At 59.4% G+C, this 55,525-nt stretch carries 58 protein-coding genes, 3 tRNA genes and 1 pseudogene (1 of these 62 cut by a window edge); 31 read left to right on the forward strand and 31 right to left on the reverse strand.

The annotated features are described in order from the left end of the window. Positions 1 to 422, reverse strand: the start of a protein-coding gene (locus G6M89_RS14855; protein ID WP_165162602.1) for a tyrosine-type recombinase/integrase. Its footprint begins 592 nt before the window's first position; the window shows 422 of its 1,014 coding nt (coding positions 1-422); the start codon lies at positions 420 to 422; its stop codon lies beyond the left edge, outside the window. A gap of 580 nt (positions 423 to 1,002) precedes the next feature. Then, on the reverse strand, positions 1,003 to 1,449 hold the full coding sequence (locus G6M89_RS14860; RefSeq protein ID WP_165162603.1) for a DUF927 domain-containing protein: 447 nt from the start codon (positions 1,447 to 1,449) through the stop codon (positions 1,003 to 1,005). A 222-nt stretch (positions 1,450 to 1,671) separates the two neighbouring features. Between G6M89_RS14860 and G6M89_RS14865 the strand changes: the two genes are divergently transcribed. Further along, positions 1,672 to 1,745, forward strand: a tRNA-Phe gene (locus G6M89_RS14865). Positions 1,746 to 2,183: 438 nt separating this feature from the next. On the opposite strand, the gene G6M89_RS14870 is transcribed toward G6M89_RS14865, so the two are convergent. Both G6M89_RS14870 and G6M89_RS14875 read right to left on the reverse strand, forming a co-directional pair. After that, on the reverse strand, positions 2,184 to 2,870 hold the full coding sequence (locus tag G6M89_RS14870; RefSeq protein ID WP_165162604.1) for a heme-binding protein: 687 nt from the start codon (positions 2,868 to 2,870) through the stop codon (positions 2,184 to 2,186). A gap of 149 nt (positions 2,871 to 3,019) precedes the next feature. Then, positions 3,020 to 3,769 carry a hypothetical protein gene (locus G6M89_RS14875; RefSeq protein ID WP_165162605.1) on the reverse strand — a complete coding sequence of 250 codons (750 nt, stop codon included), beginning with the start codon at positions 3,767 to 3,769 and terminating at the stop codon, positions 3,020 to 3,022. A gap of 210 nt (positions 3,770 to 3,979) precedes the next feature. On the opposite strand from G6M89_RS14875, the gene G6M89_RS14880 reads away from it, so the two are divergent. Further along, positions 3,980 to 4,828 (forward strand): aldo/keto reductase, encoded by an 849-nt coding sequence (locus G6M89_RS14880; protein ID WP_165162606.1) that lies wholly within the window; start codon positions 3,980 to 3,982, stop codon positions 4,826 to 4,828. 11 nt (positions 4,829 to 4,839) lie between these two features. Here G6M89_RS14880 and G6M89_RS14885 read toward each other — a convergent pair whose 3' ends face one another. Beyond that, positions 4,840 to 5,586, reverse strand: a complete 747-nt coding sequence (locus G6M89_RS14885; protein ID WP_343162648.1) for a hypothetical protein — start codon at positions 5,584 to 5,586, stop codon at positions 4,840 to 4,842. Between the two features lie 354 nt (positions 5,587 to 5,940). Continuing rightward, positions 5,941 to 6,012 (reverse strand) — tRNA-His (locus tag G6M89_RS14890). Positions 6,013 to 6,174: 162 nt separating this feature from the next. Here G6M89_RS14890 and G6M89_RS14895 point away from each other — a divergent pair. After that, positions 6,175 to 6,630, forward strand: a complete 456-nt coding sequence (locus tag G6M89_RS14895; RefSeq protein ID WP_165162608.1) for a DUF5814 domain-containing protein — start codon at positions 6,175 to 6,177, stop codon at positions 6,628 to 6,630. Here the strand turns inward: G6M89_RS14895 and G6M89_RS14900 are convergent. The 3 genes from G6M89_RS14900 to ddh form a co-directional block, all read right to left on the reverse strand. After that, positions 6,627 to 7,043 carry a CopG family transcriptional regulator gene (locus tag G6M89_RS14900; RefSeq protein WP_165162609.1) on the reverse strand — a complete coding sequence of 139 codons (417 nt, stop codon included), beginning with the start codon at positions 7,041 to 7,043 and terminating at the stop codon, positions 6,627 to 6,629. The two genes, G6M89_RS14895 and G6M89_RS14900, sit on opposite strands and share 4 nt — an antisense overlap. 92 nt (positions 7,044 to 7,135) lie before the next feature. After that, positions 7,136 to 7,603 (reverse strand): NUDIX hydrolase, encoded by a 468-nt coding sequence (locus G6M89_RS14905; protein ID WP_165162610.1) that lies wholly within the window; start codon positions 7,601 to 7,603, stop codon positions 7,136 to 7,138. 82 nt (positions 7,604 to 7,685) lie between these two features. Beyond that, a complete protein-coding gene (gene ddh / locus G6M89_RS14910; protein ID WP_165162611.1) occupies positions 7,686 to 8,615 on the reverse strand; it encodes a D-2-hydroxyacid dehydrogenase in 930 nt (309 codons plus the stop codon). Between the two features lie 381 nt (positions 8,616 to 8,996). Here ddh and G6M89_RS14915 point away from each other — a divergent pair, with 381 nt between their 5' ends. Further along, positions 8,997 to 10,313, forward strand: a complete 1,317-nt coding sequence (locus G6M89_RS14915) for a polysaccharide deacetylase family protein (RefSeq protein WP_165162612.1) — start codon at positions 8,997 to 8,999, stop codon at positions 10,311 to 10,313. A gap of 213 nt (positions 10,314 to 10,526) precedes the next feature. Then, complete coding sequence (locus G6M89_RS14920; protein WP_165162613.1) at positions 10,527 to 10,961, forward strand: hypothetical protein; 435 nt, start codon at positions 10,527 to 10,529, stop codon at positions 10,959 to 10,961. Positions 10,962 to 11,098: 137 nt separating this feature from the next. Here G6M89_RS14920 and G6M89_RS22870 read toward each other — a convergent pair. After that, a pseudogene (locus G6M89_RS22870) lies at positions 11,099 to 11,337 on the reverse strand (IS5/IS1182 family transposase); the annotation flags it as partial. 228 nt (positions 11,338 to 11,565) lie between these two features. On the opposite strand from G6M89_RS22870, the gene G6M89_RS14925 reads away from it, so the two are divergent. Together G6M89_RS14925 and G6M89_RS14930 are read left to right on the forward strand one after the other, a co-directional pair. After that, on the forward strand, positions 11,566 to 12,150 hold the full coding sequence (locus G6M89_RS14925; RefSeq protein WP_165162614.1) for a hypothetical protein: 585 nt from the start codon (positions 11,566 to 11,568) through the stop codon (positions 12,148 to 12,150). Positions 12,151 to 12,489: 339 nt separating this feature from the next. After that, complete coding sequence (locus G6M89_RS14930; RefSeq protein WP_165162615.1) at positions 12,490 to 12,897, forward strand: hypothetical protein; 408 nt, start codon at positions 12,490 to 12,492, stop codon at positions 12,895 to 12,897. 218 nt (positions 12,898 to 13,115) lie between these two features. Here the strand turns inward: G6M89_RS14930 and G6M89_RS14935 are convergent, their stop codons facing one another. Together G6M89_RS14935 and G6M89_RS14940 are read right to left on the reverse strand one after the other, a co-directional pair. Then, on the reverse strand, positions 13,116 to 14,426 hold the full coding sequence (locus G6M89_RS14935) for an NUDIX domain-containing protein (RefSeq protein ID WP_165162616.1): 1,311 nt from the start codon (positions 14,424 to 14,426) through the stop codon (positions 13,116 to 13,118). Positions 14,427 to 14,548: 122 nt separating this feature from the next. Next, a complete protein-coding gene (locus tag G6M89_RS14940) occupies positions 14,549 to 14,794 on the reverse strand; it encodes a hypothetical protein (RefSeq protein WP_165162617.1) in 246 nt (81 codons plus the stop codon). 104 nt (positions 14,795 to 14,898) lie between these two features. On the opposite strand from G6M89_RS14940, the gene G6M89_RS14945 reads away from it, so the two are divergent. Beyond that, entirely contained in the window at positions 14,899 to 16,971 is a 2,073-nt protein-coding gene (locus G6M89_RS14945) for a hydantoinase/oxoprolinase family protein (protein WP_165162735.1), read from the forward strand. Beyond that, on the forward strand, positions 16,968 to 18,554 hold the full coding sequence (locus G6M89_RS14950; RefSeq protein ID WP_165162618.1) for a hydantoinase B/oxoprolinase family protein: 1,587 nt from the start codon (positions 16,968 to 16,970) through the stop codon (positions 18,552 to 18,554). The genes G6M89_RS14945 and G6M89_RS14950 overlap by 4 nt, the downstream gene beginning before the upstream one ends. Before the next feature lie 28 nt (positions 18,555 to 18,582). On the opposite strand, the gene G6M89_RS14955 is transcribed toward G6M89_RS14950, so the two are convergent. After that, positions 18,583 to 18,915 carry a type II toxin-antitoxin system PemK/MazF family toxin gene (locus tag G6M89_RS14955; RefSeq protein WP_165162619.1) on the reverse strand — a complete coding sequence of 111 codons (333 nt, stop codon included), beginning with the start codon at positions 18,913 to 18,915 and terminating at the stop codon, positions 18,583 to 18,585. Beyond that, positions 18,912 to 19,283, reverse strand: a complete 372-nt coding sequence (locus tag G6M89_RS14960; protein ID WP_165162620.1) for a helix-turn-helix domain-containing protein — start codon at positions 19,281 to 19,283, stop codon at positions 18,912 to 18,914. Before G6M89_RS14960 ends, G6M89_RS14955 begins: the two co-directional genes overlap by 4 nt. A gap of 142 nt (positions 19,284 to 19,425) precedes the next feature. Here G6M89_RS14960 and G6M89_RS14965 point away from each other — a divergent pair, with 142 nt between their 5' ends. Together G6M89_RS14965 and G6M89_RS14970 are read left to right on the forward strand one after the other, a co-directional pair. Next, a complete protein-coding gene (locus tag G6M89_RS14965; RefSeq protein WP_165162621.1) occupies positions 19,426 to 20,208 on the forward strand; it encodes a coenzyme F420-0:L-glutamate ligase in 783 nt (260 codons plus the stop codon). After that, positions 20,208 to 21,227, forward strand: a complete 1,020-nt coding sequence (locus tag G6M89_RS14970) for a 5,10-methylenetetrahydromethanopterin reductase (RefSeq protein WP_165162622.1) — start codon at positions 20,208 to 20,210, stop codon at positions 21,225 to 21,227. Before G6M89_RS14965 ends, G6M89_RS14970 begins: the two co-directional genes overlap by 1 nt. A gap of 18 nt (positions 21,228 to 21,245) precedes the next feature. Here G6M89_RS14970 and G6M89_RS14975 read toward each other — a convergent pair whose 3' ends face one another. After that, complete coding sequence (locus G6M89_RS14975; RefSeq protein WP_165162623.1) at positions 21,246 to 21,440, reverse strand: hypothetical protein; 195 nt, start codon at positions 21,438 to 21,440, stop codon at positions 21,246 to 21,248. Between the two features lie 126 nt (positions 21,441 to 21,566). On the opposite strand from G6M89_RS14975, the gene G6M89_RS14980 reads away from it, so the two are divergent. Next, complete coding sequence (locus G6M89_RS14980; protein WP_165162624.1) at positions 21,567 to 21,815, forward strand: hypothetical protein; 249 nt, start codon at positions 21,567 to 21,569, stop codon at positions 21,813 to 21,815. A 36-nt stretch (positions 21,816 to 21,851) separates the two neighbouring features. Here G6M89_RS14980 and G6M89_RS14985 read toward each other — a convergent pair whose 3' ends face one another. Further along, positions 21,852 to 22,823, reverse strand: coding sequence for a mannonate dehydratase (locus G6M89_RS14985; protein WP_165162625.1), 972 nt, complete (start codon positions 22,821 to 22,823; stop codon positions 21,852 to 21,854). A gap of 140 nt (positions 22,824 to 22,963) precedes the next feature. Here G6M89_RS14985 and G6M89_RS14990 point away from each other — a divergent pair, with 140 nt between their 5' ends. Beyond that, the gene (locus G6M89_RS14990) at positions 22,964 to 24,049 is read left to right on the forward strand and encodes an ATP-binding protein (protein WP_165162626.1); all 1,086 of its coding nucleotides are present in this window, start codon (positions 22,964 to 22,966) and stop codon (positions 24,047 to 24,049) included. A gap of 31 nt (positions 24,050 to 24,080) precedes the next feature. Here the strand turns inward: G6M89_RS14990 and G6M89_RS14995 are convergent, their stop codons facing one another. Beyond that, a complete protein-coding gene (locus G6M89_RS14995) occupies positions 24,081 to 24,623 on the reverse strand; it encodes a D-lyxose/D-mannose family sugar isomerase (RefSeq protein WP_165162627.1) in 543 nt (180 codons plus the stop codon). Positions 24,624 to 24,753: 130 nt separating this feature from the next. Here G6M89_RS14995 and G6M89_RS15000 point away from each other — a divergent pair, with 130 nt between their 5' ends. The 5 genes from G6M89_RS15000 to yciH all read left to right on the forward strand — a co-directional run bounded on the left by G6M89_RS15000 (position 24,754) and on the right by yciH (position 30,172). Then, positions 24,754 to 24,948: a cold-shock protein gene (locus G6M89_RS15000; RefSeq protein ID WP_165162628.1), complete on the forward strand. Its 195-nt coding sequence runs from the start codon at positions 24,754 to 24,756 to the stop codon at positions 24,946 to 24,948. A gap of 276 nt (positions 24,949 to 25,224) precedes the next feature. Continuing rightward, positions 25,225 to 26,256 carry a MoxR family ATPase gene (locus tag G6M89_RS15005; RefSeq protein ID WP_165162629.1) on the forward strand — a complete coding sequence of 344 codons (1,032 nt, stop codon included), beginning with the start codon at positions 25,225 to 25,227 and terminating at the stop codon, positions 26,254 to 26,256. A 17-nt stretch (positions 26,257 to 26,273) separates the two neighbouring features. Beyond that, entirely contained in the window at positions 26,274 to 27,344 is a 1,071-nt protein-coding gene (locus G6M89_RS15010) for a DUF58 domain-containing protein (protein ID WP_165162630.1), read from the forward strand. Further along, on the forward strand, positions 27,341 to 29,734 hold the full coding sequence (locus tag G6M89_RS15015; RefSeq protein WP_165162631.1) for a transglutaminaseTgpA domain-containing protein: 2,394 nt from the start codon (positions 27,341 to 27,343) through the stop codon (positions 29,732 to 29,734). The genes G6M89_RS15010 and G6M89_RS15015 overlap by 4 nt, the downstream gene beginning before the upstream one ends. 144 nt (positions 29,735 to 29,878) lie before the next feature. Continuing rightward, positions 29,879 to 30,172 carry a stress response translation initiation inhibitor YciH gene (yciH, locus tag G6M89_RS15020; RefSeq protein WP_004217450.1) on the forward strand — a complete coding sequence of 98 codons (294 nt, stop codon included), beginning with the start codon at positions 29,879 to 29,881 and terminating at the stop codon, positions 30,170 to 30,172. Positions 30,173 to 30,279: 107 nt separating this feature from the next. Here yciH and G6M89_RS15025 read toward each other — a convergent pair whose 3' ends face one another. The 7 genes from G6M89_RS15025 to G6M89_RS15055 all read right to left on the reverse strand — a co-directional run bounded on the left by G6M89_RS15025 (position 30,280) and on the right by G6M89_RS15055 (position 34,178). After that, a complete protein-coding gene (locus tag G6M89_RS15025; protein WP_165162632.1) occupies positions 30,280 to 30,657 on the reverse strand; it encodes a rhodanese-like domain-containing protein in 378 nt (125 codons plus the stop codon). A 404-nt stretch (positions 30,658 to 31,061) separates the two neighbouring features. Further along, positions 31,062 to 31,673 (reverse strand): NUDIX hydrolase, encoded by a 612-nt coding sequence (locus tag G6M89_RS15030; RefSeq protein ID WP_165162633.1) that lies wholly within the window; start codon positions 31,671 to 31,673, stop codon positions 31,062 to 31,064. An 83-nt stretch (positions 31,674 to 31,756) separates the two neighbouring features. Next, on the reverse strand, positions 31,757 to 32,170 hold the full coding sequence (locus G6M89_RS15035) for a DUF5809 family protein (protein ID WP_165162634.1): 414 nt from the start codon (positions 32,168 to 32,170) through the stop codon (positions 31,757 to 31,759). Positions 32,171 to 32,195: 25 nt separating this feature from the next. After that, on the reverse strand, positions 32,196 to 32,594 hold the full coding sequence (locus G6M89_RS15040) for a DUF5810 domain-containing protein (RefSeq protein WP_165162635.1): 399 nt from the start codon (positions 32,592 to 32,594) through the stop codon (positions 32,196 to 32,198). A gap of 34 nt (positions 32,595 to 32,628) precedes the next feature. Next, positions 32,629 to 33,135, reverse strand: coding sequence for a ribosomal protein S18-alanine N-acetyltransferase (gene rimI / locus G6M89_RS15045; RefSeq protein ID WP_165162636.1), 507 nt, complete (start codon positions 33,133 to 33,135; stop codon positions 32,629 to 32,631). A 103-nt stretch (positions 33,136 to 33,238) separates the two neighbouring features. Continuing rightward, entirely contained in the window at positions 33,239 to 33,733 is a 495-nt protein-coding gene (locus tag G6M89_RS15050; protein ID WP_165162637.1) for a DUF892 family protein, read from the reverse strand. Positions 33,734 to 33,887: 154 nt separating this feature from the next. Further along, positions 33,888 to 34,178: a DUF6360 family protein gene (locus G6M89_RS15055; protein ID WP_165162638.1), complete on the reverse strand. Its 291-nt coding sequence runs from the start codon at positions 34,176 to 34,178 to the stop codon at positions 33,888 to 33,890. A gap of 666 nt (positions 34,179 to 34,844) precedes the next feature. Here G6M89_RS15055 and G6M89_RS15060 point away from each other — a divergent pair. The 6 genes from G6M89_RS15060 to G6M89_RS15085 all read left to right on the forward strand — a co-directional run bounded on the left by G6M89_RS15060 (position 34,845) and on the right by G6M89_RS15085 (position 39,427). Next, positions 34,845 to 34,994, forward strand: a complete 150-nt coding sequence (locus G6M89_RS15060; RefSeq protein ID WP_165162640.1) for a hypothetical protein — start codon at positions 34,845 to 34,847, stop codon at positions 34,992 to 34,994. 95 nt (positions 34,995 to 35,089) lie between these two features. Beyond that, a complete protein-coding gene (locus G6M89_RS15065) occupies positions 35,090 to 35,806 on the forward strand; it encodes a hypothetical protein (RefSeq protein WP_165162641.1) in 717 nt (238 codons plus the stop codon). 68 nt (positions 35,807 to 35,874) lie between these two features. Further along, a tRNA-Lys gene (locus tag G6M89_RS15070) sits at positions 35,875 to 35,948 on the forward strand. Between the two features lie 280 nt (positions 35,949 to 36,228). Beyond that, positions 36,229 to 37,419 carry a glycosyltransferase family 4 protein gene (locus G6M89_RS15075; protein WP_165162642.1) on the forward strand — a complete coding sequence of 397 codons (1,191 nt, stop codon included), beginning with the start codon at positions 36,229 to 36,231 and terminating at the stop codon, positions 37,417 to 37,419. Continuing rightward, positions 37,420 to 38,499, forward strand: coding sequence for a glycosyltransferase (locus tag G6M89_RS15080; protein WP_165162643.1), 1,080 nt, complete (start codon positions 37,420 to 37,422; stop codon positions 38,497 to 38,499). A gap of 100 nt (positions 38,500 to 38,599) precedes the next feature. Next, positions 38,600 to 39,427 (forward strand): glycosyltransferase, encoded by an 828-nt coding sequence (locus G6M89_RS15085; protein ID WP_165162644.1) that lies wholly within the window; start codon positions 38,600 to 38,602, stop codon positions 39,425 to 39,427. Between the two features lie 16 nt (positions 39,428 to 39,443). On the opposite strand, the gene G6M89_RS15090 is transcribed toward G6M89_RS15085, so the two are convergent. Further along, positions 39,444 to 40,787, reverse strand: coding sequence for a glycosyltransferase family 2 protein (locus tag G6M89_RS15090; protein ID WP_165162645.1), 1,344 nt, complete (start codon positions 40,785 to 40,787; stop codon positions 39,444 to 39,446). A 272-nt stretch (positions 40,788 to 41,059) separates the two neighbouring features. Between G6M89_RS15090 and G6M89_RS15095 the strand changes: the two genes are divergently transcribed. Together G6M89_RS15095 and G6M89_RS15100 are read left to right on the forward strand one after the other, a co-directional pair. Then, positions 41,060 to 42,850 (forward strand): hypothetical protein, encoded by a 1,791-nt coding sequence (locus G6M89_RS15095; protein ID WP_165162646.1) that lies wholly within the window; start codon positions 41,060 to 41,062, stop codon positions 42,848 to 42,850. Further along, on the forward strand, positions 42,850 to 43,842 hold the full coding sequence (locus G6M89_RS15100) for an FkbM family methyltransferase (protein ID WP_165162647.1): 993 nt from the start codon (positions 42,850 to 42,852) through the stop codon (positions 43,840 to 43,842). The genes G6M89_RS15095 and G6M89_RS15100 overlap by 1 nt, the downstream gene beginning before the upstream one ends. 5 nt (positions 43,843 to 43,847) lie before the next feature. On the opposite strand, the gene G6M89_RS15105 is transcribed toward G6M89_RS15100, so the two are convergent. From G6M89_RS15105 to G6M89_RS15120, 4 genes are all read right to left on the reverse strand, one after another. After that, positions 43,848 to 45,653: a methyltransferase domain-containing protein gene (locus tag G6M89_RS15105; RefSeq protein WP_165162648.1), complete on the reverse strand. Its 1,806-nt coding sequence runs from the start codon at positions 45,651 to 45,653 to the stop codon at positions 43,848 to 43,850. Positions 45,654 to 45,774: 121 nt separating this feature from the next. Further along, positions 45,775 to 47,241, reverse strand: a complete 1,467-nt coding sequence (locus G6M89_RS15110) for a flippase (protein ID WP_165162650.1) — start codon at positions 47,239 to 47,241, stop codon at positions 45,775 to 45,777. Between the two features lie 38 nt (positions 47,242 to 47,279). Beyond that, on the reverse strand, positions 47,280 to 48,125 hold the full coding sequence (locus tag G6M89_RS15115; protein WP_165162651.1) for a hypothetical protein: 846 nt from the start codon (positions 48,123 to 48,125) through the stop codon (positions 47,280 to 47,282). Between the two features lie 272 nt (positions 48,126 to 48,397). Continuing rightward, complete coding sequence (locus G6M89_RS15120) at positions 48,398 to 49,336, reverse strand: NAD-dependent epimerase/dehydratase family protein (RefSeq protein ID WP_165162653.1); 939 nt, start codon at positions 49,334 to 49,336, stop codon at positions 48,398 to 48,400. A gap of 146 nt (positions 49,337 to 49,482) precedes the next feature. Here G6M89_RS15120 and G6M89_RS15125 point away from each other — a divergent pair, with 146 nt between their 5' ends. From G6M89_RS15125 to G6M89_RS15145, 5 genes are all read left to right on the forward strand, one after another. Next, entirely contained in the window at positions 49,483 to 49,716 is a 234-nt protein-coding gene (locus G6M89_RS15125) for a hypothetical protein (protein ID WP_165162655.1), read from the forward strand. After that, entirely contained in the window at positions 49,713 to 50,660 is a 948-nt protein-coding gene (locus G6M89_RS15130; protein WP_165162657.1) for an SDR family oxidoreductase, read from the forward strand. The genes G6M89_RS15125 and G6M89_RS15130 overlap by 4 nt, the downstream gene beginning before the upstream one ends. An 87-nt stretch (positions 50,661 to 50,747) precedes the next feature. Continuing rightward, entirely contained in the window at positions 50,748 to 52,103 is a 1,356-nt protein-coding gene (locus G6M89_RS15135) for a nucleotidyltransferase family protein (RefSeq protein WP_165162659.1), read from the forward strand. Further along, entirely contained in the window at positions 52,096 to 53,982 is a 1,887-nt protein-coding gene (locus G6M89_RS15140) for an ABC transporter ATP-binding protein (protein WP_165162660.1), read from the forward strand. The genes G6M89_RS15135 and G6M89_RS15140 overlap by 8 nt, the downstream gene beginning before the upstream one ends. A gap of 84 nt (positions 53,983 to 54,066) precedes the next feature. Continuing rightward, a complete protein-coding gene (locus G6M89_RS15145) occupies positions 54,067 to 54,975 on the forward strand; it encodes a hypothetical protein (RefSeq protein WP_165162661.1) in 909 nt (302 codons plus the stop codon). Positions 54,976 to 55,084: 109 nt separating this feature from the next. On the opposite strand, the gene G6M89_RS15150 is transcribed toward G6M89_RS15145, so the two are convergent. Continuing rightward, positions 55,085 to 55,243 carry a lasso RiPP family leader peptide-containing protein gene (locus G6M89_RS15150; protein WP_165162663.1) on the reverse strand — a complete coding sequence of 53 codons (159 nt, stop codon included), beginning with the start codon at positions 55,241 to 55,243 and terminating at the stop codon, positions 55,085 to 55,087. A gap of 67 nt (positions 55,244 to 55,310) precedes the next feature. Beyond that, positions 55,311 to 55,466: a lasso RiPP family leader peptide-containing protein gene (locus G6M89_RS15155; RefSeq protein ID WP_165162665.1), complete on the reverse strand. Its 156-nt coding sequence runs from the start codon at positions 55,464 to 55,466 to the stop codon at positions 55,311 to 55,313. Between the last annotated feature and the right edge of the window lie 59 nt (positions 55,467 to 55,525).

Here is a 55,525-nt window from a genome sequence, read left to right on the forward strand (position 1 = left end):
AGCGTGGCGTACCGGAATTGTTCGAGGTGATCAAAGATGGCATCTGCGCGTTCTGGATCCAGCATTTCGACACGTGCATCTTCTTCGGTCAGAGTCGGGAGAATGATTTTCTCATCGAGTCCTGGTTTGACGCCATCGATGCTGGCTAAGAAGCGCAGGAACGTTTTAAGGGTAGCGAGCTGACCTTTCATCGTCGCGGTAGCCAGCCCGTCCTCTTCTCGACGTTTCACCCTGTATCGATGGATATCTCGTCCCGAGAAGTCGTTGAGATTTTCGATGTCTTCCTCCTCACACCATAGGACGAATTGCTTCAGCCGGTACCGATGAGATTGGATGGTGGAGTCGGCAAGCTCGTGGCTCCGCGCGTCGAGGTACATTTGCTTCGCTGTGCGTGGATCGATTGGTTCGAGGTCGTCCGTCATGGTTGATTGCTCCGAAGGCGATAAGCGAGCGTTTCTAACCGGCCGTTCTGACGGCTGTATCCTGGTATAACGGATGGCTGGCGCTCCAGTGGATTCTGGACGAGCCCCGCCCGAGCCCATATTTCTGCCGCGAACAACTCGTGAGCGGCAGAAATCTGTCGCGAGCGGCGGGTTCGAACCAGACCAGTCGCAGCGGGCGAACGAAATGAGCCCGACCGTCTGGGCGAGGTTCGAACCCGCCCGAGCCCACCCAATTACACAGAACTACACTCCAAGAGAGTGAGCAAATGACTCTATCACACCTCGAGAACGGAGGACAGGCGCCTCGAGTCTGAATGAGCAGCGAGTAGCCTGTCCATTAGAAGTGTCCCGGTCAGTCTGTCACTACTGGTCGTTGCGGTGGAACGTCTCGCGTACAGAAATGACGAGTGGTTCCGACGTGTGCTGGAAAGCGTAAGACGCCGCACTGGTGTGTCTGCCCGTAGATTGTGAGCGTGTCGCCGTGCCCGTTGAGTCTCGAGTCCAATTACCTGCGCTAAGCAGCCACTAGTTGGGAGGGCGAGTCACTCGTCGTGGGTAGTCAGTGCTTGAGTCGGGCAACGTTCTCACGGATAGAGCTGAAGAAGCCGTCGTCGGCGTCAGCCTGTAAGGCGGCATGAAGCGTCGAGTTCTCCGGTTCGTCCTTGATGACGATTCGGAGATATGGCTCGAGTTGTTCGAACGCATCCGCGAGAACGACGGTGTGGTTGTCCTCGTCGTGGTCGACAACGCCTGCGTCGGCCAATTTCGGGACGTGGCATTGCACGGATGAGACGTAGACACTCTTGTATTCGTTTTTCTCGACCTCGTCCGGATGCACGTTGTGTTCCCAGCCGGCGACCTGTTCAGCGAGCGTAGAGAGCTCGATTGGGTCTTCGCGGCCACGAAGCGCGTAGAGGAGGTAGCGCCGCCGCCGATTGGCGAGCAACTCGAGGATTGTGTCTGCTGACAGTTCCTGATCTGTCTGACTCGAGGTAAGGGCTTCCATAACATGGTGTTACTTCCCGGAGCGGAAAAGGGTGTCTTGAATATCCGTAAATCCGACAAGCGCTTGCTCCCCTCGAGAAATCAGAGCGTATGGGAGAGTATCACGGAGTTACGCAACGCGCGAATACGTGATGTGTCGTGATATCATGCCTCTAAGAGACAGGGTCGAACGGCAGGTTTGATTCGAAATCCTTTTTTATATGATCAACCGAGGTTTGGGTAAGCCGCCTTAGCTCAGACTGGGAGAGCACTCGACTGAAGATCGAGCTGTCCCCGGTTCAAATCCGGGAGGCGGCATTTCTGCCGCGAACAACTCGTGAGTGACAGTAATGAGATTCGAGCGGATTTGAATTAGAGAACACCGAGCAACAGCGAGGTGTTCGCGTGGTTCAAATCCGGGAGGCGGCATTTCTGCCGCGAACAACTCGTGAGTGACAGTAATGAGATTCGAGCGGATTTGAATTAGAGAACACCGAGCAACAGCGAGGTGTTCGCGTGGTTCAAATCCGGGAGGCGGCATGTTTCAAACCGGTGAGCGGAGCGAACCGGTGCAAAAACTGACGCCGGACGGATTCTGAAGGATTTGAACGAGAGAGCTTTGCTCTCTCGAACCACGAGCAGGTTCTCGGGCGTAGTGCACAATCCGGGAGACACTATCACGCTTTTACGCGAGACCCACTCGAGAAGCGACCGTGCTCGACTGAAGAGCAAGTTGTGAGTGGAGCGAGTGAGTAGTCAGAGCCTGCCGTGGGCGTCAACCTCCACAGCGACCTCGTTGCGCCGGAGGAACGGCAGTGACCAGGGAGCGTCGTACCCCATAAAAAACGGTTTGCCGGCGAGGGGGACGCTGGCAGCCTCGAGCGTCTCTCGCAACTGGTTGGCTTCGCGAGCAACGCGGGAGTCCGTGGCCCGCCACGTGAACCGCCTGACGGCGAGTGTTCGTTCGGGAACGTTGACAACCGACAGAGCGTCGTTGGTGGGCCGTGGAGCTGAATCTGCATCGTATTCCGTAGGGAGGTAGAATGCCATTCGGACCTTGTCAGAGCCGCGGATGCGGCCGGTTTCAACGGGCGCGGTCATCGGAATCGTCCGCTCAGTTGGCTCGACCTCGACGGGCGCAGTCATTTCGAGCGACGTTCCGGGGCCGTCTACTTCGACCGGGGCGGTCATCGAAAGGTCCTCCCCACCGTCGTTCGCACCGCTGAGATACCGAAACAACCGACGGAACGCCGCGTTCTCGGAGGGAGCGACCGTCTCGACGACGGCCTGCTCAGGGTAACGCCGGAGTTCGACGTCGTCGATGTGAGCGACGGCCGTGTACGGAACGGTGTCGGTCGTGGTTCGCTGATAGAGCGTCCAAGCGCCGGCAGCGGCCAGCGCGCCCCCGACCACGCCCCCGACGATAGCGGAGTTTCGGACCATACGAATAGTTCGGCTGGAACAGCCATAGCTCTTTTTTCAGGATGACAGTCGAACTCGTCGTGAGTCGGTCGATTCGTCTGTCCGTAACACCCGCGTGTCGTGTGGAGACCTCGAGCAGATCACCACCCAAACAGGACGAAACCGAGCAGTTATTCCTCGATTTCGAACGTCGTAATGACGGCCTCGTTGTCAGGAGTATCGTACCAGGCGGTCACGGCATACTTGCCCGGCCCCTCGACCGTACAGGAGTCACCGACCGCCTCGAGTGAGCCGTCACAGACGTCGGCAGTGTCCGGGCCAGTAACGGCAAAGTCGTCTGCGCGGTTGATTGCAACGAGCATAACCGTCGCTGTCTGGGCGTCTGAATCGATATCGACATCGAGGGCGGCCTGTGGCGTTGTGGCTGTCGTGTCCTGCTCGCCCTCGAGAGCCCACAGTCGCCATGCCTGTTCGTGTTGTCGAAGGGTAAGTTCGAGCGGAGTCTCCGCTGCGTGGTCACCGGTCGAGTCGTCTGTGACCGTCCAGACAGCCTCGAGAACGACTTCCTCGTCATCCTCCTCGAGAACATCCAGTTCGTGTGCGTCGATGCTGCCCGCCTTGATCGCGTCGCGGTCGAGGTCCTCGGCGATGGGTCCGTCCGGGTGTAACTGATCGCGTGCTGTGTCCACGTCGTCGTTCGCCACGGCGGTTACAAACGCGTTGACGACTGCTGTCGGTGAGCCGGACTCACTCGAGTCTGTTGAGTCGTCTTCCCGTTCGGTGCTCGAGTCGCCATCGCTCGAGTTAGCTGCCTTGGTATCGTCAGTCGTGTCGGCAGGTTCGTCTGCCTGAGACTCGAGACAGCCGGCGAACGTGAGGGTGGCGGTGCCAGCCAGAGCCAGGAGGGTACGTCGCTTCATACTGACAGTCACAAATCACAAGTAGTGATTGTTTCGTTATTGTTGGTCTCGTAGACAACGGTGAGCGGTCAGATTCAGCGTAAGCGTGAGTCGACAGCGGGGGTCGGAACTGACACAGCGGGACAAGTATGGGAGGTGTGCTGAGAACCAACGGTGCAAACAAACGGTTAACAGCTATCCGACTGCCGTCCATAGGTCTCCGTGTTCACAATGGAAAACGAGAGTGACACGTTCGAGATCGGCGGAACGACGATTCATCGACTGGGCTTTGGTGCAATGCGTCTTTGTGGCGAGGAGATTATCGGCCCACCGGACGACGAGGACGCCGCACACGCTGTGCTCGAGCAGGCGGTCGAGTCCGGAATTGACTTCATTGATACCGCGGATTCGTACGGCCCGGGAGTGAGCGAGCGACTCATCGGAGAAACACTGGGCGACCGAGATGATGTGCTGGTCGCGACGAAAGCAGGGTTACTCCGCAATCGCGGGGGCGAGTGGCTGGCTCACGGCGATCCGGACTACATCAGAAATCAAGTGCTGGCCTCGCTCGACCGGCTCCGAACCGACACCATTGACCTGTACCAGTTCCACCGGCCCGATGACGACGTCCCCTACGAGGACTCTATCCAGACGTTCGCCGAACTCCAGGATGACGGCCTCGTCGATCAGGTTGGCGTTAGCAACGTCTCCGTCGAGCAACTGGAGACCGCGCGCGACCACGTCGATGTCGCGACGGTCCAGAACCGATACAACATCGGCGATCGCTCGAGTGCGGACGTCCTCGAGGTCTGTGAGGAACACGACATCGGCTTCATCCCGTGGGCGCCGATCAACGGCGACGACCTCGACGAACACGGTGAGACGCTCGACGAGATTGCGGACACCCACGATGCGACGCGCCGGCAGGTCGGCCTTGCCTGGCTGCTTGCTCACTCAGATGTCGTCCTGCCGATTCCGGGCACCTCCGACCCGGACCATCTCGAGTCGAACATCGCCGCCTCACAGCTCTCGCTCTCGGCTGATGAGGTCCAGCGAGTGACCGACCTCGAGTCCGAGTAGCGCGTACCCTGTTACTCGAGGCTGCGCAGGAGGTATTCGCGTACAAGACAGGGCCGAAGGGCGAAATCGTAGCCGGTCGTATCCCGAACGTTTGCGAGATTCGCTCGCAGGCGTTCCCATTCAGCATCCAATAGGTCGAGTTCATCGCCGGTCCCCATGACACCCGTATTTTCAGGATCGGTATCGTGTGGGAGCACGAGATGTGTGAGTTCGTGGAGAACGAGGCGTGCCTCTTCAAATCGATCGTGGCGGTTGGCGACGACGGCTCGGTTTCCAGCACTGAACCCGTTAACGTAGCCATCGATCCCAACGCCCAGTCGATCGAGCCAACGGCTATAGACTCGTTTGCGTTGGTCTGGGTCGACACTTGTGCCGGGAACGACGAACAACTGCAGCGCCGTATTTTTGAGGAACTCCTCGATTTCGTTGCTGTACACGCTTCCAGATCGAAGCAACATGTCCTCGACTGACCGGCCATACGTCTCCGCGAGCACTCTCCGATTGTATCGCTGTGGATAATCGAGCCACTGGGCGTGAATGCCATGTTCGCGGAACCGGTCCACGACCAACTGCTTCGTCGTGGGGAATATCCGTGTAGCGCCAATGTACCGAACATCGATCAGCAATTCGGGCCGCCCAACCTCGAGCGACTCTACCTGTCCAGGTCCGTAGATCGACTCGAGTTGCTGGTGGAACGATGAGGACCGCTTTTTCCGGGTTGGTATTCCGTCGCCGTCGTCACCCATCCAGTCGGTCACTGAACCGCTGACGGAACCGATTATAGAAACGCTGCTGACGGCACCAACCGAACTGAGAAGCGCTCGACGAGATGATTGGGGATCTGATTCACTGTGACAACGGTTCCCCATCTCACCCGGACAGTGTGGGGATACTGAGTTAATAATTCGTCTGAACGATTTCGTGCTTTATGTCTCGCTGTATCGACTCGAGATTGGATGACGTCTCTGGGTGAGTTTGTTACTCAACAGTTGCTGTGAAACTGTCCGGGTGCGAGAATCGAACCACGGTCGTTCCGCTCGCGTTGCTCGCGTCACTCTCTGGTTCGATTCTCTGACGATTCCTTCGGCTCACGGATTTGTTCGCCGAAGGAAGTCCGGGTGCGAGAATCGAACCCGCGTCTCAGCCTCCACAAGGCTGAAGGATAACCACTACCCCAACCCGGACACGCTTACGTGCTTATGTAGGTCCGGTCAACCTAAAATACGTTACGACTCGAGGACGCCTCGCGTGTCTCACTGTCGCATACGACTCGAGCGCGTCGATCCGCCATCCGGAGTGTCGACCGGGACGTTTTTCGCCAACACGCTCGTAGGGACCACCAACGCGTGGCCATCACCGATAAGATCTACATCAAGAATCACCAGCAGTTGAGTTCCCAACTCGAGACCTCGATCCCGAAGGGGGCGTTCAAAGGCGCAACGCTGGACATCCTGTTTCAGGGCGAAGGCCTCGAGAAACTCGATGACGCAACCCAAGAACGGGTCCTCGACTTCTCGAGTGACTTCCTCGATTGTGGCTGTGACAACAATCCCTACTGTGGCTGCCCAGAGCGAAAGTTCATCCAGTATCTGCTCGAGTTGCGCGCACAGGGGATGGGCCCCGACGCAATCGTCGACGTGATGTCCGACGACTACATGGTGTATGCCTATCCCGGCGACGTACTCTCATTTCTCGATAACGGCGTCCGAACGCTCGAGGCGGCAGAAGGACTGGCAGGCGTTGATGGCGCAGACGACAAACAGGACGAAATTCGCCAGACAAAGCAGAATTTAGCGCGTTAGCGCAGTTGATAGGACTCGTCTTCTTCGTCTAAATCGTCGAGCAACAGGATTTCGTTCTGCTCGTCCTCGAGTCGGTCCTGTAACTCGGTGACGTAGGATTTGTACTCGTCCAACTGTTCGCGGAGATGGTCGGCCTCGAGTTCGAGGCGTTCGTGTTCGCGGATGAAACTCTTCGGCACTTCCACGGAGGGTGGAAACGCGATTTCTTCGCCCTCGCCGTCGTGTTCAATAGTTCCGCCACTGAGTTCGTCGTCGGGAACGACGGTTACCTGTCCGTCGTGGTCGACGAGCAGGTCGACGTAGTCTCGAAACACTGCAGAGAGGGAAATGTCACGCTCTTCGGCGATGTCTTGCAGTGACTCGAAGGCCTCCTCGCTGACGCGAAACGAGATCGTCTTGTTCTTGTTGCCCATTCGTCTCTCCCTGTTGGTGCGTGGTCCTGGTACTTAATCGTTCACGACGTGTTACGTGTTCCACGCGACGAGTGCACGCATTGTCGGGAGACTCACAACTCGCTTGCGGCTCGAATTGCTTCACAGCCGAACGTCACGACATCGCGATCAAGAGAACTCTGACGGAGGTCTGCCTTCGAGTACCACGCCCACGCGTCTTCGCCGACCTCACCGTCGGCCGGTGAGAGATCACGACTCGAGACCGTCGCGTAGTAGATAAGATCGATGTGTTGGTGGCCGACTCGGCCGTCGTGGACGTTGATGTCATAGAGCATGTGGTGGCGTGGCTGGGGGAGCGCTCGTCCGGCGGGCGAATCGACCGTCTCGGGATCGTCGAAGAGCGTGGGCTCGAGGCCGGTTTCTTCTCGTACCTCTCGAAGAGCGGATTCGTGTGGGAGTTCGTCGCGGTCGATGTGGCCGCCAGGCGGAATCGTTATCCCCAATCGCTCGTGTTCGTGCAGCGCCGTTGCGCCATCGTTGACGATGTAGACAGTCGTGGTGAAGTGACGCGTCGTCTCCATACGGGTACACGTCGGGGACTGGTGTTCAAACCGAGCAAACCGGAGTGAAACTGGACAGGGTCGGGTCGTCCGCAACGATACGTCAAACCACGCGATTGTGGAACGCCTCGCCGGACTCGAGTCGGCTCACATTCTCACGAACCAGATCACCGATATCTCGGAAGTAGTCCTCGGTAAATGCGGCACAGTGTGGTGTGACAATTACCTCGTCCATCGACCACAGCGGCGACTCCTCGGGGAGCGGTTCGGACTCGAAGACGTCCAGCGCCGCGCCCGCAATCGACCCGGACTCGAGGGCGTCGATCAACGCGGGTTCGTCAACGACCTGGCCGCGGCCGACGTTGACGAAGTAGGCGTCCGTGTCCATCGCCTCGAAAACGTCAACATCAATCAGATGCTCGGTCTCATCCGAGAGCGGCAGCGTCACGATCACGAACTCGGCGTTGGAAACGGCCTCGAGTAGGTCCTCGCTGGCGTAGATTTCCTCGAAACCAGGGACGGGGTCGGCGGAGCGACGAACACCGGTAACACGAACGCCGAGCGCACCGAGCACCTCGGCAACGCCGCTGCCGAGTGTGCCCGTGCCGACAACGCAAGCGGTCGTTCCGGGGAGGGTAAACGCCTCGTCCCACGCCGGGCGACCCCAGTGGTGCTCCTGCTGAGCGGCGACGTGTGTATGAAGCCGACGCGCAAACGCGAGCAGATAGCTCGCCACCGTCTCGCCGACAGATCGGTCGTGAATTCCCGTGCTATTGGTGAGCACAACATCGTGCTCGGCGAACGCCTCGAACGGGAAGCGGTCGACACCGGCCTGAATGGAGTGGACCCAGTCAACCTCGAGAACCTCCTCGCGGTGCTCGAGTGTGACAATTGCGTCACAGGCGGTGAGTTCGTCGTCGCCGACAACCTCGACTGCGACGGGTAATTCGGAAAGGTTCTCAACCAGTTCAGCGGGTGGAAAGACCAGCGAAACTGACTCGTGAACACCGATTCGCTCGAGGTCGAACTGCATAGTCGTCGATACGGCAGAGCTACGGTTGAACGTTTGTGTTCCCCACCACGGTATCGCCAACCGGCCGGTTCAGTCGGAATCGAATAAGGGGTCACTACGTGCTCAGGTCAGTTCGCTGTACGGAATTCGTACTGACGGGCTCTCCCGGTGCGAATCAGCCAGTCGAGACTCGTTTTCGCTGGGGCGTGGGTGTAGCTTTCCAATACGAAGAGTTCGTCTATCGACTCGATCCACTGGTCGTTTCCGCCTCGAGTATCCGCATCGGACAGACTTTGTGTGTTTCAGGCGACAGGATTCAGTCTGCATTTACTCCGACGAGTCCGGTGCTTGTCTCTCAATAACAAGGATACTGAATCGAGTTTCAGACTGATAGACATTCGTATGAAACGGCGCTCCTATCTCACGACATCGGCACTCGCAGTCACCGCGTTTTCGGGCTGTATCGGCGACTCAGCACAGAGCACACAAGACGAACCCCCCACCGATGATGACGACCGAGACAATGCCGATGGCGGCGAGGATACTGCCGGTGAAGATGACCCCGGTGACGATAGTACAGATGAAGCGGTGGGGATACTGGGTACCTTCGATGACTTCGAGGACCTCGGACAGTGGGAAGCGGTTACCGGCGACCTCGAAGCGGACACCGAGCGCACGTTTGAGGGTACGCAGTCCGCCCGCCTCCGATCGTCCGACGATGAAGAGCAGGTCATGATCAGACGGGCACTCTCGGAACCGATCGACATCCGCGGGGCCGCCCCCGCACTCGCGCTCGCGAGCGACGAGATGGCGAATCCAGTGATCCACCTCCGGGACGAAAGCGGGGACACTCTTCAGTTCAAACAGAACGTCCGCGAGGGCTACCCGTTCATCAGGCGGAACTTCGGGCACACGGACGTCAACGGCGACCCCGACCTGAGTGCGATCACCGAGATCGCGGTATCTGACTGGAGCGCCAGCCAGGCACGCGACGTCTGGATCGACGACCTCCACTTCGTCCCCCGGATCACCGAGGGCCGCGTGCTGCTCCAGTTCCAGGGCGGATACGAGACGGACTACACGCACGCGTATCCGATCATCGAAGAGTACGACCTCGAGGCGTCGACGTTCGTCCCCACCGACAGGATTCGGCCGAACGACTCGGCCGAGGGCAACCGGCTAACCGAAGCGCAACTCGCCGACCTCGTCGACGCCGGCTGGTCGCTTGGCACCGTTGGCGCACGCCATCAGCACCTCCACGAGGTCGACTCGGGCCGGCTCGAGTCGGACATTCTCTCCCCGCTCGAGTGGTTCGACGAGCGCGGCTACGACGATGCGCGATACTTCGCGTTCCCCGGCGGCCAGTTCGACCAGGAGATGCTCGATATCGTCGGCGACCACTACGACCTCGGCTTTTCGGGTCGCCACCGGGCTCAGGCGTACGCGACCAGCCCGCTTACCATCACTCGCATCTCGGGTGGCGTCGACCGGCGGAACCTCACCGCCGAGCAGATGATCGACGCAATCGACTGGACGGCGACCCACGGCGGACTCACAACGATCACGTTCTACGAGATGGACGACGACGACGCCGATGCGCTCGAGGAGACGGCTGCACACCTCTCAGAACTCATTGACGCGGGCGAGATCGAACTGATCACGCCGGCCGAAATCGCGGACGAGTTCGTCTATCGAGGGAGCGAGGAGACGGCGCCTTAGAAGCCTCGAGAACGCGGCTCGAGGGAAAGTGGTCGTCTCGAGGCGCTCGAAGCGGTGTCCACCATCTCGCACTCGTCCGTTTATGTTGTCTTGGTGAACAGAGGACGCGAATGTGGTGCGGAAGAGGAGTGAAGTCAGGGTTGTTGGGGCTGGTCAGCACAATGTGGCCACAGCGACAGAAAGATTACAAGAGAGCGTCTCTCAGCTTCACCAATGACCCCCAGACACCAAGCAGGGACGTGGGTTGGTGTCGGTTTGATCGCCTTCGGTGCATATCTGCCTTGGGTTGCCTCAAATCCGTTTGCATCACCTGACGAACTTCTCTTCCGACCAGTCGGACTCGATCCGGGATTCGAGATATGGGGATTTTTACTGGTTCCCCTTGCTACGCTCGCCTGTCTTGGATTACTCTTTCAGGTCCCCTGGATCAATACGGGGATGTTCCGTGGTTTTGTGGGGGCCACTGCGATAGTATTAGCCACCTCGTTTCTCGTTGAGTGGGGAATTAAAGGCTATTTCATCGCTGGAATCGGGGTCTACCTGACAGTTATCGGTGGGATCATGCTGGGTATTAGTGAACTCGTTCGCATGACGGGATCGACCCTTCCGAAGAGGCTTCACACTCTAATCAGTGAGCAGTTCGTGTGAGTAGGCCATTCACCTAATCGGTATGAAAACAAACACCGATCCCGTACTGCACCTGTCCTCTGCATTCAGCAACCAATTCTTGACAATTATTGGGGGAATTGACTACTAATATGATTTTTCCTGATTAGTACTGCTCGTTAGAGGGCACGGTCGAAATTGTGGATGAGACACGCACCGGCGAGTTCACGAAACTGTTTCCACCAGCGTCGTGACCGGACGAACGCACCGTCTCCTTGCGTAAGTCGAGAGCTCACCTTTCGCTCTGGCTCCGTTGGTCGCCGCGTTCAGTACCCAACCAAGCATCCCACGTGTTTTGCAGTGATGAGACCTTACGATGGGAGATCAGCGGGCGAATCACTCCGGGACGGGCGAACCGCAGTTCCCGTCAAAAAATGTGACCCCGTGTTACTCGAGATCGAAGCGAACGTCTGGTGGGTCGGACGCCAGACTCGAGTTAGGGATGATTCGACAGCCACACGGGTTGGCGTAGGCATCGCCGGGGCCGAGGACGACGGTCATCGCCCCTGCCTGGTCGTGGGGTGGCTGCGAGACTCGAGATGTGAGAGTCGCCTGTGATCGGCGACTGCGGTAGGTGGTGGTGTTAGTGCAACTCGACGGCCAGTTGACTGACCGGGGTAATTTTTATTATTCAGACGAAAGGAACGATATGCCCTCCACCCGACGAACCGTACTCGCCGCTCTCGGTAGCTCAGGAATTGTGCTCACTGCAGGATGTGTTAGGGATGAGAATCAACAGAACGACGAGGAGAGCACCGGGACCAACAACGGAGATGAAGATGATGAACAGCCACAGTCTGTTGCAGAAGATGAAGCCAGCGACGAACACGATTGTGACCCGAGCGGCGACATTCAGGTGTTCCCGGCGATAACGGTCCCTGATGGCGAGTCAACACTGGACGCAGAGGCTGATGGGCTTGTTGAGGTAGATTCAATTGACGGTGTTCTTGAGCAGGCATACGAAGCAGACAGCGAGGAGTTTCGGGATGAAATCAATCCGGCAGAGCAGACCCACCATGACAACAGGCTGGTTAATACGGCGACAGGGACTTACCCGACCAACATAGGTGTTGATGAAGAGGAAGTAGAGGCGAAAATTGATACGGGTGAGAATTTTGTACACTATCGTGGCCGAGACTACGTATTGGTGTATCGTGTAGCACTCTGCTAGCCTGTCTCGTCTCAATGAACTGGGCGAGTATTATCGCTCAATACACAACGCTACCGATCAGCTGCTGCATCCGTGACAAGATAAAATCACGAAAAGTCAACTGCTGAATATGGGACGCATAGTCAGCACGAAGACAGAGAGGCAGGATAGCGATGTACGAGTGGTTCTGTTATGCAATCTTGAGGAAACGCCATAACTAGTGATGAATGTAATTAAAAGCCACTAGTAGCCGCGATTCGTTCATAGGCGGGAGTTTTTCGTTTAAAGAAGGCAATCACTGTCGTGATTCGCTGATTGAACCATAAGCCACTATACTGAGCTTTTCACAATATTGTGGATATGGAAACAAATCGTACACCGACTCCCGAGTCGATTTTGAACCGTCCATCAAATCCGATCGGGTATCTCGCCATTGTAATGGCACTCATAACGGGTGTACTACATCTGGTGGCATCGACGAACGCGATCGAAATGAGCCTGCTACTCGCTGTTCTCTTTATTCTCAACGGTCTCGGTTTTATCGGTGGAGCTATTCTTTATGTGACCCAATTCTGGCGACGCTGGTTGTTCATTGTCGCGGCTCTCTACGCGATTGTAACGATTGTGGCACTGTTCCCGGTCCAAGGATGGGGTGTGGAAGCCTTCTACATGCAAGGCAATCTCAATCCACTCGCAGTGATCACAAAAGCTGCTGAAGCGGTGCTTGCAGTCTGTGCGATCTATCTGTATTTGGCCAGTGGTGAATAATCAGCGATCCGCACGGGGCACCGTGTGACTCGCTTTTGCATTCTTGCTCTACAGTCAGCAGACAAGTAGATGGCTCTCTGTATAGCGGAACGATGGTGGCTCAGTGAAAGGTATCATCACAAGGGGCTAAGCGGGGGTAACTTTCGTCATCGCCACCTACCGGGAGTAAGCGTGTCGGACGCAAAAAGCTCACGGACGGGAAATCGCCGTCCCGGACGCTACCAACCCTCGAGGTCGCGCAACTCCTCGGCGAGCGAGTTGATCTCGTCGGCCTCGAGCGTGCCGCGTTCGGTTGCAAACTGGCTGACGCAGTCGGCCGGCGTCACGTCGAACGTCGGATTCAGCACGTCGATAGCGGCGTCGCCGTCGTACACCGCCGATCGGTCGCCGGACTCGAGGTTGAGTTCTTCTCGGGTCGAGACCTTGTCCGTCGCGGCGACGACCGTCACCGGAATCCCCTCTCGAGCGGCGGCGATAGCGGCGGCTCGCGTCCCCGTCTTGTTTACTACCGCGCCGTCTGCTCGGATGGTGTCCGCGCCGACCACGACGCGGTCGACAGACTCGGTCGCGAGGACGTGGGCCACAGCCGCATCGGTGTGAACCGAAATCGGACACTCGAGTTCCTCGTCTGCGGCCAGTTCCTCCGCGACGGCGACGCCCTCCCGTGCAGGCCGGGATTCAGCGACGAACACCCGCGATGGCTCACCCTGGCGCAACGCCTCGAGGACGGTGCCCGAGCGCGAAAGCGTCAGCACCGACCCGTCGATAGCGTCGGCTGCCGTTGCCGCCGCATCATCATCGGCCGCGAGCGCGCGCTCGATTCCGGTGTGGGCTGCCTCGAGAACGGCGGGTGACTCGAGCAATCGGCTGGCGAGTTCGGCGAGTTCATCGCGCTCTCCGGCGGGGTCGGCGCTGGACTCACGGGTCCTCTGGTCGCCATTCCGAGGCGACTCCGTCGCCTCGCTCTCCTCGCGTTCTGCGACCAACAAGCCCGCGCGGTCGCGAAACACCTCGAGTGCGCGAACCGAGAGATACGCCGCGCCGTGGTCGTCGTCTGCGGTGATCGAGCGAACCGTTGGCGCGACGCGCTCGTAGGCCGTCCAGAGTTCGGGGACAGTCGGAATATCGGGGTCGACGCCCTCGAGCGCCGCCGTCGGCGACACCCACTCGAACGCGTCGTGTTCGTCGCTCAGTTCGATTTCGGGGTCGTCGACGGTGACATCGAAGAGGTAGGGATGAACCACCCACTCGCGGCCGTCCTCGAGCGCGTCGTCTTCGAACCGGACTAGCCGCCCGGATCGGACGAGCGAGACGGCGTCGTCCTCGAGGCCAGTCTCTTCGCGGAGTTCAACGCGAACCTGTTCGTCGGGATTGCCCTCAGCGAAGCCCGAGACGCCGCCCCACTGGCCCTGATAGGTGCCGACGGCGTCGCTGCGACGCAAGAGCAGTACCTCACCGCGGTGGCGGCAGAAGGCGGTGACGACGTGCGTTTCGTCGCCCGCTCCCGCTGAATCGTGCGCATCGCTCATACGCCGACCGACGGCGGCCGCGGGGGAATCGCTTTCGGGATTCGCCAGTGATACGCGATGTTCGACTTGTCTCCAGTCAGTACTCGAGCCAGTCGTCAATCAGGCTCGAGACGGGCCATCGTCTACGTGTCGGTACGTCGCTCGGCTCGAATCCAGTAGGGAAAACTCGGGAGCGCGAGGAGAAGCGCTGCGCCTGCAACAGGAAGTTGCCATTCGTCGGGAAACTCAGAGACGAACAGAACGAGCAACAGAGAGACAGACGCTGCGCCAGACGCAATCGTAACCATTCGCGGCGCGCCGCGAATCAACACGAGAATCGGCACTGAACAAAGCGCCAACGCCGCTAGTATTCGTCCTAATTCGAACATACGCGTTATACACCCATGAGTGAATATTAGATGGGCTGACACATATAGGTTCTCGAGACCGACAGTGCGTGAACTATACGCGGGTCGCGTTCGATGACCGAAGCATGACCATCGACACCACCGCCACCGACGCCCGAATCGGCGTCGACGTCGGCGGCACGTTCACCGACGTGGCGCTCTCCGTTGGCGACCGACTCGTCACCGCGAAAGTGCCGACGACCGACCCCCAGCATCGCGGCGTCCTCGAGGGGATCGACAAGGCCTGTGCCGACGCCGGCATCGAGCCCCACGAGATCGAGGGGTTCGCCCACGCGATGACCGTCTCGGTCAACGCCCTCCTCGAGCGCGACGGCGCGAAGACCGCGCTCGTGACGACCGAGGGCTTCCGGGATGTCCTCGAGATCGGCCGCCAAAATCGGCCGCATCTGTACGATCTCGAGGCCGAAAAACCCGAGACGCTTGTTCCACGTGAACGTCGGTTTGAACTCGACGAGCGGACGACGACCGACGGCCTCGAGCGCGCGGTCGATCCGGATGCGGTCCGCGACCTCGCAGCGACCATCCGCGAGCGCGATATCGAGTCCGTCGCCGTCTGTCTGCTGCACTCCTACGCCGACCCCGCGAACGAACAGGCCGTTGCCGAGGTTCTACGCGAGGAACTCGAAGTCCCGGTTTCGGCCTCCCACGAGGTGCTCGCGGAGTTTCGCGAGTTCGAACGCACGTCGACGACGGCGGTCGATGCCTACGTGCGACCGGCAATCGACGACTACGTCGGCCGACTGGTCGAGCACGCACGCGAGGACGGACTGCCAGCCCCGCGAATTATGCAGGCAAACGGCGGCATCGCAGATCCCGAAACCGTCCGTGAACATGCCGTCACGACGGTTCTCTCCGGTCCCGCAGCAGGCGTCGTGGGCGCAGGAGCGACAGTCGACGCAGACGAGCGCGGTGCAGAGAGCAAGGATGGGGTCTCGCTCGAGGGGCTGGTCACCTTCGATATGGGCGGCACCTCGAGCGACGTGAGCCTCGTCCGCGACGGGCAGGCGGAACGGACCACGGACGCCGAAATCGACGGCATTCCGATCCGAACGCCGATGGTCGACGTGAACACCGTCGGCGCGGGCGGTGGCTCGATTGCCTGGGTCGACGGCGGCGGCGCGCTCCGGGTTGGCCCCCGCTCTGCGGGTGCCGATCCGGGGCCAGTCTGCTACGGCAACGGCGGCACCGAGCCGACCGTCACCGACGCAAACGTCGTCCTCGGCTACATCGGCCCCGAAACCGCACTGGGCGGTGAGATAACTCTCGACATCGACGCTGCCCGCGAGGCCCTCGAGCGACTCGCAGACGAAGCCGACTTAGACGGCGCGCTCGAGGCCGCCCGCGGCGTCTATCGCGTTGCGAACGCGACGATGACACGAACAATCCGCGCGGTGACGGTCGAACGCGGCCACGATCCGCGCGAGTTTGCGCTGGTGGGCTTCGGCGGCGCGGGGCCGATGCACGCCACAACGCTGGCCGATGCCCTCGAGATCGGGCGCGTCGTCGTCCCGCGACCCGGCGGCGTCCTCTCTGCGTTCGGTCTGCTGGCGGCCGACGAGAGCTACGACGCCGTTCGGACGGTCGGCTCACAACTGGATGCTGCAGAGTCAGAGACACTCGAGGCCGTCTACGACGACCTCGTCGCGGACGTGCTCACAGAGGCCTCGGACCCCGACGCCGCACAGGTCGAACGCGCTGCGGACTGTCGCTACGCCGGCCAGAGTTTCGAGTTGATCGTTTCCGTCGATGAGTCACTCGATCTCGAGACCGTCGCCGAGCGCTTCCATCAGGCTCACGAGCGCGCCTACGGCTATGCACTCGAGGAGGCAATGGAAATCGTCAACCTGCGCGCGACGGCAACGGTTCCGGGCGAGGAACCGACCATCCACCACGACGGCGCGGGCGACGCACGCGTCGGAACGCGCGAGGCGTACTTTCCGGAAACCGGCGACGACTCCCGAGAAACCGCGGTCTACGACCGTGATCGACTCGAGGCGGGAGCAACGCTCGCGGGGCCGGCAATTCTCGAGCAGGCCGAAAGTACGACCGTCGTCCCGCCGTCGTGGACGGGCGAACTGCTGGCCAACGGGACGCTCGTTTTGACTCGTGCGGACGAGACGGAGGTGGGCGACCGATGACCGAACGCTCATCAATCGATCCGGTGACGCTCGAGGTCTTGCGAAACCAACTCGAGAGCGTCGCCGAGGAGATGGGCCAAACGCTCATCCGGGGTGCGTACTCGCCGAACATCAAGGAACGCCGGGACTGCTCGACGGCGCTGTTCGACGCCGAGGGCCGGATGATCGCCCAGGCCGAGCACATTCCGGTGCATCTGGGGGCGATGCCCGCGGCCGTCGACGCGGTCCTCAAGTGCGACCCCGAACCGGGCGACGTGTTCGTGCTCAACGACCCGTTCGCGGGTGGGACGCACCTGCCGGACGTGACGATGGTCTCGCCGCTGAGCGTCGGTACGGACGGCGAAGAAGGCGACGCGAGCGAAATCGTCGGCTACGCCGTCTCCCGCGCCCACCACGCAGACGTTGGCGGGATGACCCCCGGAAGCATGCCCGCCGGCGCACAAGAGATCTACCAGGAGGGACTCCGATTGCCCCCAACGCGACTCGTCGCGGGTGGTGAGACACGCGAGGACGTACGCTCGCTGATCCTCGCGAACGTCCGCAATCCACGCGAGCGACGGGCCGACCTCAGAGCCCAGCGAGCCGCAAACGAACGCGCCAGCGAGCGCCTCGAGAGCCTCATTTCCGAACACAGCCGCGAGACAGTTCTCGAGGGTTTTTCCGCCGTCATCGACTACTCGCGCGAGCGAATCGAATCGGAACTCGAGGCACTGCCAGATGGCACCTATCGGGCGACCGACGTGCTCGAGGGCGACGGCGTCACCGACGAAGACATCGAAATATGCGCAGCGGTGACGGTCAACGGCGCGACACTCGAGGTCGATTTCACGGGCACGGCCGACCAGCTCGCGGGTAACTGTAACGCGCCACTCGCGGTCGCAACAAGCGCGGTCTACTTCGTCGTGCGCTGTCTCACAGATCCCGAAATCCCGCCGAACGAGGGGTGTTACGAGCCCGTTGACGTGCACGCACCCGAGGGAACTCTATTAAATCCTGAGCCGCCAGCCGCCGTGGTCGGCGGCAACGTCGAAACCAGCCAGCGCGTGACGGACGTGGTCTTTGCCGCACTCGCACAGGCCGCACCCGACCGCGTGCCAGCGCAGGGCCAGGGAACCATGAACAACCTCACTATCGGCGGCCGTGACGGCTCGTTTACCTACTACGAGACCATCGGCGGCGGCTTCGGCGCACGCCCCGACAAAGACGGCATGGATGGCGTGCAGGTCGGCATGACCAACACCCTGAACACGCCCGTCGAATCCCTCGAGGCCGAGTACCCACTTCGGGTCGAGCGCTACGCGCTGCGCGAGGGAAGTGGCGGCCGCGGCCGATTCCGTGGCGGGATGGGCATCGAGCGCAGCGTCACCCTCGAGTCAGATGCGACGGTTTCGTTGTTGACCGAGCGCCGCCGTCACGCACCGAAAGGCGTCGCGGGCGGCGAAGACGGCGCAGTCGGCGAGAATCTAATCGACGGCGAGTCCATGCCCGCGAAGACGACCGTCGACGTGGAGGCGGGGACCACAGTGACTGTGCGGACGCCCGGCGGCGGCGGACACGGAGAGCCTGAAACGGACGAGGAGTGAGGGCTCGAAGAGACGAGATTCGCGGCCGTTACGCCCGTAGGTACGTGACGAGTTGATCGACCGTTTCATCCAGCGGTCCAGAGTCGATGCGGCCAAACCACTCTCGAATATCGCTGTGCGGTAGTGAGACGACTCCCCACGGGACGAGAAAGCTCTGCTTCGGGAGCCCACCCTCGAGAAAGTCGTCGTTGGTAACCGGAATCGTTTCGTCGTACCATGTTTGGGTTGTGAACGTTACTGCAACGTACTGTTCACCATCGAATGGATGCGCATCAGTGTTGAGTATGACGAAGGGACGGCTCGTTTTCTCCTCATTAAACGGATCGCCTGCCTCGACTACATCACCGCGTTCGTACTTCATTCCGTCTCGTCCTCACGCTCGGCCGGATGCGATCTATCAGCACTGGCGGCGCGCCATGCATCCATGTCCTCGGAACCGAGGGTATCGTTCAGTGTCTCGAGGCTGCGGCTGAAATCGACGGCCGACCGAATCCGTTCTTGATCACCGGCGGCCCAGTACGGTGGCTTGTGCCGGACGAGGTCGCGCTCTTTCAGTCGACTGAGTACTGCACTGACAGCATTTGGGTCGATATCCGTTGTGTCGGCTATCTCTCGCCGACGAAACGCTTTATCATCGTTAGACAGGAGAAACGAGAGTATTTGCTCTGCGTTCGTCGTTCCAGAATCGAATTCAGACTCTCGTTCGAACGTCTCGATATCGATCGGCATGTATCAGTATACGTGTTTGGAACGTATGGCTGTTTTCCTGTTTTTGATGGTTGTCTCCTAGAGTGCCAACAGCAACTAGTCACACCTGTTCTGGAGATGCCGGTGACGGTGCCCTTTTGACGCCGCTCGCCCACCCTCCGGTATGGAACTTACGCCAGTGACGGACCTGCCCGAGATCCGTCCCGGCGACGACCTCGCCGCACTGATCGCGGACCGGGCCGGCGACGACCTCGAGTCAGGCGACGTACTCACCGTCGCGAGCACAATCGTCTCGAAAGCCGAGGGGCGCGTGGCAGACCTCGAGGAGTACCCAGTCAGCGCGCGGGCACAGGAAATCGCGGATACAATTGGCGACCTCACGGACGAGGAGAAAGACCCGCGATTCGCCCAGGCGGTGCTCGAGGAGAGCACCGAACTCCTGATCGACTGTCCGTTCTTGCTCACCGAAACCCGGTTTGGCCATATCTGCGTCAACGCGGGGATCGACCAGTCGAACGTGCCGGGACACGACCTGTTGCTCCTGCCGAAGCGACCGGCGAAAAGCGCCGAGCGCATTCGCGAAGGACTCGCGGAACACGGCCACGACGATATCGCCGTAATCGTCACGGACACCTGCGGCCGCCCGTTCCGCCACGGCCAGCGTGGGGTTGCACTCGGCTGGGCAGGCATGCCCGCGAGCCGTGACTGGCGCGGCGAGGTGGACCGTGACGGCGACGAACTCGAGGTCACGGTTCAATCCGTGGTCGACGAACTCTCCTCGGCGGCGAATCTGGTAACTGGTGAGGGCGCAGACGGCGTACCCGCCGTCGTCGTCAGCGACTGGGAGTTCGGCGATCTCGAGGGCAGCGACGAACTGTTCCGCTCGGTTGAGGACGACCTCGTTCGGCAAGCGCTTCGTGAGTGGGACTGGAAGGGTGGTGCCTAATGGCGGGCAAGAACACACAGACCGACGGCGACGCACCGACCTGGGGCATCGAACTCACACCCGAGCATCCACTCGAGGAGATTGCCGAACTGGCCGCGCTCGCCGAAACGGAAGGGTTCGATCTGGCGCTCTCGAGCAGCCACTACTTCAATCGCGATCCGTTCGTTGCGCTCTCGCAGATGGCAAGTGCAACCGACGACATTCGGCTGGGTCCGGGTGTGGTCAACCCCTACGAGACCCATCCCGTACGACTCGCTGCACAGGCGGCGACGATTGACGAGGTCAGCGACGGGCGCGGCGTCTTCGGCATCGGCGCTGGCGACCGCTCCGCGCTATCGAATCTCGGCGTCGAGCACGACCGGCCACTCCGGCGCGTCCTCGAGACGTTCGATGTTGCACGGGACCTCTGGGCGGGCGAGACAGTCAGTCACGACGGTACTTTCACCGCAAAAGACGCCTCGTTGAATCTCGAGGCGTGCGAACTGCCGGTCTACGTCGGCGCGCAGGGACCACACATGCTGCGGATGAGTGCGAAACACGCCGACGGCGTCCTGATCAACGCGGCGCATCCGCGCGATCTCGAGTGGGCGGCGGGTCAGATTGAGCAGGGACTCGAGGAGCGACCCGAAGAACACGGTGCGTTCGAATCACTCGCATTCGCGTCGGTCAGCGTTGCCGCCGCCGAAGACGAGGCACGCGAGGCAGCTCGCCCGCCCGTCGCCTTTATCGCGGGTGCAGCGGCCGAACCAGTACTCGAGCGCCACGAAATCGACCGCGAAGCCGCCGAGGCAGTGAGCGACGCCTTGGAACGGGGCGAACTCGGCGAGGCGTTCGGCTGCGTCACACCCGAGATGATCGACGCGTTCTGTATCGCGGGGACCACGGAGACGGTGGCCGAGCAGTTCGAAGCCGCCCTCGAGTTCGTCGACGGCATCGTCGTCGGCTCGCCGATTGGGCCGGACCTCGAGGACGGGATCAAACGCGCGAGCGAGGCGCTCGAGCGTGCAAACGAGCGATGAAAATCCGAGCGGTGGGCGTCAGTTCGACGTAAAGAGGCTGCCGACGGCACCGAGGGTCAACACGCCGAAGACGCCGAGCGAGAAGACGACAAGGAGCGTCCCAACGAGGACGAGCAGCGGTGCAAGGCCATCGCCCATTGCGACTTCCATGAAGTGTTCGTTCATCTCAATGATGTTGTCGATGATGACGTTGAGTGGAACGGTGGTGTCCATGTGTAGAGGTTGCAAACGATGGTACTTGGCGGTGCCGGTCCAGACTCGAGGATGTGCCCGTGCACGCGCACCAGACGACCACGGCATGCCGGTGGTCCTAAACGCGATCCGTTCATCTGTGAGTGTATGAGCGATGATGCACGACTCTCCGATTTCAGCCGTGAGCCAGCAGAGTCTGGAGACGACTCAGGCGAGGACGAAAACGAAAACGAGAGCGACGCGGAGCCGATGAGGTCATCAGTAGAGAGCGACTCGGCGAGTGCACTTGCGACGTACGCCTGGGGCGAGTACGTCTGTGCTCGCTGTGAGACGGACAGTGAGCGCGTCTGGAAAGACGATGACGTGTTCGTCTGCCCAGACTGCAAAGACTGGTAGGAAGCGTCGAAACCGGGAGAAGTGACGCGGTCCGGCTTAGTTCTCGAGGGCCTGACTGCCTTCGCGAAGGCCGCGCATGTAGCCGATGGCGAACAGCCGACCGAGCATGTGGTAGCCAGGGTTCGAGTTGTCCTCGCCGGCCATCGTCGGGACGTGGTCGGGACGCATCGGCACGTCGTCATCGACGTGGGTCTCGTAGGCGTGCATGGCGGCGAACATGTCCGTCGGGCCGTCATCGTGCCAGGTTTCAACAAAGCGGTCGCGGTCACCCTCCACGTCGCGGAAGTGGATGAAGTTGATCTTCTCGCCGAAGCGTTCGATCGTCTCAGGGATGTCGACGCCCATCGCAGCGAAGTTGCCCTGACAGAACGTGATCCCGTTGTGCTCGCTGTCGTAGCTATCGACCACGCGCTGGTAGGCCTCAGGGCTGTTGATGATGCGTGGCATGTCGCCAAGCGATTCGCGGGGCGGGTCATCAGGATGGAGCCCGAGTTTGACGCCGGCTTCTTCGGCGACTGGCGTGACCTCCTCGAGGAAGTACTCGAGGGCCTCCCAGAGCTGGTCGGCGGTGACGTCGGCGGCCTCGCGGTGGTCGGGTGAGCCGAGTTTGTCGTTGTCGAAGCCGGTGACGTAGGAGCCGCCGCGGGACTCGAGGTGGGCTTCGGTGCGCGCCCAGCGGGTGCCGGCCATCCAGTCGTAGCAAACGACTGGGATGCCGACGTCGCCACAGTCCCGCAGGAACTGTTTGAACACCTCGATGTCTGCATCGCGGCCCTCCTCGCCGAGGCGGACGCGATCCGGGATCGGGACGCTGCCTTCGATGACGTCGATGGTGAGGCCGGCGTCGACGAACCAGTTTTGCATCGCTCGAAGTTCGTCGTATGTCCACTGACTCTGGTTGTCGCCGATTTCGAGAGTGTGGACGACGACGCTGTCGACGCCGAGTTGTTTGGCCTGCTGCCAGCGCTCGTCTGGCTGGCGCGGCAGAATAAGGGATGGTGTGACCATAGCGAGCGATTTGAGTCCGCTTGTATATATCTTACCAAGCGCGAGAGTCGCTGAGTGAAGCAAGCCGTCTCTGCGACAGCACCGTAGGTGACTAGATGTGTAGGGACCAGCGTTTTTTCCGACACGCAATTGTACACGGTATGGACTTTCGGGAGCCGGAAACGCTCATTCCAGCGGCCGTCGAAACACTCCCGATCAATTTTGCCATCCTCGATAGCGATGGGACGATCCTGTACACGAACGACGCCTGGCAAGCGTTCGGCGAGGCTAACGACATCGACATTCGGCCCGATACAATCGGGACTAACTATCTCGAGATCACCAGACAGGCGGAGACAGAGACGGCACAAACGGCAGCCGCCGGGTTAGCCGAGATTCTATCGGGCGAGCGAGAACTCTTCGAACTCGAGTATCCGTGTCACTCGCCCGAAACGCAGCGGTGGTTTCTCATGCGGGCAGCGCAGTTCACCGAGGATGGGCAGCGATTCGTCGCTGTCGCACACTTCGATATCACTGATCGCTACCAGTACCAGCGGCAGTTAGAAGCGTCCAACGAGCGCCTCCAGCAGTTCGCCTACGTCGCCTCCCACGACTTACAGGAGCCACTCCGGATGGTCACGAGTTACCTGCAACTGCTCGAGCAGCGGTACGCCGACGAACTCGACGAGGATGCCGAGGAATTCATTGAGTTCGCCGTCGACGGTGCCCGACGGATGGAAGCTATGATCGAGGGACTGCTTGCCTACTCCAGAGTTGAAACGCAGGGGGCATCCTTCGATTCGGTTGCGCTCGAGGCCGTGTTGGACGATGTACTGACCGATCTCGAGATTCAGATCGAAGAAACCGATGTTGAAATCACTGCCGAGTCGTTGCCGACCGTCAACGGAGACCCCAGCCAACTTCGTCAACTCTTCCAGAACCTGTTAGATAACGCCATCACGTACAGTGGTGAGCAGACGCCACAGGTGTCGATTAGCGCCCACCGTGAAGGAGACGAGTGGGTCATTTCGATCAGTGACGAGGGAATTGGTATTGATCCGGACGAGACGGACCGGGTGTTTGAGGTGTTCCAGCGACTCCACAGCCACGAGGAGTACAACGGGACAGGAATCGGCCTCGCACTCTGTAAACGGATCGTCGAACGACACGGGGGCGAGATCTGGGTTTCCTCTGCCCTCGGCGACGGCTCGACGTTCTCGTTTACGCTGCCAGCGGCGGACGCGTGATCGCTGGCTTGAGGCCCGTTCCTGTCGCCTTTCAGTAGTCAATCCCAGAGAGGCGGTCGACTTTCGGATCGGTAAAGACATCCTTTTCGTCGACGCTTGTCGAAGAAAACTCCGAAATGACGGCTCCTTCATCGTGGCCTTTGAACCAGTGGTTCGTATCCGGCGGAATCGTATACTGATCGCCGGCCTCGAGGACGATTTCCTTTGCAGCAGTATAGTGCTCCTCGCGCGACGGCGGTTCGACGGTCGGCTCGTCGGTCGGTTCGCCCTCGACGAACAGCGAGACGGTGCCCGCACGACAGCGGAACGTCTCCTGTTTTCCGGGCGTGCCGTCAAACGGCGGATGACGGTGCTCGGGACAGGTCTGGCCAGGCAACTGGACGAGTTCTTTCGCACAGTAGCGATCCGTGTTGACGTAGGTGTGGATCTGTGTGCCGATGGTCTCGAGGTCATTGAAGCCGAAATCGACGACCTCGAGGTCGGACTGTTCGTCTTCGGTCAGGACGATGCCGGCATCTGCGATGAGGTCGAGTGCGCGCTGTTTGACGGTTTCTCGTGTGGGATCGGCGGTCATCGGGTATGACTCGCACGGATATCACAAAAAAGCCGGCGGGTTCGCCTGCGTCAATTGTGGCGCGAACGATCCGAGCCCGTCACGTGTGCCCCGAACATTTATATTTTAGTCGTGGGTCTAGTGACATGCAATGGCGAAAGGTACGGTCGCATTCTTCAACGACACTGGCGGTTACGGTTTCATCGAAAGCGAGGATTCGGACGACGACGTCTTCTTCCACATGGAAGACGTCGGCGGACCCGATCTCGAGGAAGGCCAAGAAGTCGAGTTCGACATCGAGCAGGCCGATAAAGGCCCACGCGCGACGAACGTCGAACGACTGTAAGCTGAGTTAGTCGAGGTATCGTTTTCTGATCATTACGAACCCGCAGCATCAGCGTTCTACCGGTAGTTGACGGTGTGAAACGATACGAAGTGGCACATCGCTCTCACGCACTCGGTGACGAGTGGCTTGAATATATGGGTCGGCAATTGCAGCGTTCAAATACATAGGTTGACACAAGGCATATATTTACCAACCCCTGAAACGGAGACAGACGACCAGTGTTATCGATGTGCCGTCTATCCAGCCGACCGCCCTCCTCGAGTTGGTACTGCGCCGATGACTGACCCAGATCCGACACCTGCGTCGCCACACGCCGGGGCTGAGAGTGCAACCGCCGAGTTTCGCGGAGCGGAAGCCACTGACAGCGACGACCCGCTTTCGGTGGCCGAGGTTGCCGCGCTTCGTGACGACATCGAAGCGAACGTTTCACAGGTTATTGTCGGCCACGAGGACGTCATCGAGCACGTTACAATCGCGTTGCTCGCGCGCGGACACGTCTTACTCGATGATGTTCCCGGCGTCGGCAAGACAATGCTCGCGCGAGCAATTGCGACCTCGATCGACTGTACGTTCCGGCGTGTGCAGTTTACACCCGATCTGTTACCCACGGACGTAACCGGCGTCAACGTTTTTAATCAGAAAGACCGCGAGTTCGAGTTCCAACCTGGTCCCGTCTTCGGCAACATCGTCCTTGGCGACGAGATCAATCGTGCGCCACCGAAGACACAATCCGCCTTACTCGAGGCCATGGAGGAACGCCAGGTCACCGTCGACGGCAACACACACCCGCTCCCGGATCCCTTTACTGTGATCGCGACACAGAACGCCGTCGAGCCGAATCAGACCTACGCGTTGCCACTGGCGGAACTCGATCGGTTCATGAAGAAGCTCCATCTCGGCTATCCGACGCCCGAGGAAGAAGCCGAGTTGCTCGGGCGAACCATCGGCGATCATCCGATCGACTCACTCGAGTCGGTTACTGACCGCGAGACGATCGTTCGCGCACGCGAGACCGTTGCGAACGCCCGCGTCGCCCAACCGGTCAGAGAGTATGCGACGCGGCTCGTCGGCTACACGCGTGAACAGGCACGCATCGGTGTCAGTCCACGCGGAACGATTGCGCTGCTGCGTGGCGCACAGGCTCGCGCTGTCACAGACGGCCGAGAGTACGTCCTCCCCGACGACGTTCAGGCCGAAGCGCCGGCCGTCCTGAGCCACCGGATTCGCGTCGATGACCACGACCGCGATGGGGCCACAATCGTCAGCGAGGCCCTCGAGCGCGTCGCCGTCGAGGCCCCCGACCAGTAACAGTACCGAGACCCACCATGCGATTGACCTACAGAGGCTGGACCGTCCTCGCTGTCCTTGTCGGTGCGTTTGCGCTGAGTTGGCACCACGGGCCGCGGGCGTTAAACGCCGTTGTCACCCCACTCGTGGTCGTTTTCGTGACTGGTGTGCTTTTGACGGTTCGCGTCGATCGCCCGGCCGTCCACCGACAGCGAGTCGCCGATGGCGCTGTCGGTGAAACCCGATCGGTCGCGTGTCGCCTCGAGTGTGGTGGCACTGTCTCTGCGGATATCGTCGAGACGGTCGGCGACGGGCTTTCGCTGGTAACGAACGGCGATACTGCTGCCGGGACCAACGCTGACACCGTGTCAGTCTCAACAACGATCAACGGCACGGAGACCCTAACCTACGATATCGACCTCGAAGAACGCGGCGAGCGGGTTGTCGGTCCGATGACGATCACCGTCTCGGACGTCTTCGGGCTGATCACGCGCACGTTTGCATACACAGAGACGACGACAGTGCTCGTCTATCCCTACATTTACGACCTTCACAGCGAGACGACCGGCGATCTTCACGCCATCGAAAACGCCGCGGGCGCACCAGATCGCGAGGAGTTCGACCACCTGCGTGAGTACGAACGCGGCGACTCGCTCCGAGACGTTCACTGGAAGTCTGCGGCCAAGCGCCCCGGCGATGACCTCGTTGTCACCGAGTATCGCGACGACGGCGCGGCTGGGTCGATCACAATCGCTGCCGAGTGTGACGACCACTCTGAGCAGTTTGCCCGCGCCGTTGCCAGCGTTGCAGCTTACCTGCTCGAGCACGACCGACAGGTTGGACTGACCGTCGATGGCACGCGACTGACGCCGGGGACGACTCACAGCCATCGACGCGAGCTACTGAGCGTCCTCGCGGTCGCGAGGGGCGAGGAACTGACGGATGGCGACCGAGAGGCCGCAGATATCCGCATTACCGGCGACTGGCGAGAGATTCGCGTCGAAACCGATGAGCGAACGATTCCGTTCCCACGATTGATACATCCACGCGAGCGCGACCGTGCTCCCGGCTCAACAGATCGCACTCGAGAATCGGGGGTGATCGCGTGAGTACCGAATCTGGGTCACCAAGCACCAACTCGAGCGGGAGCGAGCGCTCGGTCACGATCGGAACGGACGGTGAAATTGAGGCCGAAACGTTCCGACTGCTTGCACTCGGCTGTGTGCTCGTGTTGACGGCAACGTACGTGAGCGTCTTGCGCGATGTCACGCGCGTCGTCGGCGGCACGCAGTCATTGTTCATGCTCGTCGCTGTCATGCTCGTCGTTGCAACAGTTCTCGCCCGGCTGATCCGCCCGCGAACGGCACTCCTTGCGGCGCTCATCGCGGCTGGGGCCGGCTTTGGCTACTATCTCGAGGCCAGCGGCGTCGGCGTGGGGGTGCTCACCGAGGCAACTGGCGACCTGCTTGGCGACGTGTTGTTGCTCGCGACCGGCCTCGAGATCATGCGGATGGTCGAGGCTGGTCTCTGGACGCTTGGCTTTGCGCCCGGCCCGGTCTTTCTCTCGTGGTATCTCGCCATGCGCGGCCGGTACGGCCTGAGTGTGCTTCCCGGTGGCTTTGCACTGCTATTTCTCGTGCTGACCGGCGATGCCGGGACGGGCGTGACGCTGCTCGGCGTGCTCGCTGCGATCGGTGCCGTCGGCTTCGGCGAACTCGAATCCCGCGGTGGGGCGATTGCACAGGCGGATCTGCTTGCGGTCCTGTTCGCAGTGATTATTGTCCTCTCGCTGTCGGTGACACTCGTTCCCGGCGGTGAGACGACGCCCGATGCGGTCAGTGGAAGCGGCGCTGAGACCGGACAGAGCACACTCGAGGGAACGATCGACTCCTCGCCCGAGCGCTCCGGGATCAGCGGGTCAGTCGAACTCTCGCCCGAAGTTCGGTTTACCGTCGAATCACCACAGGAGTCGTACTGGCGAACCGGAGTCTATGACCGGTATACTGGTGACGAGTGGGTTCGCTCGGGCCAACAGTCACAGGACTTCGACAGCCTCGAACCACCAGCAGGGACGGCAACAGTAGTCCCCCACCGCGTCACCGCTGAGACAGAACTGGATGTCATGCCAGTCGCACCGCAGTTGGTTGGACTCGAAGACGAGGCCGCCCAATACGCTGACCTCTCTGAGCACGACCAGCCACATCCGTCCACGACGCTGCTCGAAGGCGACCAATACATCGCAGAAAGTGCAATCCCCAACGACGACCCGACGACGTTGAACGCTGCCGGAACTGCCTACCCCGAGGACGTGACAGATCACTATCTGCAGACACCTGAAACGCTCTCTGATGAGTTCCACGCATACACCGCCGACATCACAGCGGATGCTGAGACGCCGTACGAAACGGCGACGGCCATTGAACAGTACCTGCGAACGTCGAAAGACTACTCACTCGAGGTCGATAGACCCGATGGCGATGTCGCCGATGAGTTCCTTCTCGAGATGGACGAGGGCTACTGTGTCTACTTTGCGACGGCGATGACCCAGATGCTTCGCAGCGAGGACATCCCCGCACGATACGTCTCGGGCTATACGAGCGGCCAGGAGGTTTCAGAGAACGAGTACGTTGTCCGCGGATTGGACGCCCACGCCTGGGTTGAGGTCTACTTCCCAGACCATGGCTGGGTCGAGTTCGAACCGACGCCACCAAGTGACCGAGACCAAACCCACGACGCCGAGCTCGTAGACGCACGAAACACCGGACAAACCGATATCGACACTGACGAGAGCGAGGATGTCCCGATCACCGACGACGAAGACAGTCTCGAGGAGCCAAACGTGCCGGACGGCCAAGACGAGCACTCGGAAAACGAGTCCGAAACCGATCCTGATGACCCCGAATCAGAGGAGGAAGCGAACGAAACGGATCCCGAAACAGCACCGGAGGAGGAAGAAACTGAGGGTGAGAACACCTCACAAGAGGAATCCGAAGCTGGCAGCGGCGCTGCAGGCGAACACGGCAGTGCGACCGACACGGCCGATCACAGTTTGGCCGAGCGAATTTCACTGACACGCGAGACTGCCGCGCTCCTGGCCGTCATGCTGTTCGGGGTCGTCGCTGGTGTCCACCGCATCGATGCGACGACTCGGCTTCGACGCACCCTTGGCCTGTACTGGCACGGCCGCCGAACCGAGCCCACCCGTGACGCCGAGCGCGCGTTTGACCGACTCGAGGGCTTACTCGCCCGCGACTATCGTCCGCGTCGGCCGTCAGAGTCACCGCGCCAGTACCTCACAGCGCTGTCAGCGACCGAGAATACTGACTCCACACTGGCCGACGATGAGCGGACTGCGAAGGTTCTCGAGTGTTACGAGCGAGCCGTCTACGGGGCTGGCATCACCCATGCAGAGGCGACCGCCGCGATCGAGGCAGTCGACGGACTTGCTCGAGAACGGCTGCCCGGAATCGGCTCTCGGTCGCCCCCTCCGGACGAGTAACTCGCTCTCACCGCGCCGAGAGTGACAATAGACTCCAGCGAGGACTCGAGGAACACCGTCGTGACGGATGGCTCATAACAGAACGCACTCGAGCGTGATCTTCCCGATAGTGTTTAATATGTCCATTTCGTACCATGGAACGTAATGTCGGAAGTCTGCTCGACGTGCGGGCTGCCCGAGGAACTCTGCGTCTGCGAGGACGTGGCCAAGGGGCAACAGCAACTCAATATCCGCATTGACGAGCGCAGATACGGTAAAGAGGTAACGATCGTCGAAGGATTCGACCCGAAGGATGTCGATCTGGACAGTCTCTCGTCGGATCTCAAATCAAAGTTCGCCTGTGGTGGCACCGTCGAGGACGGCCAAATCGAACTCCAAGGCAACCACACCGGCCGCATCGAAGAATTCCTTCGGGATCGCGGCTTCAACGTTGCATGAGCCCGTGATGATCTGAGACGACTTCCGAACTCCAGATCGCGCCTCGACTCACTAACTACCGCGTTTTCACACACGCAATGCTCGAGTGACAACCCTACCTGAACCGCTTAGAATGGGGATTCAGGACCCGACTCTGATGCTGCAGCGTCGTCTGCTGTGTCCTTGACGAGGCCATACTTCAACCCGTACTCCTCGAGACCGCCAGCCATGCTCTCGACGGTGGCGTCGGCACTACCCTCATAGGAGCCGATCAACTGAGCGGCCTGAACGCTGGCTTTGCCGTGTGGGCAGACAGTGATGATTCGGTCTGCGTCTGCGAACTCATCGACGCGACTCGTGAGTTCCTGAAACGGGACGTTCTCGCTCCCAGGGATATGGCTGTGTGCAAAACTCGTCTCATTGCGGATATCGACAATGCGAACGGACTCATCCGTCTCGGCCTCGAGCAGGTCGTTGACCTCGTCAGTGCTGATTTCGCCGTCCATTTAGTCCGTCTTTGAACGCGGAGTGAATAAGCCCACGGGTCCCGCGCGGTCTCACAACTCTTTCAGTGACAACAGTAAAAGCCGGTGAAAAACCGGCAACTCCCCGACAGATGATCGGAGTTGGCAGGTGGTGTCGTGTCAGCGGCTGTCCACCGCTGAATCGGCCCGCACGGTGTCAGCGCCGAGAGAATCAATCCATCTCTCGGATACGCGTGACGACGGACCGCGTGTGTGGCGAGGATACGGCCGCGTGTCGAACGGTTGGGCAACGACAGCGGACCCCCATCCCTCGCCAGTACACGCTTTCGGACGTATCGGATTAAACCTGTTGGCCGCATTAGTAATACTGATCGCTTACCAGTATCAGAAATATCGCCAGGCGACAACGACCTAAGACAGGTCACTCAAAGCAACTGGTCATTCTGTGCGAGTAACAGTGCCGAAACAGTCGAGTCGTTCGCCGGCTGGGCGCGAGCACGCTCGAGGGCGTCACTCACTGGCACAGTCCACACCTCGAGAAACTCGTTACTGTCGTGCTCTTGCTCGCCGAGTTCGAGTCCCTCAGCGTAGACGACGGCCCGATCATGGCGCAACAGCCCGGTGGCGACGGCGTACTCTTGAAGCAACGCCGTACTCGAGGGACGAAAGCCAGTCTCTTCCTCGAGTTCGCGCGCTGCTGCCTGCGTGTAGGACTCACCTTCTTCGACAACTCCCGCAGGTAACTCGAGGTGTGTTTCACGGATCGGTGGCCGAAACTGCTCGACGAACAGGAGGTGGTCTTCATCGGGGTCGACAGGGTCGGCGCGCCCCGTTCCGCCATCTGAGCCTGTCTTGACCGTTGCAACCTGGTCGCTCTCGAGGCGGGCAACGACGACCACAGCAGGCGGTAACGACGCCCAGTAGTAGCGCTTTTCAGAGCCATCAGGCTGCTCGTAGCGATCGTAGCCGCCGTCGTACCAAGAGGTCTCATACTCCGTGACTTCCTCGAGAAGCGCCCAGTCGTCTGGAAGAGCCATAGTAGTGTCATGGACTCGAGTCGATAATACGTGGCGGTCGCGGCGACAGCCACTGCTGGTTAGCCGTGCGCTATGAGCGGAGATTATGCGACGAGGTCGCGATAGATGCGGCCAAACGCCTGTCGACGCAGGGTGGCAACGGCAGCGTCTTCTTCGTTCTGAAAGGTCGCTGCAACAGCAGTCCCGTCCGGACCAGCATGCCAAACGACGTTATCGACGTTTTCGTGACCGGCTTCAACAACCTCGCCCTCGTAGTCCGCATGCCACTGGTCGTACTCCGCACAAGTGCCGACATGCACCTCGAGTAAGCTCGCAAAGAGTGCGTCACGAGCGGTTTCGACGACATCACCCGTGACGCGGCTGGTGTACTCCTCGCGGTCGAACTCCATCGCACGGGCGACTTCGCGGACGACAGTCTGAGCCGGCGCGCCGACGGTCTCATAGCGCTGTCGTGCATCCTCGGCCGAGGCTGGGGTGAACATTCCCACGGTGTGCATGGCTGGACGCACACCCGGCGAGCAGTTACGCGTTTTCGTTTGCGTCGCCGTCTGTGTCCCCATCGTCGGACTGCATCTGTCGCGTGAGTTCGTGGGCCTCCTGCAGAACGCTCTCCGCTTCGGCCGTCAACGAGCCGCGTCCCGGCTGTTGACTCTGTTGTGCCAGTCCCTCCTCGAGCCCGCCGGGTCGACCATGATCGTGACCGTGGCCATGGTCGTCGAACTCCGGTGTCTCGATTTCGTCAGCATGCTGGCTGACGATCTCGCCGAGTTCCTCGGGTGTGCACTCGCCCCATGACGGTGCATGCTCCTCGAGCCACTCTCGGTGGTTGTCGCGGCCTAACGAGGCAGTGACGGCAAGGTGATTCGCGAGGTGTTTCGCGTCCGCCTGTTCGGCAGCACAGACCGGGCAGGCATATCCCATACCAGACCAACGTCTCGCGTCGGTAAAAACGCACTCACTCGAGTTTGTGGAGCATGATGATGGCATCCTCGCCATCCTCGTAATAACCGGGCACGCGTCGCAGTGGCTCGAAGCCAAACGAGCGATAGAGCCGTTTGGCTCCCTCGTTCGATCGGCGAACCTCGAGTTTGATAGTCTCAGCCCCGCGTGCGGCGAGGACGGCAATCGAGTGACGCAACAGTGCGGAACCGACGCCGCTCCCGCGGCGGTCAGGGTGGACAGCGATGTCTTTGACGTGTCCGAGTGTTCGCCCGTAGGTCACCGAGCTGTCGGAAACGATGTAGCCAAGGACACTAGCGTCTGAATCGGCCGGCGTCGCGACGAGAAAACCGGGTTCGCCGAGAAAGCGCTCAAACGCGTCGTAGGGCCAGGGCTGTGCGAACGAGGCGTCCTCAATTCGGACGACCGCGAGCAAGTCAGCCCGTTCTGCCGGACGGATAACGGGCCCAACACGCTCGTCACCGCCATTGTTCGTCCGATCACTCGGACGCGAAGTAGTCACAGTAGGGAGTTAGCGTTCAGGCATTAAAAACGATGGGCAGCCAGCGCAGTGGGCGATCAGTCACCTCGCTTGCCGCTGGAGTACCCACCGATTCGAGCGAGCGTTACTCCGCCGGAATCGCGCTGATTTCGAACTCCTCAGTCAGTTCTTTGAGTTCCTCGAGAGCGTCCTGTTCCTCGCGAAGGTTCTCCTCAAGGAGGTCTGCAGCGTCGTCCATCCCGAGTTGGTCTGCCAGCGGGATCAGGTTGCCATAGGCAGCGATTTCGTAGTGTTCGGTCTTTTCGGCGGCCGCCATGTTGTGATAGTCCATCACCTCCTGGGCAGGATCCATCGATTCGAACTCCTCGTACTCCTCGATCAGTCCCTTGATTCCCTCACACTCTTCTTTCTCCGGTGGTTCACCGACCATCTCGAAGACCTCCTCGAGTCGCTCGATCTGATGTTCGGTCTCCGTGCGGTGTTCGGCGAACGCGCTCGCAATTTCCTCGTGTTCCGTGTTGTGCTCGAGATCCTCGAGCGCATCGAGCAGTTCGTGTTCAGCGTGGTAGATGTCTTCGAGACCGTGCTCAAACAGGTCGTGGATAGTGTCCATGCTCATGGTTGCTCCAAGACAGTCGTTCACCAGTGAGGCGAAAAAGTCGCCAGCCTGCGACGGCAGGTGTCAGTCCTCTCACCAAGAGATCGGGCGCGGTACGCACTCTGTGACCAGAATTGTCTCTTTCAGCCGAAACAGGACTCTCGTGAAACTGCGGCTATGCAGACTCATCGGTCATAGACTCAACGTGGTCTGCATGCGCCTCGAGGTCCGCTGCCAGCGTCCGTGCTTGTGACGGCGTCAACTCGAGTTCGACCAGATGCTGTGGAAAATGGGTCTCGTTTACGTTGTCCAGTTCAGTCTGCAGTCGAACGCAGTCGGGATTTGTTCGGTCCGTCGTCGCGTTGACGACGGCGATAGAGTCCCAGTCGAACGATTCTCCAGTCGCACTCGCAGTCACGTAATCAAGCGTCGTGCTGGCGGTGACCGAAATAAATCGGTTTGACATACTCGAGATGGACAACCCGAAGTCGTATATACGAACGGATGGCACGCAATTCTGATGCAACCACAACTGTCTGTGGTCGCACCGACAGCACACGGAGCTGCCTCTGGCCCCGAAAGGCACACTCGAGTTGTGAAATAAACACTTTCAGCGTGCCATCTACCGGAGAATATTGCCCCATATACTGCTGCCAGCTCGAGGAGAGACGTTCACCGAAGCGTGAAAATCCCACCAAAACACACGTGAGATGGCGAGAGAGGACTGAAACAAGCGCACAGCGATCCGCTCGCTCGAGAAACTCTCGACGTTCAGGCCACCAGAGACTGGATTGCTATTCGTCGACGCCAAAGCGCAGGCTCACGGCAACGGGACACAGTGGCCTCGAGCGTACCGACAACAGCAGGGACACTGGCTGGCTGTCGACAACCATCTCGTCAATTGCGTCTGTCTATCCGGAGTGACGGGGTGCGCTGTTCATAAATCTCGAGACACGCGTCTCACAGCCTAATTGCTGTCAGTGGGCCAGAGCACTCACAGTACACGACAGTAGTCAATTTCTCGGCGAATCGAACGGACCGAGATAGAGGCATATCTATCCGTTATGGCAGAGCCAGGGTATTGTTTGCAGGCGAGGAGATGGTTAAGAAGCTAGCGTTCGTATGGATTTTCATGACTGACGCGGCTGAACGGAACGCGGAACGACCACTGGAAGACGAGGAATCGGAACGCGATGATGCCCATCTCGAGGATATCGAGGAGGGGGCAGGCTGCACGGAGATCTGGGAGCACCTCTCGGAAAAGCGTGCGGAGAACCGCTAAGCCGCCACGCATCTTGCCCGAAGTGACAGTAGGGAACGGATTGACGCTCCGTTTCCAGAGCGAGGTTTTTAACATCCACACACGTAACCACACCTATGGCTGATAATCGGTCCGGAGACCGTTCCCGCAAGAGCGACGGGACGGGGCCGGCTACATCTCGCGATCGCTCAATACCAACGGACCGAGAGTCTCCTGTCGGGGCGCCGGTTATCCGAGGCGATGAATCGGTTGCTGGGAGCCGTGCTCGCGAAGCCGTCCAGTTCGATCCTGACGACCCGGAGAGTCTCGCAGCGGCCGCTGACACTGTTCGTGATTTTGCGGGTGGCAAAACCGGTGACGATCACTTGTTTATGCTCCGCGGTGCAGCCGCCTGTGCAGCGCTCGTCCGTGGCGAGGGCTCCTACAAAGCTGCCGCGGAACGGGCTGGCGACGACGCGACCGTCTCGTTTATCCGCAAATGGGCACGCGTACACGACTTACCACGCTCCGTCCGAAAACAGGTCGCAATCGGCAAGATCGCGCCGACCGCTGCCAAGCACATTGCCCGCGTCGCCGGTGAAGCCCGACTCCTGCTCGCCTGGGCGGCAATCGACGGTGACCTGACCGTTCGCGAGGTACGCAGCGTCGCCAGCGCCGTCAACGACGGCACGCCAATCGAAGCGGCCCTCATCGACCACGGCGTCGTCCTCGGCGAGTTTACCGTGCGACTCTCCCCGGCGACGTACCGCGATCTGCGCCAACAGGCTTCGATCGAGGATATCGAACCCGGATCGATCGTCACAGACGCCCTCGAGACGCATTTCGAGGAGTAAGTCACACACTCACAGCGGGCGTGACGAAAGAAAACGTTTAACCACTTCTCACCAAAAGTAGCACGTGAGGGCCGGTAGCTCAGTCTGGCAGAGCGTCTGGCTTTTAACCAGACGGTCGCGTGTTCAAATCGCGCCCGGCCCGCTTTTGCGACGAACACACGTGAGGAGTAAAGCGGCCACCGCGATTTGAACTAGACGAGTCGCAGCCCGTGAGCGAGCGCAGCGAGCGAACTGGAACGTCTCTGCGTAGTTCATAATCGCGCCCGGCCCACCTTAGCACCGAATAGGTCTGCAAGAACCACTGCCGCCAGAACCATTGGTGCCGCTCGCTACGGTCTCACTCGAGCACACCGATATTTCACCATCTCTCGAGCAAAAAATTCAATAGAGCGTGCTGGTGATCTTACGAAGTGATTGCGTAAATGTATTCAGTACTCGCGACGGCGACACATCATCCCGAAGAGCTGAACCCGTACTCCGGGCTGTGGAACGCCCGGTCGTTCGAGGCGTTCTGCAAGCGGGATGTCGGCTTCAACGTCGTCTCACCGCGACCGTTCGCACCACCGGTCGGGCCGTACTCCAACTATCGCAAGATTCCACGTGTGGAGTCGTTCGACGGCTACGACGTCCATCGACCGCGATTCTTCTATGGCATCCCGAAGCGCCTGTTCTACGGGACTTCGGGAAACTCGTTTGCGAAACGCGTGCCGGCCTACGCCGAGCAGACGTTCGGCGTCCCCGACGTAATCCATGCCTGCCACATCTACATCGACGGCTACGGCTTCCTCGAGTACTCGCGCGACCACGATATTCCGCTGTTCGTCGTCGCCCATGGCTCGATTCTCAACGAGTACGACGAGTTCACCAGCGGCGTGCAAGCGAAGATTCGCGAGACGATCAGTCACGCTGAGCAGGTTCTCTGTGTGAGCCACGCACTCGAGGAGCGAGCCACGGAGATCGTCCCTAAAGCCGAGACGACGCTCTTTCCGATTGGGGCGGACCCGGAGAACTTCCCGACGACGCGAGCAGAGTCGTTGCGTCGCGAAAACGGTATTCCGACCGACGAGCCGTTCGTCCTCTTCTGTGGCCTGTTTATCGAGCGCAAAGGCCTCGAAGAGATCATGGACGTACTCCCAACACTCGAGGACGAAACAGCGCATTTCGCGTTTGTCGGCCATCAAGGCGAGTTGCGGAATGACCTCGAGGAGACAGTCGCCGATGCCGGACTCGAGGATCGCGTCGAGATCCATCAGGGACTGTCGACCGACGCGCTCAGGGAGTACTTCGCGATGGCGGATCTGTTGTTACTCCCGAGCCATGCGGAGGGGCGACCAACGGTCATCTACGAGGCGATGGCTGCAGAGACCGCCGTTCTGTCGACGACAGTCGGTGGCATCCCCGAGCAAGTCGTCGACGGCGAAACGGGCACGCTCATCCCGCCACGCGACGTCGATGCGCTTCGGGACGCACTCATAGAACTCCTCGCAGACAGAGACCGACTACGTGAATTGGGTGAACACGGCAGGCAGCGACTGCAAACAGAGGGCTGGACCTGGGCGGCTCACGCCGAACGAATGGAACGACTCCACCGCGCCGCACTCGAGGACGGATAGATGCACCCACTCGTCGTGACTGCGCGTCGACCCTGGGAGGTAATTGAGCCACTCGAAGCTGTCGGGGCCTCGTTTTCGACGGTTCGAGTTGATCCGTCTGCTAGTGTCGGTCATCGGTTCGTCGATACATACCGGCGGGTCCATCAGGCGATTGCAACGGCATCTGCCGATATCGTCGTGATCGACGTGTACGATGTTCCCGGTCTGGCCGCCTGGGCCGCCGCGAAGCGTGCCGGAACGTCGATTCTCGTCAGGCTTGTCGGCGACAAAATCGGCGATGTCGTTGACGATCAGGTTGCGAGTAACCGAACTGTCGGGTCAATTGCGGGGCAAATGAGTCACCGAGTAACAAACGTGATGAACAGACGAATCATCTCGGCTGCGACGGGCGCAATCATGGTTTCCAGCGAACTCAAGACCCGCTACTGCGAGCGTGGCCTCTTCGGCGCCCATGAGGTCGCTGTTGTTCCCGTTCCGTTCCGGCCGGACGCGTTCACGGCGACGCCAGCAAACGCATCGGACGGCGAACTAATCCTCTCGGTCACGAATCTTGCGTTCAAGCGCAAGTTCGACGGTATTTGTGATGCACTCGAGGGCATCCAAACCGTTCTCGAGCGCCGCCAGTCGGCCCGATACGTCATCGCAGGCGGCGGGCGGTTTGAAGCGCCGCTCCGACAGTACGTCGAGCGACACTGTGATCCTGCGCTCCGCGAGCGCATTACCGTCGCCGGATTTGTTGATGATATTGCCAGTCTCTACGCCAACGCAGACGTGCTCGTTTACATCTCGTATCTCGATGGCTACCCGAACGTCGTCCTCGAGGCACAGGGCTGTGGACTCCCAGTCGTCGCGAACGACGCTCTTGGCATGCGCGATCAGATTACTGACGGCGAAACCGGGCGGTTGATCGATCCTACAGCTGATGGCCAGCTCACACACGCAGTGATCGAACTGCTCGAGGATGAACACACACGAGAGCAACTCGGTACAAACGCCAGAGAACGCGTCGAACGGGAGAATGCTCGATCAGTTATTGGAGCACAACTTCAAGACGCATTCACGAAACTTTCCTCGGAGTGACAGCGTGCTGGGACCAGAGATATGCCCGAGGAACGACGCGCTCGAATGCCGGTGTTCGAAAAATGAACAACGTCTTAGGGACTTATTATAATATCCATATATGGATCAACTATCTGTACTTGTTCGAACATACAAGGGAGATGATCCGGATGCACTTGCTGCCTCGATTCAGAGTTTGCTCGAGCAGACGCGCCTCCCAGACGAAATCGTCGTCGTCGAAGATGGGCCGTTGACAGCGACACTCGAAGAGACCCTGACAACGCTCGAACGCGACACAGCGGTCCCGATCAAACGCGTCCGGCACGCGGACAACCAGGGCAATGGTGCGGCCTGTCGCACTGGCATCAAAGCCGCCAGTTACGAGCTCGTTGCGATTCAAGATGCCGATGATCTGGCGGTTCCACGGCGACTCGAGTGGTCACTCGAGTTGCTACGTGCGACGGGCGCAGATCTGGTTGGCGGCTGTATCGAGGAGTTTGAGACCGACCCCGACCGACCACACAGCCGGCGGAGTGTCCCCTGTGATCCAGCAGCAATCGTCCAGACGGCAAAACTTCGAAATCCGATTAACCACACGACGGTGTTGGCCCGTCGCCAGCCGATTCTTGAAGTCGGCAACTACCGACAGCTACGGCTTGGCGAAGACTACGAACTGTGGGCACGATTGCTGGCTGCGGGGTACACAGCCGTCAACAGCCCACGCGTGCTGGCGAAAGTCAGAGCAGGGCCACAGATGTATCGGCGGCGTGGCGGCCTCGAGCACGTCTACGGTGAGTTCGACCTGCAGCGGCGGTTGGCGTCAACAGGATTCGTCTCACGGCCACGGGCAGCAGCCAACTTCGTCGTTCGGTCGGCACCGAAACTAGCACCGAACGCCGTCCGAGGAAAGATCATCACGACGCTGTTGCGCGACCCACAGCCGAACTAATTAACGCGTAGGAAAACTAGTATCTGACTGGCGTGGTTTCTGCCATTCGTCTCGAGTGTTTGTTGAGCGAGTGTAAGACGATCGAGGTGAAACACGCGAAGATTCCGGCCAGCGTGAAAAAGATCGAGACGAGTGCGAGTCCCAGCGGGAACGTGCCGCTGTCGATGTAGTTTGCGATTGTCAGATACGCAAAGCCAATGCCGCAGGCAGCACTCAACAGGCCGGGAATCCCGAGACTCGAGATCGGACGTTCTTCTTCGACTGTTCGGAGGATGTTCGTGACGAGGTGGATGCCGTGTGAAATCGGGTTCTGGCTGCTGGCGTTGTCGACGTCATACGAGACAGTTGTTCCGACTTCGTCTATGGTAAACGATTGGTGGTGTGCGTGATGGAGGATGTCCGTACTTGCCCCCATCTCGTCACCAATGGTGTTGTCGGTAGCGAGCGACTCGATTGCAGTGCGGTCGTACGCTCGAAAGCCGCTCTGGGTATCGCCGACCCACCCACTTGGGCGGACAATTCCCAGCCCAAGGTTCGTGAGTGTGTTAACGACGAACAGGCCCGCGCGCCGGTACAGCGGAAACGTCGTCTCCGATTCCGGCTCGAACCGACTGCCGATGACCAGTTCGGCTTCGCACTCGCACTGCGTCTCAACGAGTGTCTGAATATCAGCGGGATCGTGTTGGCCATCGCCGTCTAAGATGACGAGATGGTCCGCATGCGCGCGTTCTGCTTCGCGAAAGATCGTCTTCAGCGAGCCGCCGTAGCCGCTGTTTTGCTCGTGCTCGAGGACGGTTGCACCGGCCTCGCGAGCGATGTCGGCGGTCTCGTCGGTACTGCCGTCGTCGACGACGAGAACCTCGTCTGCGTGCTCGAGTGCGCCGGTGACAACGTCGTCAATCGATGTGGCTTCATTGTACGCCGGTATTGCAGCTAGGATCTGAGGTGTTGCCTCGACGGCTGGCGTCGTGGCCGCCTCAACCATGTATCGATCGGTGTCTATGGCGTGGCGATAGCTCTGATTGTAATCGATCGGGCACCCGGGATCGCGGTGGGCGATTAGACCGGGGAAGCCGGCGGCACGCGCTTCGGTCGTCAGTTGATCCCAGGGGTCAACACGCTGTGGTTGACTCTCAGTTGGTTCTACCGTTCGAACGTCGAGTTCGGTGGCAAGTTGGTAACCAGATACTGCGTCGTCGACAGCAGTCACGATTACGTCGAACCCGTGTCGTTTGGCCTGTAACACGGCTGTCGGGATTGATTCGCTGTTTGCTGGCGTCGCAACAACGCCCACGGCAGGGACGTCTGTCGACACCGTTCGCTGCTTGCGTGCTTGCTCGTCGTGTATTGTTTTCGACATCCTCTCGTTCCAGCACCCAGTATCTATATAATATTATTTAGACGTCTAATAAAATTATCTACTTTGGGCAACGGTTACTGGGAGAATGAATCGCCACTGGTGAAAAGAAACGACTCGCTCAGCGAACCAAAGCAGGGACCCTAATTCACAATTATACAGCACCTCAATAGAGCATATAATTTGAAAAATCAATGTGGAAAAGCGTAAGACAAATCCAGCCAAACCTGTGAGTATCTGCAGTTGAGTGAAGACGGATGACACGACGACCCGAGATGCCCACTGGAGACATGTTCGCCTCGAGAGTGACAAAGCTCTGTCTCGTCGCAACCGCTCTCTGGCTCAGTTATGTTGCGTTGCTCCCCCCGGCACCAAGCTACGAAATCTCGCTGCTCGAGGTCGTCCACCCGGCCGCTCGTGCCGTCTTCATCGTAGTGCTTCTCACCAGCGCACTCGTGGTCGTTCAGGCAGCAATAACAGAGGTCCGATCGAGATTCTGGCTTGCTAGTGCTGGCTGCAGTATCGCTGCTTACGTCGGCTACTTCGCGTTACCGCTTGCCCGCGAATATGTCGTCTACGGGCGGTTCAGCTACGACGTGCTCGTCCACCTCGGACTCATCGATGACATTCTCGAGACAGGGGCGTTGTCGGATCTACTGTACCCAGCGACGCATCTCCTGAGCGTTGCAGCTACGTTTTTGGCAGGGATGCAGCCGGAATCGACCGTTGCGCTACTTGGATTCTGGTTCAAAGTGATACTGATCGGCGGACTTGTCCTGCTCGTGCGCTCACAGTCCGGTGAACAGTCGCTTGCGCTGTTAACGTTCGTCGCCGCGTTGCCGATTTTCTTTACGAGCAACCGCTTTTCGCTTGCCCCCTGGCTGTTCGGGCTGACGTTGCTTCCATTTGTCGTGTACGTCGTCCACCGATTTGCGAGCGACAATGTCCAACGCACAGCGTACCCCTTCAGCGTGCTCGCCGTTGGCCTAATCCTGTACCATCCGATTTCAGCGTTCTATGCGTTTACCGCAGCAGCCGTGCTCCTGGTGATCATCGGACTCACAGATCGGTCGACCACTCGAACCACTCGAGCCACACTGCCCGATCTTCGGGGCGTTGGCCTCGTCTGTAGCGGATTCGCTGGGCTGCTAGGTTGGCACGTTCATCACGAAACCGTCGATGGGAACGTTCGCTCGTCGATACTATCGCTGTTAACAATGGAAGCTGGTGGCGGTACCGAGACTGCAACCAGAGCCACAGAGGTGAACTACACGCTCGAGCAACTCCTGTTTACGTTCGTTATTCCGAACTGGGGTGTGCTCATGTTGTATTTCGGGCTCGCCGGCCTCGCGACGCTTGCCATCGGCTATCGACTGCTGCGTCGCCAAGCCACACTGTTCGAGAATCACGTCGCCGTCCAGACTATCTTCGGTGGCATCCTCGCGATTGCGTTTCTGGGCATCCAGTTGTACGGCAGCAGCATTATCCGGGCCGCACAATACCTGATTCTGTTTGCCATTCCGGCCGTCGCGATCGGCTGTTGGTACCTCTCCGAGATGCGCCATCGGCGGGTGATTGCAAGCATCGTGCTCGTGATAGTTCTCGCCTCAATAGGCGGAGCAATCGTCTATTCGACATCAACTGCTTACTCCGAGAATACGCACCTGACGGCTGCGAGCTCGACGGGGTACAGCTGGCACCTCGAGACGAAAGATCGGTCGGAACCGACGTACACTGACATGAGCCGAGATGTCTTTGCCTACTACGAGTACGGCTACGACGAGGCTGACGAGTTGATCCGCTCTGACGAGTACGTCACTGCAACTCCACACCTCTCGCCGCATCTGGGCTATCACGAAACGCCAACAGTTCGGTCGTGGCTACCAACGGATGGCTACGTCGTCATCCGAACGGAAGATCTGGTCTGGCACGAAGCCGAACCCGAGTGGCGCCACGATGACCTCGTGCGAATTACTGGGGAAGACTACGACACATTGGCTCAGGACCGTACTGCGAATCGAATCTACTCGAACGGTGAGGTTCGAATCTGGCAGACAAGACACTGATGATCCGAAAACTATACCGTCTCTACGCCGACCCGACCGGCGCACGATACTACCTCCGACGCAAAGGCGCTGAAATCGCACTGTTGGTTCGCCGATGGCGAGTGTTTACCGCACTGTTGCTCGCAACCAAAGTCGTGACCGGGTACGACTACTTCGAGCGCTATGTCGACCGAAAGCTACGTACCCGAGACGATTCCGCTGTCGTTGAACTCGAGGATGGGACCCTCACGCTTGACCTATCTGACCGCGGCATCTCACGGGACCTCTACCTGTTTCGAACCCGCGAAGCGCACACGACGGCGATCTACCGTCGTGAACTCGAGCGCGTTGAACACGCTCACGACGGATCGATGTGTATCCTCGATATTGGCGCGAACATTGGCTACTTCGCACTCACCGAGTTAGCCACGACCAGTGCGGACACATCAGTGTTGGCGTTCGAACCCGACGAGGAGACGATCCAGTTACTCGAAGAGAACATTGCAGACAACGGGTATCAGGACCGGGTGACGCTCGAGTGCGCAGCGGTTGGTCCCGAACACACAACTGCGACGCTCGAGCAGGCAACCCACTCGAATCTCAATCAGATTCAGACCGATACGATCGACCGACACCATGCGACGGTCGAATCGACGACGACAGTCTCGATGTGGTCACTCGATAGCTACCTCGAGGCGAACGACCTCGATCCCGAATCGATTGGCGTCATCCGGATGGACGTCGAAGGCTATGAAGTCGAGATTTTCGAGGGGATGGAGACAGTGTTAGCAGCCGAGACACCCCTGTTGGTCTTTCTGGAGATGCACCCCCATCTACTCGCAGACGAGCAAACAACCGATCTGCTCGAGCAGTTCGCGGCTGCTGGGTTCGAAATCGTCTCCGTCTCAATCGAAGGGAGTATTTCGATTCTGGGATACGACGAGCGCCAGGACGTGACGTACGACGATCTCAACGAGATTGAACACGGTTATCGATTGTTTTTGCGCCGGTAGGTGACTCACCGCGATTCCACGAGGATGCGTGTCTCATCGAGCAGGTCCCAGAGTCGCTCGATGCGTTCGAGTCGTTCCTCGAGTTTCCCAGTATAACAGGTAATTGAACGAGTAGCCCAATCGAGCGCGATGCGATGGATGTAGCCGAGTGGGAGCAATCGATAGATCGTCTCGAGAGAGAGCCCAACGGCATCACCGTATTCCTGCATAACGTCCGCAGTGATCCGGGCGTACTCGGTGTCGCGACAGAACAGTGTCTCAACAGCGGCTTCGACACTGCCGAAACAGGCTGTTCCGACGTGTATTGGGAACAGTCCAGCATCGACGAGTGGAGAGCCCTCTGGAGTGCCGTATTCCCAGTCAGTTACGGTTATACCCTCTGTTCCATCGAGTCCGTTCTGGACGTAGATGTTCTCAGGATGGAGATCACCGTGAACCGGTGTCGAAAACGTCTGAATTGGGTGTGAAATAGCCCACGCAGGTGGCGACAGATCGAGTGATGGAATCGTCAGCGCACGCTCGAGTTCTGCCGGACGAACGAGTCGGTGTTCGTCGCCAAAGGCGACCTGAAAGTCGCGTACCCACTCGACCCCTGTCGAGAGAACTCGTCGAAACGCCTCGGGGGTACACTCAAGTGTTGCAGAGAGCGCTGTGCCATCGAGTGGGCGTTCTGTTCGAACCGGCCCGACTCGTGTTTCGGTAAGGTGGCCCTCAGGAAGCGTCTCAGCAATCGGCGATCCCGTTTCCGTTTCACGCAATGACTCGAGAAGTCGTGTTTCGCGGCGGATAATCGGCGTGTGAGCCGACTTGTTCGGAATTTTCGAGACACCACAGATCGTGTCATCGTCGTACTCGAGGACGACTGACCGGGTTCGACCGGAGACGAGTAATGGCGATGAAAACGACAGCGCCGAACTCGGTGACGGAGTCGGCCCGCGGCTGGCAACGAGACAGTAGCTCGGATACAACGGCTCGAGCAGTCCAGTTTGGGCTAAATGCGCCCCAGCATGAGTTCCAAGCGTGGCTCTGAGGTTATCGCCAGACTCAGCGCCGAGCATCGACACGAGTGACCGGGCGGTGTCCGTCGCCGTCGCGTCCAAGACGAATCGAACGTTCTGTGCGGTCGGGAATAGCGCTAGGACGTTGACGGCGTCGAATCCACACGATTGGAGCACGGACCGGTAACCGGCGGCCGTTGCACGGCCGACCGATGGCCGCTGACTGTCTCTCTGTGTTTGCTCAAGGCCGAGGCGTTCAGGAAGGCCGAGGTGCCGTGTGATGCCATCAGCCAGTACGACGAGTGACCCGTTTGTCGTCAGGAACTGCTCGAGAGAGTGAAGGTGGGCGGTGACGGTTCGATAGGAACAGCCGGTCAGATCGGCAACGATCGTGTCGAACTGCGACCTCGCAACAGGAAGCGTCTCAACCGATGCGTGGATGGGGGTAATGGACGCCTCGTCGTCGATATCCTCGCGTGCCGCAAGGACGCGAAGTTTCGATCGATCAGGGTCGACAGCGTAGACGTCATCGACGAGGTCAGCGAGGACCGCCGACCGGCGACCGTATCCCGCGTTCACCTCGAGACAGCGCCCACGAAGGTGCGCCGATACGAGCAAGCGCCAATCGTCCCGACGAACGTCGAACAACTCTGAGCGCAGCGATGCCAGGTGTTCCTCGTCCGTACTGACGGCCTGAACGGCGTCACGAATCGATTGCTGTTCCGTTATCGCAGCAAGTTGCCGTCGCTGAGACGGTGTTGGCCGCACATCGTCAGTACTCGAGTGAGACGGTTCGTCTGACTGGTCTGTCAACGGAGCAGTGGCAAGTGGTTCTACCTGTATCAATTCACAGTCACATGTCGAACTGGACGCTGAACCGATCACCGTTTTTTCGCAGTGTCGACACTGATGAGATCCTAATGGTATCATGGTATCAAGCGAGGAGGTGGGACCGAACCGCCTGCAGGTCGAGTAATCCGGTAAGGACGGCCGAGAGTGCCCAGACGAAGACACCGACAGCGATGACTGAAATAAGCGTCAGCCAGCCCTGAATAGCGCCTGCGATAGTTGCAACAGCGACGGACATCACGAGCGTTACAAAGACGATCCCGACGCTGTGACGGAGGATGTACAGCACTCGGAGGTTGAACTCCTGATTAATGATATAGAGATTTGCGAGCGTGTACAGTGAATGCGTGATGACCGTCGCAACGGCCGCGCCAATAACGCCATACTGCGGGATCAACAGGATGTTCAACCCGACGTTACAAACCGAGGTGACTCCTTTTGCCACCGCGCGCGCTCGTGCCCGACCGAGGTAATCGAGGCCGTTACTGGTGATGTTTGTAATCGCTAGCAACACCGCATACAGTGCAAACACCTGCAACACCGGAACGGCCTCGAGATAGTCCGCCCCAAAGACCAGTTCGACGAACGGTTCAGCCACCAACACGAGGCCGGCCGCTGCGGGGACGTAGACGAGCAATCCGTTCGTGAGTGCTGCCTCGTAGATCCGTGCTGCCGTCTCTGTATTCCCCTGTTCTTTCTGGACCTCGTAGGTCGGCGCGAGTGTAAAGCCAAGCGAGGCCATCGGTGCTTCAACGGACTCGATCACCTGTTTTGCAACCGTATAAAAACCAACCGCAGCGGGCGTGAGAAAGAACCCGATCAGGATCGTATCGACCTGTTTATCGAGGACGTTTGCCGTACTCGTCGCGGTGATCGGAATCGAGTATTCTCCGATTCGACGACGAAGACCCGCCTCACGGGGCGCTCGAGGTGACGAACGATAGTAGCGCCAGTAGATGATGACGCCACCAAGGGCTGCAGCGAGTCCCAGACTCAATGCATAGCCAAGGAGCGCGCCAAGCGCCTCGTAGCCGAGGACAACCAGTGCAATGACGAACAGCAGTTTCGAACTCGCGTCGACGATTTTGACGAGGGCTGCCGTTTTAATGTCTTCAAAGCCCTGCAGAACCTTTCGAACGAACGTCTTCAGCGTCCCACAGAGAACGAACAGGACACCGACGAGCAACAGCGGCTCGAGGTCGGGTTCACCGGCGAGGGAAGCGATTTCGGCGGCGAACATGAATAGGCCGAGACAGGTGAGTGCAATCGTGGCGAGATTGGCAAGTAAGCCAAACTCGAGGATGTGTCGGAGTTGCCCGCGATCGCTCGTGTTGTACTTCGCGACGTATCGGCCGGTCGACTTGCCGAGGCCAAGTTTGCTGACCATCTTTGCAGCCCCGAGAATCGAGAGTGCGAAAAAGAGCAAGCCGTAGCCGTCGGGTTCGAGCAGGCGCGCGAGGATGACGGTGAGGATCATCCCGGAACAGATCGCGGCGATTCGGCTGATGAGTTCGATCTTGAACCGGTTGCCGAGTTCTGTCTGGAGGCTCATGAAGTGAGGTTAGTGGAAATTGACTCGAGCGAAGGCGTTCATCGACGGTGTTCGAGGAGGTCAGTGAGGTCGGGATGCTCGAGGTGATCCCGGTCGACTGCATCGAGCGAGTCGGGGTCGGCCGTCTCGGCAAGTCTGTTGCGAAGGCGTTGCCACTCGAGGTGGCGTATTCCGATTCGAACGGTGATCTCGTCAATCTCGAGCAGTTTTGACAGTGCAAGACGGTGATTCCCGTCGTTGAAGTGAAGCAGTTCGCCGTCGCGCCCGATGCTGATGACGGGGTCTCGAAGCGGGAACTTGTCGTGGCCGCGGGCGACGAGTTCACGCTGTGAGACGTAGCCCTGGTGACGCATCGTCTCGTAGAGGCGGTCGACGTGGTCGCACTGTTCGCGCAGTTCGTCCCGTGAGCCACAGCCCCACTTTCGACCACCGGAATCGATCACCTCGAGTGCGTTCTGGTACCAGGGGGTGTCACGCCAGTCGTCGCCCTGTTCGTAGACGGCGGCGATCGACCGGTAGAAGATCCGGTCGGTGATACGGACGCGGTTGTGATCCCACGCGCCGTTGCTCACCAGTCCCCTGTATCGGTGGCGGTCGATGCTGGTGTTCTCGTCGGAGGCAAAGCGATAGGTGATCGCAGACGGTGAGACGGTAAGACGCTTGGACGGGTCGGCGTCGGTGTAGCGCTCCGGTGCCCGACGGTGTCTGTGTTGCTGATAGCGGTTTCGAAGACCATGCCAGCGGTCCCACGTTCCGAGCGCGAGACGGGGAGAGATACCGAGCAAGACGTGGTTGTACGTCGTTCGGTGAACGCCCTTTGTGATGAGGCTCCAGGTCCCTTCCTCGCGTCTGACTGCGGCCGCAGTTGTGAGTGGTTCGATCATCGACTCACCCGTGTCTCCGTTGCTGTCTCGCGACGTTGTGCATATGCTCTCCAGTAACCACGGACGACCCCACGAACGCCGACACTAGCCGTGCCTCGAGTGCGCGCATGCGTTCGCTCCCGTCGATGCAGTGCGACATTTCGTCTCTTGTTCGTATCGCAGTTTCATTCAGTAATATATGTATTGGTTTTGTTGTATTCGAATGTAGTTTTATGAGCGAACTGGTGAGAGTAGCACGTATTCGCTTCGCTCACCGAATGCGTAGATCGGCATTAGGCGACCGGTGGCTGGTGCTCGAGTTCCGTAATCAATTCTGCGGTTGCGCGTCGAACGGCCTGGTCGCTCTCGAGCGTGGGCTCCCAGCCGAGGTCACACAGATTGTCGATTGCAAGGCGCATCTTCGGCACGTCGCCGACCCAGCCGCGGTCTCCGCCGGTGTACTCGTAGGCTGGCTCGAGGCCAAGTTCATCGCTGACGATGCCGGCTATCTGGGTGACTGAGGTCGTTGTCTGGGTACCGAGGTTGAACGTATTCATCGGCTCGTTAGTGGATTCGACGACGGTGAGAAGCGCGTCAATACAGTCTGAGACGTGCATGTAGGACTTTTGCTGACGACCATCACCGAGGATGGTTAGCGTCGTTGGATCCGCACGAAGTTTGTCGATGAAATCTGGGATCACGGCACCCCGGAGACGTGGACCGACGATGTTTGCGAACCGGACGTTCCAGACCGTCATATCGTGTGAGTACGCATACGTCGAGAGCAGTCCTTCATCGGCGAGTTTGCTCGCGCCGTACATGCTAATCGGCTCGAGTGGGGAGTGATCTTCCGGTGTTGGCCGTGGTGCTTCGCCGTAGACCGTTGATGAAGAGGTGTACGCCAGTTCTGAGACGCCGGCATCATGCATCGCCTGCAAGACGGTTGCAGTCAGTTGCGTGTTCCGGCGAAACTGCTCGTGTGGTGTCTCAGTATCAACTGCTTTCGACGCCGCGAGATGGAAGACGCGGTCAATATCAGCCGTAAGGACTCCCTCGAGTGCACCGGGGTCGGTGAGATCGCGTTCAACAAGCGTGGCGTCGTCGGCAACCCACTCGCGACGGCCGCTCGAGAAATCATCGACGACGACGACCTCGTCACCGCGCTCGAGCAACTGTTCGGTCAACTGTGAGCCAATAAACCCTGCACCACCCGTGACGAGCGTTCGAGCCATTCGTTCAGACCGAACAGACACGACATAAAATATATTCCGATAATGCCGAGTATATTTTTAACGGACACAATGGAATTTGTATATAGATGTTTCTATACAGCATCCGTTCAGAGAATTCATATTATCTCTATTCAATATGAAATTAGATGAGTACACGAGCGCCGCTCGAGCGAATCGACTGTCCAGAGTGCCCAGAACTGACGTATGGGACGTACAAAGGCTACGAGGCGATAGTCTGTTCAGAAACCGAGACACCGCACATCGTCCTCTGGGAGTCACAGTCTGAACTCTCGTTGCGGTCACAGCAATCACCAGTTGCAGCCACACCCGCGCCAACGGAGCGTTCGTCGACAACATCACCAACGAACAACGACCCATGACTGCAACTGCACTCACGGGAAAACGGATCCTCATCACCGGTGGTGCAGGGTTCATCGGGAGCCATCTGGCACGAACGCTCGTGGCCGAAAACGAGGTGGTGATCCTCGATGCACTGACGACTGGCTCACGGTCGAACGTCCCTGACGGCGCGACGTTCATCGAGGGCGATATCCGCGATGACGCCGCCCTCGAGCGCGCGATCGACGGCGTCGACGTGATCTTTCACGAGGCAGCGCTCGTCAGCGTCGAGCGAGCGATCGACGATCCACCACTGAGTCACGCGATCAACGTCGGTGCAACGCTCTCGCTTCTCGAGGCTGCCAGAGACCACGACGTTCGGGTCGTACTCGCCTCGAGTGCAGCAATTTATGGCCACCCAGAATCAGTTCCCATCGACGAAGCCGAGCCGAAAACCCCTGCCTCACCCTACGGCATCGACAAGCACAGCATCGACCAGTACGCACGCCAGTATCACGACCAGTACGGACTCGAGGTCGTTGCGCTGCGCTATTTCAACGTCTTCGGCCCGGGACAGGTCGCTGGCCCCTACAGCGGCGTCATCAGCATTTTTCTCGAGCAGGCACTGGCGGGCGAGTCTATCACTGTTGAAGGAGACGGCAGTCAGACCCGTGATTTCGTCTATATCGACGATGTCGTCCAGGCAAACTGCCTCGCAGCAACGAGTGCCACGAGCGGGCACGCATTCAATATCGGAACCGGCCAAGCGGTGACCATCCGCGAGGTCGCTGAACAAATACAAGAACAGACGGGAACGGACGCAGCAATCGTCCATACCGAACCGCGAGCGGGTGATATCGACCACTCGAGAGCCGACATCTCGGCTGCGAAGGCGGCGTTAGGATACGAACCAACGGTCTCGTTTGAAGACGGCCTCGAGCACACCCTCGAGTGGTATCGAACACACCAGCAACCGACACCCTGAGTAGAGTTGCTCTCTCGTGACAGCACAAAAGTTACTCAGTGAGAGTTAGTCAAATTTATACACTACCTACCCGAGTATTAGTCAAGAATGGGGGAAATACACCCACCGGAAGGGGTTTTCGTCCGGCGCTGTCTCCAAGCGTGGCAGCGTGGGACCGCGATTTCCGTTGCGGATATCCCGGAGACAGCGTCGTTCGAGTGGGAAGCGGTACTCGAGTTCACGAGCCAACATTCGGTTGGTCCACAGGTAGCCGCAGCGATCCACGATACAGCACCTGAACAGCCACTGACAGCCGGCTCGACCGCGCCAGCAACCTCGCAGTCGACAGCAACGCTTGAGTCTTCGACAGAGTCTGGGACAGGACCGACAACAGTGCCCGAACGCGCCGGTGTGACGCCTGTTTCCGAACAGATTCCAGACTGGGTGATCGACCGGCTACGCGAGCGACGTGCGTTCGTTGCCAGGCGAAATTTACAGCAGTTCCAAGAGCTCGCATCGTTGTCAGCCACGTTTCAGGCGACGGGAATTCGAGCGATTCCGTACCGGGGACCTGTGATGGCACAGGTCGGCTACGGTGACGTTGGCCAGCGAGAGTTCGGTGACTTAGACTTTCTCGTCGACCGCGAAGAGATCCCAGTCATCAAATCGATCCTGCTCGAGCACGGGTACGAGCCGGCGTACGTCCTCGACTCGACCGAGGAGTTGACCGTCGCCCAGGAACGGTGGTACCGTCGATTCGGTCGCGAATACACGTTTAGACACACCGACAGCGAGATTGAAGTCGAGTTACATTGGCGCGTCTTAGCAAGACGATTTCCGACAGGATTTACCCTCGAGTCAGTCTGGGACCGACGCGACCAACTGACGATTGCCGGTACATCCGTTCCCGTCCTGTCCCAGGAAGACCGGTTGCTGCTGTGTTGTGTCCATGGGACGCGCCACCGCTGGGAACGCCTGCACTGGTGGTGTGACGTTGCCCGCTGTCTCGATCTCGAGGACGTGACCCTTGATTGGGATGCAATTGTTCGGCGCGCGCGTGCACAGAACTGCGAGCGACAGTTCCTGGTCGGGCTGGCGGTCGTCGACTCACTGTTTGGGCTGGCGCTGCCTGACTGGATCGAGCGCATGATCGAGGACGACCCAGCTCTCGAGGGGCTTTCTCGCCACGTCGATGCCCGACTGTTCGACGAGACACCCTACTGGCTGCTCGACGAACGCCAGTATCAGGCCCGGACACTGGACCGGCCCCGAGAGAGGGTTGCGTTCTGGCTCTCATGGCTCTGCAGTCCGAACCGCTCGGACATCGAGGCAATCGCGATCCCGTGGCCGCTGACGCCACTGTATCACCTCGTCAGGCCGATCCGACTTGCGAGTGGTATCCTCGAGCGATTCCGGCCAGGGTCACGTCCACCGACGGAGTTGCGATGGTCAGATAATGAGTGAGGTGACCCAATCAGCCGGCCGGGAAACAGCCGACGCAGAAGCCGATGGTGACGTCGTACCGACCATCGACTCGAGCGAACCCACGTTCCGCGAGAAACTCGAGGCGCTGTGGACGGTCGTCCGCTTTCGGCCGTGGACGATCGGGCTAATTCTTGCCCTCAAGGCCGTAGCAGCGCTATTTGAAGGTGTTGGACTGACCTTTTTGCTTCCGATCATCGAGGTTGCACAGGATGGCGGGACACTACAGGAGGATGCAACGGGTCCAGTCACGTACTTCGTCGAGGCGTACGAGCTGATCGGGGTTACGGCAACGTTCGAAACGTTGTTGGTCGGGCTAGCCGCGATTATGACGCTTCGGTACGGCGTGAGCTTTCTTATTGGCTGGATACAGGCAGCAGTGACACAGGCGTATATGGCTTCGCTCAGGCGGGATGCGTACGAGTCGTTGCTGGCTGCCGAAGTTGGCTACCTCGATCACGCAGATGGCGACGAAATTACGAATACGATCATCACCGAGGCACGCACCTCTGCACGACTGATCGGTGATATCCTTTCGGTTATCGAGAAAGGGTTGTTTGCCGCCGTCTACGCGACGGTCGCACTGGTACTCTCACCGACGTTGACGCTCCTCTCAATCTTCGTCCTCGGGACGGTGGTGGTGTTGAGTCGGTATGCCCTCGCGCCGGGTTACGAGATCGGTGACCGCGTCGCAGCGGCAAACGAGCGGATTCAGTCACTCGTCAACGCGGGAACGCGCGGGCTGTACGAAGTAAAACTGTTCACGATGCAACCGACGCTTGCGACCGAGTACGATCGTGCTCACAACCGTCTCGTTGATACCTTCGTTACGCTCGAGCGCAATCAGGTTGCTCTCAGTGCGCTCACCAAACTCCTCAACGCCTTCGTGATCTTCGCGCTTGTCTATCTTGCGATTGCCTACCTGACGCTGTCGTTTGCCGCCCTGGGGGTGTTCCTGTTCGCGATGTTCCGACTGTCGCCGCTGATTAGCGGCCTCAACAACACGCTGTACTCGATCGATGGCGCGCTTCCACATCTTGTGCGCACGCAACGACTCATCGCGGCGTTTGACCGTCACACCGAATCGAGTGGGACCGTCCCAGCGCCCAACCCGACGACCACACTCAAGATGGACGACGTGACGTTTCAGTACGACCAAGACGACGCCGGGACAGCCATTACTGACGTGTCGTTGCATCTCGAGCGTGGCGAAACGATCGCATTGGCTGGCCCTTCGGGGGCCGGGAAGTCGACGGTCGTCTCCCTGCTGGCAGGGTTATACGAACCTGATGAGGGGACAATTCGAGCAAACGGAACCGACCTGTCGACGCTTGATCGACACTCGTGGTATGAACGAGTTACTGTTGTCCCACAGCAACCGTTCCTGTTCACCGGGACACTCCGGTACAACGTCGCAATCGCTGACCCGGCAGCGAGCGACGACGCAATCAAGCACGCCTGCGAACTCAGCCAGGTCAGCGCATTTCTCGAGACGCTGCCGAACGGACTGGATACCGAACTCGGTGACGACGGTGTTCGGCTTTCAGGCGGCCAGCGCCAACGCATTGCCATCGCTCGAGCACTCCTTACCGATGCGGACATCCTCATCCTCGATGAGGCGACGAGCGAACTCGACTCGCCGACTGAAACCGCGATTCTCGACGCACTCGAGGCGACGGATCGAGCGTACGCGACGATCGTGATCGGCCACTGGTTATCGACAGTCAGAGATGCCGACCGGATTTACACGGTCGTCGACGGTGAAATCGTTGAATCGGGCACACATCGTGAACTGATAGCCAGGGAAACACACTATGCGACCCTCTACGAGCCACAGGTCGAACCGACGCACTCACCGTAGTCATCTCGCTCCCGAGACGGTGTTGCCAATATACTACTCGTTTTTAATCGTTAGTACAAAGTGCCAGAACGAGAAATTAGTAGCATGTATCGGTACGCTGCATACGGGCTCGAGATCAAGTCATCGATTCGGTTACCGGAATTTCCACAATCAGACGGGGCCGCGTCGGCAGTCGATGCAGTATTTCGCCGCGAGACGCTCGAGCCTGTTTCGGAATCCGTTCCCGGTGTCGGCCGACGGCGGATCGCTGCCGAACCTGGCCGATGTCGGTTCAGCTACGATGGTATTGGTTCGTTTCTTGTCGAAAACGGCGACCAAATCACGTTCGATCTAGCTGTAGACCCGACTCCCGAAGAGATCCCGCGCAAGGTTGTTCGTCGCCTCTTTGCAAACGAACTTATCAGTATGCTCGTTCACCAGCGAGGCGAGTTAGTCTTACACGCGAGTGCCGTTGCTGTTGGCGACGAGGCGGCGATCTTTCTCGGCCCGAAAGGGGCCGGGAAATCCACGACCGCCGTTGCATTTCACGAACAGGGCTATCCTGTTCTTGAGGACGATCTCGTCGGCATCAGATTCGATGACACGGGCCAGCCGCTCGTCGTCCCCGGCATCCCACAGGTCCGACTGCTCCCAGATGCAATCGACGGGCTTTCGCTCGAGGGAACGAGCCACCCAGAATCGGATGGAGAGACCGAGAAGCGATACAAGACCGTCGACACCGTTCGGGAGCCGAAACCGCTCACACAGTGTTATTTCCTCGAAACGGGGCCCGAAATCGTATTTGAGGCGGTCGAACCGCAAGATCGCGTAGTGAGACTCATTGCACAGACGTATACGGGCGGGTTGCTCGCTGAGACAGAGACGGTGACGGATAACTTCGAGCGCTGTACGACCGTCGGGACGACAGCGTCGTTTGCGACGCTGTCGCGGCCAGCAGATCATGCGCAGTTGCCCGCCGTCGTCGATGCAATTGTCGAGCGGATGAGTGCGTAAAAAACAATGTCGACTGATGCTCTCCCAATCCCCACTGTGGACGGTCGAACCCAGCCGTGAACAGTTGGTATCGTCGGTTGACGCTGCTTCGGTGCGTGTTGCTGTACAGTTAGACGATCGAGCCAGTGATAACTGAGCCGACATCGGCCGTTGCCTCAGTCACTGCATCTTCACTGTCTCCAATCTTATCGTTCTGGGTGAGCGTTTCAACCGTTCCGTACGCGGTCAATGCTGGCGGTTCGTACCGTGGTGATGTGCTGTCTGACATCAAGTCTCAAATAGTGCCCCGGCAATATAATATTAACTGTTTTGAGTATAAAATAAAACTGCGGTCGCTAAAAGATCGATCCAGTAATGGACGCGCCGGTGTCTGCTGCAGCCTCCGTCACCGCATCCTCACTGTCTCCGATCTTGTCGTTCTGTGTGAGCGTTTCGACCGTACCATACTCCATCAGTGTCGGGGGTTCATACCGTGATGTATCGTCGGACATCGTCTAATAGTTTATTCTACACAACAATAAAATTTAGTGCCTATACAAATATGGTTTTG

The organism is Natronolimnobius sp. AArcel1 (assembly GCF_011043775.1).
GTDB lineage: Archaea > Halobacteriota > Halobacteria > Halobacteriales > Natrialbaceae > Natronolimnobius.

Bases quoted from the DNA above. Each gene is read 5' to 3' on its own strand.
- G6M89_RS14860 (WP_165162603.1), bottom strand. From the start codon at position 1,449: ATGGAAGCCCTTACCTCGAGTCAGACAGATCAGGAACTGTCAGCAGAC.
- G6M89_RS14870 (WP_165162604.1), bottom strand. From the start codon at position 2,870: ATGGTCCGAAACTCCGCTATCGTCGGGGGCGTGGTCGGGGGCGCGCTG.
- G6M89_RS14875 (WP_165162605.1), bottom strand. From the start codon at position 3,769: ATGAAGCGACGTACCCTCCTGGCTCTGGCTGGCACCGCCACCCTCACG.
- G6M89_RS14880 (WP_165162606.1), top strand. From the start codon at position 3,980: ATGGAAAACGAGAGTGACACGTTCGAGATCGGCGGAACGACGATTCAT.
- G6M89_RS14900 (WP_165162609.1), bottom strand. From the start codon at position 7,043: ATGGGCAACAAGAACAAGACGATCTCGTTTCGCGTCAGCGAGGAGGCC.
- G6M89_RS14905 (WP_165162610.1), bottom strand. From the start codon at position 7,603: ATGGAGACGACGCGTCACTTCACCACGACTGTCTACATCGTCAACGAT.
- ddh (WP_165162611.1), bottom strand. From the start codon at position 8,615: ATGCAGTTCGACCTCGAGCGAATCGGTGTTCACGAGTCAGTTTCGCTG.
- G6M89_RS14915 (WP_165162612.1), top strand. From the start codon at position 8,997: ATGAAACGGCGCTCCTATCTCACGACATCGGCACTCGCAGTCACCGCG.
- G6M89_RS14920 (WP_165162613.1), top strand. From the start codon at position 10,527: ATGACCCCCAGACACCAAGCAGGGACGTGGGTTGGTGTCGGTTTGATC.
- G6M89_RS14930 (WP_165162615.1), top strand. From the start codon at position 12,490: ATGGAAACAAATCGTACACCGACTCCCGAGTCGATTTTGAACCGTCCA.
- G6M89_RS14935 (WP_165162616.1), bottom strand. From the start codon at position 14,426: ATGAGCGATGCGCACGATTCAGCGGGAGCGGGCGACGAAACGCACGTC.
- G6M89_RS14940 (WP_165162617.1), bottom strand. From the start codon at position 14,794: ATGTTCGAATTAGGACGAATACTAGCGGCGTTGGCGCTTTGTTCAGTG.
- G6M89_RS14945 (WP_165162735.1), top strand. From the start codon at position 14,899: ATGACCATCGACACCACCGCCACCGACGCCCGAATCGGCGTCGACGTC.
- G6M89_RS14950 (WP_165162618.1), top strand. From the start codon at position 16,968: ATGACCGAACGCTCATCAATCGATCCGGTGACGCTCGAGGTCTTGCGA.
- G6M89_RS14955 (WP_165162619.1), bottom strand. From the start codon at position 18,915: ATGAAGTACGAACGCGGTGATGTAGTCGAGGCAGGCGATCCGTTTAAT.
- G6M89_RS14960 (WP_165162620.1), bottom strand. From the start codon at position 19,283: ATGCCGATCGATATCGAGACGTTCGAACGAGAGTCTGAATTCGATTCT.
- G6M89_RS14965 (WP_165162621.1), top strand. From the start codon at position 19,426: ATGGAACTTACGCCAGTGACGGACCTGCCCGAGATCCGTCCCGGCGAC.
- G6M89_RS14970 (WP_165162622.1), top strand. From the start codon at position 20,208: ATGGCGGGCAAGAACACACAGACCGACGGCGACGCACCGACCTGGGGC.
- G6M89_RS14975 (WP_165162623.1), bottom strand. From the start codon at position 21,440: ATGGACACCACCGTTCCACTCAACGTCATCATCGACAACATCATTGAG.
- G6M89_RS14980 (WP_165162624.1), top strand. From the start codon at position 21,567: ATGAGCGATGATGCACGACTCTCCGATTTCAGCCGTGAGCCAGCAGAG.
- G6M89_RS14985 (WP_165162625.1), bottom strand. From the start codon at position 22,823: ATGGTCACACCATCCCTTATTCTGCCGCGCCAGCCAGACGAGCGCTGG.
- G6M89_RS14990 (WP_165162626.1), top strand. From the start codon at position 22,964: ATGGACTTTCGGGAGCCGGAAACGCTCATTCCAGCGGCCGTCGAAACA.
- G6M89_RS14995 (WP_165162627.1), bottom strand. From the start codon at position 24,623: ATGACCGCCGATCCCACACGAGAAACCGTCAAACAGCGCGCACTCGAC.
- G6M89_RS15000 (WP_165162628.1), top strand. From the start codon at position 24,754: ATGGCGAAAGGTACGGTCGCATTCTTCAACGACACTGGCGGTTACGGT.
- G6M89_RS15005 (WP_165162629.1), top strand. From the start codon at position 25,225: ATGACTGACCCAGATCCGACACCTGCGTCGCCACACGCCGGGGCTGAG.
- G6M89_RS15010 (WP_165162630.1), top strand. From the start codon at position 26,274: ATGCGATTGACCTACAGAGGCTGGACCGTCCTCGCTGTCCTTGTCGGT.
- yciH (WP_004217450.1), top strand. From the start codon at position 29,879: ATGTCGGAAGTCTGCTCGACGTGCGGGCTGCCCGAGGAACTCTGCGTC.
- G6M89_RS15025 (WP_165162632.1), bottom strand. From the start codon at position 30,657: ATGGACGGCGAAATCAGCACTGACGAGGTCAACGACCTGCTCGAGGCC.
- G6M89_RS15030 (WP_165162633.1), bottom strand. From the start codon at position 31,673: ATGGCTCTTCCAGACGACTGGGCGCTTCTCGAGGAAGTCACGGAGTAT.
- G6M89_RS15035 (WP_165162634.1), bottom strand. From the start codon at position 32,170: ATGCACACCGTGGGAATGTTCACCCCAGCCTCGGCCGAGGATGCACGA.
- G6M89_RS15040 (WP_165162635.1), bottom strand. From the start codon at position 32,594: ATGGGATATGCCTGCCCGGTCTGTGCTGCCGAACAGGCGGACGCGAAA.
- G6M89_RS15050 (WP_165162637.1), bottom strand. From the start codon at position 33,733: ATGAGCATGGACACTATCCACGACCTGTTTGAGCACGGTCTCGAAGAC.
- G6M89_RS15055 (WP_165162638.1), bottom strand. From the start codon at position 34,178: ATGTCAAACCGATTTATTTCGGTCACCGCCAGCACGACGCTTGATTAC.
- G6M89_RS15060 (WP_165162640.1), top strand. From the start codon at position 34,845: ATGACTGACGCGGCTGAACGGAACGCGGAACGACCACTGGAAGACGAG.
- G6M89_RS15065 (WP_165162641.1), top strand. From the start codon at position 35,090: ATGGCTGATAATCGGTCCGGAGACCGTTCCCGCAAGAGCGACGGGACG.
- G6M89_RS15075 (WP_165162642.1), top strand. From the start codon at position 36,229: ATGTATTCAGTACTCGCGACGGCGACACATCATCCCGAAGAGCTGAAC.
- G6M89_RS15080 (WP_165162643.1), top strand. From the start codon at position 37,420: ATGCACCCACTCGTCGTGACTGCGCGTCGACCCTGGGAGGTAATTGAG.
- G6M89_RS15085 (WP_165162644.1), top strand. From the start codon at position 38,600: ATGGATCAACTATCTGTACTTGTTCGAACATACAAGGGAGATGATCCG.
- G6M89_RS15090 (WP_165162645.1), bottom strand. From the start codon at position 40,787: ATGTCGAAAACAATACACGACGAGCAAGCACGCAAGCAGCGAACGGTG.
- G6M89_RS15095 (WP_165162646.1), top strand. From the start codon at position 41,060: ATGCCCACTGGAGACATGTTCGCCTCGAGAGTGACAAAGCTCTGTCTC.
- G6M89_RS15100 (WP_165162647.1), top strand. From the start codon at position 42,850: ATGATCCGAAAACTATACCGTCTCTACGCCGACCCGACCGGCGCACGA.
- G6M89_RS15110 (WP_165162650.1), bottom strand. From the start codon at position 47,241: ATGAGCCTCCAGACAGAACTCGGCAACCGGTTCAAGATCGAACTCATC.
- G6M89_RS15115 (WP_165162651.1), bottom strand. From the start codon at position 48,125: ATGATCGAACCACTCACAACTGCGGCCGCAGTCAGACGCGAGGAAGGG.
- G6M89_RS15120 (WP_165162653.1), bottom strand. From the start codon at position 49,336: ATGGCTCGAACGCTCGTCACGGGTGGTGCAGGGTTTATTGGCTCACAG.
- G6M89_RS15125 (WP_165162655.1), top strand. From the start codon at position 49,483: ATGAGTACACGAGCGCCGCTCGAGCGAATCGACTGTCCAGAGTGCCCA.
- G6M89_RS15130 (WP_165162657.1), top strand. From the start codon at position 49,713: ATGACTGCAACTGCACTCACGGGAAAACGGATCCTCATCACCGGTGGT.
- G6M89_RS15135 (WP_165162659.1), top strand. From the start codon at position 50,748: ATGGGGGAAATACACCCACCGGAAGGGGTTTTCGTCCGGCGCTGTCTC.
- G6M89_RS15140 (WP_165162660.1), top strand. From the start codon at position 52,096: ATGAGTGAGGTGACCCAATCAGCCGGCCGGGAAACAGCCGACGCAGAA.
- G6M89_RS15145 (WP_165162661.1), top strand. From the start codon at position 54,067: ATGTATCGGTACGCTGCATACGGGCTCGAGATCAAGTCATCGATTCGG.
- G6M89_RS15150 (WP_165162663.1), bottom strand. From the start codon at position 55,243: ATGTCAGACAGCACATCACCACGGTACGAACCGCCAGCATTGACCGCG.
- G6M89_RS15155 (WP_165162665.1), bottom strand. From the start codon at position 55,466: ATGTCCGACGATACATCACGGTATGAACCCCCGACACTGATGGAGTAT.